This is a genomic window from Novosphingobium rhizovicinum (assembly GCF_040813635.1).
Taxonomy (GTDB): domain Bacteria; phylum Pseudomonadota; class Alphaproteobacteria; order Sphingomonadales; family Sphingomonadaceae; genus Novosphingobium; species Novosphingobium rhizovicinum.
On sequence record NZ_JBFNXR010000047.1, the window covers coordinates 1 to 57,146 of the forward strand.

The 57,146-nt window shown below is 63.4% G+C and carries 50 protein-coding genes and 1 tRNA gene (1 of these 51 running past the window's edge); 38 read left to right on the plus strand and 13 right to left on the minus strand.

The window, feature by feature from the left end; genetic code table 11:
- The first annotated feature begins 65 nt into the window (after positions 1-65).
- The 6 genes from ABUH87_RS11505 (at position 66) to ABUH87_RS11530 (ending at position 10,812) form a co-directional block, all read left to right on the plus strand.
- Positions 66-823, plus strand: a protein-coding gene (locus tag ABUH87_RS11505) for an IS5 family transposase (protein ID WP_367767727.1) whose coding sequence is annotated in 2 segments (ribosomal slippage) — positions 66-399 and positions 399-823 — 759 coding nt in all. Because the reading frame shifts where the segments join, the coding sequence is not laid out codon by codon here.
- A 1,111-nt stretch (positions 824-1,934) separates the two neighbouring features.
- Positions 1,935-3,401, plus strand: coding sequence for a UbiA family prenyltransferase (locus ABUH87_RS11510; RefSeq protein ID WP_367773700.1), 1,467 nt, complete (start codon positions 1,935-1,937; stop codon positions 3,399-3,401).
- Positions 3,398-3,841, plus strand: a complete 444-nt coding sequence (locus ABUH87_RS11515) for a GtrA family protein (protein ID WP_367773703.1) — start codon at positions 3,398-3,400, stop codon at positions 3,839-3,841. Before ABUH87_RS11510 ends, ABUH87_RS11515 begins: the two co-directional genes overlap by 4 nt.
- On the plus strand, positions 3,838-5,166 hold the full coding sequence (locus ABUH87_RS11520; protein WP_367773707.1) for an FAD-binding oxidoreductase: 1,329 nt from the start codon (positions 3,838-3,840) through the stop codon (positions 5,164-5,166). The genes ABUH87_RS11515 and ABUH87_RS11520 overlap by 4 nt, the downstream gene beginning before the upstream one ends.
- The gene (locus ABUH87_RS11525) at positions 5,163-5,903 is read left to right on the plus strand and encodes an SDR family oxidoreductase (RefSeq protein ID WP_367773709.1); all 741 of its coding nucleotides are present in this window, start codon (positions 5,163-5,165) and stop codon (positions 5,901-5,903) included. Before ABUH87_RS11520 ends, ABUH87_RS11525 begins: the two co-directional genes overlap by 4 nt.
- Positions 5,904-6,069: 166 nt before the next feature.
- A complete protein-coding gene (locus tag ABUH87_RS11530) occupies positions 6,070-10,812 on the plus strand; it encodes an NAD-glutamate dehydrogenase (RefSeq protein ID WP_367773712.1) in 4,743 nt (1,580 codons plus the stop codon).
- Between the two features lie 39 nt (positions 10,813-10,851).
- On the opposite strand, the gene ABUH87_RS11535 is transcribed toward ABUH87_RS11530, so the two are convergent.
- A complete protein-coding gene (locus ABUH87_RS11535) occupies positions 10,852-11,313 on the minus strand; it encodes an Lrp/AsnC family transcriptional regulator (protein ID WP_367773714.1) in 462 nt (153 codons plus the stop codon).
- Positions 11,314-11,419: 106 nt separating this feature from the next.
- On the opposite strand from ABUH87_RS11535, the gene phhA reads away from it, so the two are divergent.
- The 9 genes from phhA to ABUH87_RS11580 all read left to right on the plus strand — a co-directional run bounded on the left by phhA (position 11,420) and on the right by ABUH87_RS11580 (position 19,706).
- Entirely contained in the window at positions 11,420-12,286 is an 867-nt protein-coding gene (phhA, locus tag ABUH87_RS11540; protein WP_367773717.1) for a phenylalanine 4-monooxygenase, read from the plus strand.
- Complete coding sequence (hppD, locus tag ABUH87_RS11545) at positions 12,283-13,383, plus strand: 4-hydroxyphenylpyruvate dioxygenase (RefSeq protein WP_367773720.1); 1,101 nt, start codon at positions 12,283-12,285, stop codon at positions 13,381-13,383. Before phhA ends, hppD begins: the two co-directional genes overlap by 4 nt.
- Before the next feature lie 22 nt (positions 13,384-13,405).
- The gene (locus ABUH87_RS11550; protein WP_367773722.1) at positions 13,406-13,972 is read left to right on the plus strand and encodes a VOC family protein; all 567 of its coding nucleotides are present in this window, start codon (positions 13,406-13,408) and stop codon (positions 13,970-13,972) included.
- Positions 13,972-14,619: a maleylacetoacetate isomerase gene (gene maiA, locus ABUH87_RS11555; RefSeq protein WP_367773848.1), complete on the plus strand. Its 648-nt coding sequence runs from the start codon at positions 13,972-13,974 to the stop codon at positions 14,617-14,619. Before ABUH87_RS11550 ends, maiA begins: the two co-directional genes overlap by 1 nt.
- Positions 14,616-15,623 carry a fumarylacetoacetate hydrolase family protein gene (locus ABUH87_RS11560; RefSeq protein ID WP_367773726.1) on the plus strand — a complete coding sequence of 336 codons (1,008 nt, stop codon included), beginning with the start codon at positions 14,616-14,618 and terminating at the stop codon, positions 15,621-15,623. Before maiA ends, ABUH87_RS11560 begins: the two co-directional genes overlap by 4 nt.
- 45 nt (positions 15,624-15,668) lie before the next feature.
- Entirely contained in the window at positions 15,669-17,210 is a 1,542-nt protein-coding gene (locus ABUH87_RS11565) for a GNAT family N-acetyltransferase (RefSeq protein ID WP_367773728.1), read from the plus strand.
- Between the two features lie 131 nt (positions 17,211-17,341).
- Entirely contained in the window at positions 17,342-18,043 is a 702-nt protein-coding gene (locus ABUH87_RS11570) for a GntR family transcriptional regulator (RefSeq protein WP_367773730.1), read from the plus strand.
- On the plus strand, positions 18,043-19,200 hold the full coding sequence (locus ABUH87_RS11575; RefSeq protein ID WP_367773733.1) for an acyl-CoA dehydrogenase family protein: 1,158 nt from the start codon (positions 18,043-18,045) through the stop codon (positions 19,198-19,200). The genes ABUH87_RS11570 and ABUH87_RS11575 overlap by 1 nt, the downstream gene beginning before the upstream one ends.
- An 86-nt stretch (positions 19,201-19,286) precedes the next feature.
- Positions 19,287-19,706: a GlcG/HbpS family heme-binding protein gene (locus ABUH87_RS11580; RefSeq protein WP_367773735.1), complete on the plus strand. Its 420-nt coding sequence runs from the start codon at positions 19,287-19,289 to the stop codon at positions 19,704-19,706.
- Between the two features lie 28 nt (positions 19,707-19,734).
- Here the strand turns inward: ABUH87_RS11580 and ABUH87_RS11585 are convergent, their stop codons facing one another.
- Positions 19,735-20,655 (minus strand): SMP-30/gluconolactonase/LRE family protein, encoded by a 921-nt coding sequence (locus ABUH87_RS11585; protein WP_367773737.1) that lies wholly within the window; start codon positions 20,653-20,655, stop codon positions 19,735-19,737.
- Between the two features lie 119 nt (positions 20,656-20,774).
- Here ABUH87_RS11585 and ABUH87_RS11590 point away from each other — a divergent pair, with 119 nt between their 5' ends.
- The 10 genes from ABUH87_RS11590 to ABUH87_RS11635 all read left to right on the plus strand — a co-directional run bounded on the left by ABUH87_RS11590 (position 20,775) and on the right by ABUH87_RS11635 (position 34,765).
- The gene (locus ABUH87_RS11590) at positions 20,775-21,734 is read left to right on the plus strand and encodes a hydroxyacid dehydrogenase (protein ID WP_367773739.1); all 960 of its coding nucleotides are present in this window, start codon (positions 20,775-20,777) and stop codon (positions 21,732-21,734) included.
- 198 nt (positions 21,735-21,932) lie between these two features.
- The gene (locus ABUH87_RS11595) at positions 21,933-22,592 is read left to right on the plus strand and encodes a TetR/AcrR family transcriptional regulator (protein WP_367773741.1); all 660 of its coding nucleotides are present in this window, start codon (positions 21,933-21,935) and stop codon (positions 22,590-22,592) included.
- 190 nt (positions 22,593-22,782) lie between these two features.
- Positions 22,783-25,185 carry a glycogen/starch/alpha-glucan phosphorylase gene (locus ABUH87_RS11600; RefSeq protein ID WP_367773851.1) on the plus strand — a complete coding sequence of 801 codons (2,403 nt, stop codon included), beginning with the start codon at positions 22,783-22,785 and terminating at the stop codon, positions 25,183-25,185.
- Positions 25,182-27,371 carry a 1,4-alpha-glucan branching protein GlgB gene (gene glgB / locus ABUH87_RS11605; protein ID WP_367773745.1) on the plus strand — a complete coding sequence of 730 codons (2,190 nt, stop codon included), beginning with the start codon at positions 25,182-25,184 and terminating at the stop codon, positions 27,369-27,371. Before ABUH87_RS11600 ends, glgB begins: the two co-directional genes overlap by 4 nt.
- Entirely contained in the window at positions 27,368-28,630 is a 1,263-nt protein-coding gene (gene glgC, locus ABUH87_RS11610; RefSeq protein WP_367773748.1) for a glucose-1-phosphate adenylyltransferase, read from the plus strand. The genes glgB and glgC overlap by 4 nt, the downstream gene beginning before the upstream one ends.
- Before the next feature lie 2 nt (positions 28,631-28,632).
- Positions 28,633-30,108, plus strand: coding sequence for a glycogen synthase GlgA (gene glgA, locus ABUH87_RS11615; protein ID WP_367773756.1), 1,476 nt, complete (start codon positions 28,633-28,635; stop codon positions 30,106-30,108).
- Entirely contained in the window at positions 30,105-31,925 is a 1,821-nt protein-coding gene (glgX, locus tag ABUH87_RS11620) for a glycogen debranching protein GlgX (protein WP_367773758.1), read from the plus strand. The genes glgA and glgX overlap by 4 nt, the downstream gene beginning before the upstream one ends.
- Positions 31,926-31,958: 33 nt before the next feature.
- Positions 31,959-32,366, plus strand: coding sequence for a DUF2946 family protein (locus ABUH87_RS11625; RefSeq protein WP_367773760.1), 408 nt, complete (start codon positions 31,959-31,961; stop codon positions 32,364-32,366).
- 75 nt (positions 32,367-32,441) lie between these two features.
- On the plus strand, positions 32,442-34,430 hold the full coding sequence (locus ABUH87_RS11630) for a TonB-dependent receptor family protein (protein WP_367773763.1): 1,989 nt from the start codon (positions 32,442-32,444) through the stop codon (positions 34,428-34,430).
- Between the two features lie 107 nt (positions 34,431-34,537).
- Positions 34,538-34,765 carry a DUF3072 domain-containing protein gene (locus ABUH87_RS11635; RefSeq protein WP_367773765.1) on the plus strand — a complete coding sequence of 76 codons (228 nt, stop codon included), beginning with the start codon at positions 34,538-34,540 and terminating at the stop codon, positions 34,763-34,765.
- An 8-nt stretch (positions 34,766-34,773) separates the two neighbouring features.
- Here the strand turns inward: ABUH87_RS11635 and ABUH87_RS11640 are convergent, their stop codons facing one another.
- Entirely contained in the window at positions 34,774-36,840 is a 2,067-nt protein-coding gene (locus ABUH87_RS11640) for a protein-disulfide reductase DsbD family protein (RefSeq protein WP_419956693.1), read from the minus strand.
- A 107-nt stretch (positions 36,841-36,947) separates the two neighbouring features.
- Here ABUH87_RS11640 and ABUH87_RS11645 point away from each other — a divergent pair, with 107 nt between their 5' ends.
- The gene (locus tag ABUH87_RS11645; protein ID WP_367773771.1) at positions 36,948-38,642 is read left to right on the plus strand and encodes an alkaline phosphatase family protein; all 1,695 of its coding nucleotides are present in this window, start codon (positions 36,948-36,950) and stop codon (positions 38,640-38,642) included.
- Positions 38,639-39,886 carry a UbiH/UbiF/VisC/COQ6 family ubiquinone biosynthesis hydroxylase gene (locus tag ABUH87_RS11650; RefSeq protein WP_367773774.1) on the plus strand — a complete coding sequence of 416 codons (1,248 nt, stop codon included), beginning with the start codon at positions 38,639-38,641 and terminating at the stop codon, positions 39,884-39,886. The genes ABUH87_RS11645 and ABUH87_RS11650 overlap by 4 nt, the downstream gene beginning before the upstream one ends.
- Before the next feature lie 3 nt (positions 39,887-39,889).
- Here ABUH87_RS11650 and ABUH87_RS11655 read toward each other — a convergent pair whose 3' ends face one another.
- The 3 genes from ABUH87_RS11655 to hemC are packed head-to-tail and all read right to left on the minus strand — an operon-like array spanning position 39,890 to position 42,512.
- Positions 39,890-40,852, minus strand: a complete 963-nt coding sequence (locus ABUH87_RS11655) for a hypothetical protein (protein ID WP_367773777.1) — start codon at positions 40,850-40,852, stop codon at positions 39,890-39,892.
- A 19-nt stretch (positions 40,853-40,871) separates the two neighbouring features.
- Complete coding sequence (locus ABUH87_RS11660) at positions 40,872-41,567, minus strand: uroporphyrinogen-III synthase (protein WP_367773780.1); 696 nt, start codon at positions 41,565-41,567, stop codon at positions 40,872-40,874.
- A 12-nt stretch (positions 41,568-41,579) separates the two neighbouring features.
- Positions 41,580-42,512: a hydroxymethylbilane synthase gene (gene hemC, locus ABUH87_RS11665; protein ID WP_367773782.1), complete on the minus strand. Its 933-nt coding sequence runs from the start codon at positions 42,510-42,512 to the stop codon at positions 41,580-41,582.
- Between the two features lie 66 nt (positions 42,513-42,578).
- Here hemC and tsaD point away from each other — a divergent pair, with 66 nt between their 5' ends.
- The 4 genes from tsaD (at position 42,579) to ABUH87_RS11685 (ending at position 47,027) form a co-directional block, all read left to right on the plus strand.
- Positions 42,579-43,628, plus strand: coding sequence for a tRNA (adenosine(37)-N6)-threonylcarbamoyltransferase complex transferase subunit TsaD (gene tsaD, locus ABUH87_RS11670; protein ID WP_367773784.1), 1,050 nt, complete (start codon positions 42,579-42,581; stop codon positions 43,626-43,628).
- On the plus strand, positions 43,625-44,647 hold the full coding sequence (locus ABUH87_RS11675) for an NAD(P)H-dependent glycerol-3-phosphate dehydrogenase (RefSeq protein ID WP_367773786.1): 1,023 nt from the start codon (positions 43,625-43,627) through the stop codon (positions 44,645-44,647). Before tsaD ends, ABUH87_RS11675 begins: the two co-directional genes overlap by 4 nt.
- Complete coding sequence (locus ABUH87_RS11680; RefSeq protein ID WP_419956694.1) at positions 44,644-46,167, plus strand: lipopolysaccharide biosynthesis protein; 1,524 nt, start codon at positions 44,644-44,646, stop codon at positions 46,165-46,167. Before ABUH87_RS11675 ends, ABUH87_RS11680 begins: the two co-directional genes overlap by 4 nt.
- Before the next feature lie 161 nt (positions 46,168-46,328).
- On the plus strand, positions 46,329-47,027 hold the full coding sequence (locus ABUH87_RS11685) for a hypothetical protein (protein ID WP_367773860.1): 699 nt from the start codon (positions 46,329-46,331) through the stop codon (positions 47,025-47,027).
- Between the two features lie 10 nt (positions 47,028-47,037).
- Here the strand turns inward: ABUH87_RS11685 and ABUH87_RS11690 are convergent.
- A tRNA-Ser gene (locus tag ABUH87_RS11690) sits at positions 47,038-47,129 on the minus strand.
- A gap of 240 nt (positions 47,130-47,369) precedes the next feature.
- Between ABUH87_RS11690 and ABUH87_RS11695 the strand changes: the two genes are divergently transcribed.
- The 3 genes from ABUH87_RS11695 to ABUH87_RS11705 all read left to right on the plus strand — a co-directional run bounded on the left by ABUH87_RS11695 (position 47,370) and on the right by ABUH87_RS11705 (position 50,006).
- Positions 47,370-48,188, plus strand: coding sequence for a DUF1134 domain-containing protein (locus tag ABUH87_RS11695; RefSeq protein WP_367773788.1), 819 nt, complete (start codon positions 47,370-47,372; stop codon positions 48,186-48,188).
- A 63-nt stretch (positions 48,189-48,251) separates the two neighbouring features.
- Positions 48,252-49,430, plus strand: coding sequence for an amino acid aminotransferase (locus tag ABUH87_RS11700; protein WP_367773790.1), 1,179 nt, complete (start codon positions 48,252-48,254; stop codon positions 49,428-49,430).
- A 12-nt stretch (positions 49,431-49,442) separates the two neighbouring features.
- Positions 49,443-50,006 (plus strand): GNAT family N-acetyltransferase, encoded by a 564-nt coding sequence (locus ABUH87_RS11705; protein WP_367773795.1) that lies wholly within the window; start codon positions 49,443-49,445, stop codon positions 50,004-50,006.
- Here the strand turns inward: ABUH87_RS11705 and ABUH87_RS11710 are convergent.
- The 6 genes from ABUH87_RS11710 to ABUH87_RS11735 form a co-directional block, all read right to left on the minus strand.
- On the minus strand, positions 49,978-50,595 hold the full coding sequence (locus ABUH87_RS11710; protein WP_367773799.1) for a riboflavin synthase: 618 nt from the start codon (positions 50,593-50,595) through the stop codon (positions 49,978-49,980). The two genes, ABUH87_RS11705 and ABUH87_RS11710, sit on opposite strands and share 29 nt — an antisense overlap.
- Before the next feature lie 9 nt (positions 50,596-50,604).
- Positions 50,605-51,570 carry a bifunctional diaminohydroxyphosphoribosylaminopyrimidine deaminase/5-amino-6-(5-phosphoribosylamino)uracil reductase RibD gene (gene ribD, locus ABUH87_RS11715; protein ID WP_367773802.1) on the minus strand — a complete coding sequence of 322 codons (966 nt, stop codon included), beginning with the start codon at positions 51,568-51,570 and terminating at the stop codon, positions 50,605-50,607.
- Complete coding sequence (locus tag ABUH87_RS11720; protein WP_367773805.1) at positions 51,563-52,051, minus strand: hypothetical protein; 489 nt, start codon at positions 52,049-52,051, stop codon at positions 51,563-51,565. The genes ribD and ABUH87_RS11720 overlap by 8 nt, the downstream gene beginning before the upstream one ends.
- Before the next feature lie 74 nt (positions 52,052-52,125).
- On the minus strand, positions 52,126-52,749 hold the full coding sequence (locus tag ABUH87_RS11725; RefSeq protein ID WP_367773807.1) for a M48 family metallopeptidase: 624 nt from the start codon (positions 52,747-52,749) through the stop codon (positions 52,126-52,128).
- 102 nt (positions 52,750-52,851) lie between these two features.
- Positions 52,852-53,346, minus strand: coding sequence for a YcgN family cysteine cluster protein (locus ABUH87_RS11730; protein ID WP_367773810.1), 495 nt, complete (start codon positions 53,344-53,346; stop codon positions 52,852-52,854).
- Entirely contained in the window at positions 53,334-53,951 is a 618-nt protein-coding gene (locus ABUH87_RS11735; protein WP_367773812.1) for an SCO family protein, read from the minus strand. The genes ABUH87_RS11730 and ABUH87_RS11735 overlap by 13 nt, the downstream gene beginning before the upstream one ends.
- An 82-nt stretch (positions 53,952-54,033) precedes the next feature.
- On the opposite strand from ABUH87_RS11735, the gene ABUH87_RS11740 reads away from it, so the two are divergent.
- The 4 genes from ABUH87_RS11740 to feoB all read left to right on the plus strand — a co-directional run.
- Positions 54,034-54,675 (plus strand): ankyrin repeat domain-containing protein, encoded by a 642-nt coding sequence (locus ABUH87_RS11740; protein WP_367773814.1) that lies wholly within the window; start codon positions 54,034-54,036, stop codon positions 54,673-54,675.
- Positions 54,676-54,694: 19 nt separating this feature from the next.
- Complete coding sequence (locus ABUH87_RS11745; protein WP_367773816.1) at positions 54,695-55,336, plus strand: COQ9 family protein; 642 nt, start codon at positions 54,695-54,697, stop codon at positions 55,334-55,336.
- Positions 55,337-55,424: 88 nt separating this feature from the next.
- Positions 55,425-55,664, plus strand: a complete 240-nt coding sequence (locus ABUH87_RS11750) for a FeoA family protein (RefSeq protein ID WP_367773818.1) — start codon at positions 55,425-55,427, stop codon at positions 55,662-55,664.
- A 10-nt stretch (positions 55,665-55,674) separates the two neighbouring features.
- Positions 55,675-57,146, plus strand: partial view of a ferrous iron transporter B gene (gene feoB / locus ABUH87_RS11755; protein ID WP_367773820.1) — the 5' portion only. It continues 376 nt past the right edge of the window; only the first 1,472 of its 1,848 coding nucleotides appear in the window; it begins with the start codon at positions 55,675-55,677; its stop codon lies off the right edge, out of view.

A 57,146-nucleotide genomic window follows, 5' to 3' on the forward strand; every position in this document is an offset into this window, starting at 1 on the left:
CCTAGGCTCAGGACCCATTGATTGGTTGAGGGCAATGTGATTCAGGCTCCGCGAGGAGACTGATCATGAGCGACCTGTACTGGCTGACGGACGAGCAGATGGCGCGGCTTTCGCCATATTTCCCGAAGAGTCACGGCAAGCCGCGGGTGGATGATCGACGGGTTCTGAGCGGGATCATCTTCGTCAATAGCAACGGCTTGCGGTGGCGTGATGCGCCCAGGGAATACGGCCCGCACAAGACGCTCTACAACCGCTGGAAACGTTGGGGCGAGATGGGCGTGTTTGGCCGGATGATGGAAGGCCTTGCCGCCGAAAGAGCGGAGCCCAAGACCGTCATGATCGACGCGACCTATTTGAAAGCGCACCGCACGGCCTCGAGCCTGCGGGTAAAAAAGGGGACCTTGGGCGGCTGATCGGGCGCACCAAGGGCGGCATGAACACCAAGTTGCACGCAATCACCGACGCCAACGGTCGCCCCTTGAGCTTCTTCATCACCGCCGGCCAGATCAGCGATTATACCGGTGCGGCAGCTTTGCTGGACGACCTGCCCAAGGCACAGTGGATGCTGGCAGACCGGGGCTATGACGCCGAGTGGTTCAGGGATGCCCTCGGGCAGAAAGGTATCAAACCTTGCATTCCAGGCCGGAAATCCCGTTCTCTTCCCGTCCAATACGACAAGCGCCGATACAAGCGCCGCAACCGCATCGAGATCATGTTCGGCCGCCTCAAGGACTGGCGCCGCGTGGCAACCCGCTACGACCGATGCCCGACCGTCTTCTTCTCTGCCCTCGCTCTCGCGGCAACCGTCCTCTTCTGGCTCTGATCAACGAGTCCTGAGCCTAGCTTATGAAAGCAAGGATCGTCAGCCAAAAGAGTGCGGAGATGCATGCTGCGTCAAGCAGCGCAGCGGGAACGCTGAGTTTGCTCGACGAAAGCTCCGAATGGCTGTTCCGGGCGACAAGCCAACGGGCAGGAGCAGAGGCAAGGGGCATGTGTGGCATCCTCGATTTTTTCTTTGGTAACCGATTAACGAAAAGCTGCATTCTTCGGCGCCCCATCTGGCAGACCTTTCGATCCGAATTGGCTCGAGGAGAGTTTCAGTCTGTTTTCCTGGCCAGTGCCGATGGGCCAGAACATGCCGATTTGATCTGTCCGATACGGGTGCGAAACCCGCCGGGACATGACTGCAACAGCGCCGAACTCGCGCCGGCTCGCTTTGTACTCTCAATGTACTCTCAATCAGGGGGGCGCACGGCTTCCGCCGATTCCACTTTGGTGTACATCCTGACTTGTCTTGTTGCGGGATGATGGTCGTCGCCGGATCAGGGTGTTGGCTCACCAGATTTTTCGCACAGACAGTTTGCCACGGGTTCTGGTCTGCGGCGGTTGTCGTGAGCGTCAGCTTGCGCCTAGAGCATTTTTAAGCTGGCCGTTTGCGGTCAGCGGCTCGGAAAAGTGCAGCGACGGAAATCTGGAGCGTCTCCGTCCGATGGGAGGAATCTAGAGCGCCACGAATAGCCGCTGGGACGCGACTGCCAGGGCGCTTTCGCTCGCCAACACACTTAGGCTTGATGACGGAGCAGTTCTCCGTGCGGTGCTGCGCACCGGGCGACTTCTGGCATGCTGCTCACGCTCAAGAGGTGCTGCAGGGTTAACGATCTTTTGAGCATGATCACCGATAAGCTCACCCGAATATTGCTTTCCTGAGAGATGGCGACAGCATGGAATTGCCTGCGTGAGCCTTGGCTTCTTTCTTCGATCCTATCTTAACCACGCTTTGAGCTTGGGCTTCTTGCGTTTGCAGGACAGCGCCACCGGTGGGCGACCGTGAGTTTCGGCAGGTTTGCGCCGTGGGGAGCAAGGCGTAGTCCAGGCAATGCATATGTGCTGCCCGGCGGCGGCAGACTTCTCCGCGTTGCGAGGAGCGGCGCTTGATGTTGCTACAGGCCATTGCACCGGTTCCAGAGGACGGTACGTCGCGATCGCTACCCCAGATCCTGGCAGTTGATCTGGATGGCACATTGCTACGCTCGAACATGCTGCACGAGACGTTCTGGTCTGCATGGGGTGCAGACTGGCGCGTGCCCTTCCTGGCCGCCGCGCGGCTAAGGCACGGCAAGGCTCAGTTGAAGGCTCTGCTGACCGAGCGTGCATCTGTTGATTTCAGTGTGCTGCCCTACGATGCCGAGGTTCTGGCGTATATTCGCAGGTGGCGCGAAGACGGTGGTCGGGTGGCCCTCGTTACCGCGTCCGACCAACGCCTTGCCGATGGCGTTGCCCGACACCTTGGTCTGTTCGATGACGTGTTCGGCTCTGACGGCACCCGAAACCTGAAGGGGCGAGCGAAGGCTGAGTTTCTTGTCGATCGCTATGGAGCCGGCAGCTATGCTTACGTCGGCGATACTCATGCTGACGATGAAGTCTGGCGCCATTCCGGTCATGCTGTTGTAAAGAGTCGCTCTCGCCGGGTTCATGCGAAAGCCCGGGTGCATCGCAGTTTCGAAGTAATCCAGCCGCCGGTGAGTAGCGCTGCCGGCCTAGTGCGGGCCCTGCGCCCCCACCAGTGGCTCAAGAACCTGCTTGTTTTCCTGGCCATGCTGGGTGCCCATCAGTTCGACGGCGAGACCCTTCTGCGCGCGGTCGGTGCCTTTCTGGCATTCAGTCTTGTCGCGTCCAGCGTCTACTTGGTGAACGATCTGCTCGATCTGTCTGCGGATCGAGCCCACGTCCGCAAGTGCAAGCGGCCTTTCGCCTCGGGAGCGGCTGCCATTGAGTGGGGTTTGCCGCTCACCGTTCTGCTATTGGTCAGCGGCGCTGCCATCGCTGCGCTGCTTGGGCCGATGTTCATGCTGGTGCTTGCGATCTACTACATCACCACCACCGCGTATTCGCTTTCGTTGAAGCGGCACACGATTATCGATATTTGCGTGTTGGCTGGTCTCTACACGATCCGCGTCCTTGCGGGCGGTGTGGCGACTGGCATTCCGGTGTCCGTCTGGCTCCTGGCATTCTCTTTGTTCATCTTCTTCTCACTGGCTGCGGTGAAGCGTCAGGCGGAACTCGTCGACGCAGTGAAGGCGGGTAAATTGAAGATCCATGGTCGCGGCTATCATCCTGACGACCTGGCACTCGTCTCGCAGATGGCCGTCGGATCGGGCTTTGTATCGGTTCTGGTGGTAACCCTTTATCTGAGTGCCGACACCGTATTGCAGATATACCCGCGGGCTGAGCTGCTTTGGGGAGTGACACCGGTTCTGCTTTTCTGGATCAGCAGGGTGATCTTCAAGGCGCATCGTGGCGAGATGCACGACGATCCGATCGTTTTCGCGGCGAGGGATCGCGTGAGCATCGTTTGTGGAGCATTGATCCTGGCGTTCGCGGTGGGAGCGTCGCTGCCATGACACTTGCGGTGCTTGTTGCGCGGTATGCTCTCTTCGCCGTGATTGCGACCGTGGCGAACCTGGGTATCCAGCGTCTGGTGCTCCGCGCAGGGGAGGGGATGTCGTTTTACATCGCGGCCGTGTTTGCAGGCACCCTCGCGGGGTTGGTGATCAAGTATGCGCTGGACAAGCGGTGGATCTTTTTCGATCCGGGCACCGGGTTGCGAAACCACAGCCAGAAATTCACGCTCTACACCGCCATGGGAGTCGTCACGACGGCTGTTTTCTGGGCGACAGAGAGCCTCTTCTGGTTCGTCTGGCAAACGCAGTTCATGCGGGAGTTCGGTGCCGTCCTGGGGTTGGCGCTCGGATATCTGATCAAGTACCGGCTCGATCGGCGCTTTGTGTTCACTGATGCAGCCTTGCAGCAGGGATCGTCTGGCAAGGCGGTCACGCAGTGATCCTCTCCGGCTGGGGGCGCTATCCTCGCGCAGATTGCATGGTCCATCGCCCTCGAGACACTCATGATCTGAGTGCTTCTCTCGCAAGGGCCGAGGGCAGCGTCATCGCGCGCGGGAATGGGCGTGCCTACGGCGATAGTGCGCTCAATCGCGCTTGCACGATCGATATGCGGGGTTTCGACCGCATCCTGGCGTTCGATCCGCGAGCGGGACAGGTCGTGGCTGAGGCCGGCGTTCTGCTGGCGGACATCATACGCGTGTTCCTGCCGCGCGGCTGGTTTCCTGCCGTAACACCCGGAACCAAGTTCGTGACCGTAGGTGGAGCGATCGCGTCCGACGTGCATGGCAAGAACCATCATAAGGAAGGTTCATTCGGCGCCTTCCTTGATTGGCTCGACGTCCTCTGCCCCGATGGTGTGGTGCGCCGGGCCAGCGCGCGGCAAGAGAGCGAACTGTTCGCATGGACGGTGGGGGGCATGGGGCTCACCGGCGTCATCGTGCGGGCCGCCTTCCGGCTACGTCCGGTGGAGAGCGGCTGGATGCGGCAACTGACGCTCCCTGCCCCAAGCCTCTCCAAGGCCATGGAGCTTTTCGAGCAAGCTGGGGACGCCACCTATTCAGTGGCCTGGATCGACTGCCTTGCGAGTGGAAGTGCGGAAGGCCGTTCGCTCGTGATGTTGGGCGAGCATGCCGAACTGGATAACCTGCGGGGAAAGGAGCGGCAGGACCGCTGGGCCGAACGGTCGCGGCGGGAGCGATCTGTTCCCATCGACTTTCCGGCGCTCCTGCTGAATCGCTGGTCGGTGAGCGCCTTCAACCGGCTTTACTACGCGAATGGCCGTCGCAGGGCGGGCGAAACGCTCGTCGACTATGACAGCTACTTCTACCCGCTCGACGCGGTGCTCGAATGGAACCGTATCTATGGGCGCAAAGGATTTGCCCAATTCCAGTGCGTGCTTCCGCTGGAAGCTTCCGAGAAAGGCCTGGGCGCGCTGCTGACCGAAATCAGGCGCTCCGGGCAGGGGTCGTTCCTCGCTGTGTTGAAGCGCATGGGGGCGCAGCAGAGCCGCTTCTCGTTTCCTATGGAGGGCTACACGCTGGCTCTGGATTTCCCCTTTCGATCGTCGACTCCGAAGCTGTTCGCAGAGCTTGAGCGGATTGCCGTCGATCATGGCGGTCGTTTCTATCTGGCCAAGGACAGTCAGCTCACGCCTGAGTTGCTTCGCCAGTCCGATCCGCGGACGCAGCCCTTCACGGCTATGCGCGAGGCAGGCGGCGCTGCGGCCCGGTTCCAATCTCTACAGTCCGAAAGGCTGGCCCTATGAGCAAGTCCGTTCTCGTGATCGGCGCCCGTTCCGATATCGGCAGGGCAACGGCCCACGCCTTTGCCTCGCAAGGGTACATGGTCCAGCTTGCAGCCCGGAAGGCGGAAACCCTCGCCGACGATGCCAGGGATCTGGAAATCCGGCACCGTGTCGATGTGACGCTACACGAGCTCGATGCACTTGATCTCTCCAGCCATGAGGCATTCGTCGAAGGTTTGCCGGTGCTGCCGGACGTGGCCATCTGTGCGGTGGGGGCGATGGGCGATCAAAAACTCAGCGAGACTTCATGGCAAGACATGGCATCTGTGCTCCGAAGCAACTTCGAGGGGCCTGCAAGCCTGTTTGCAGTGCTGGCAAATCGCATGGTCGCACGTGGTTCCGGCACTCTCATAGGCATCAGTTCGGTTGCCGGTGTGCGCGGGCGAGCTACCAACTACGTCTATGGTTCTGCCAAGGCGGGTTTCAGTGCGTATCTTTCGGGCCTGCGCAATCGTCTCGCCCGTGATAAAACTGGCGTACATGTCGTGACCGTGTTGCCTGGCTTCGTCGACACTCAGATGACCCGAGGCATGGACCTTCCTGCAAGACTGACTGCGCAGCCTGTTGAAGTCGGAAAAGCCATCGTCGAGGCAGTCCGCAAGGGGCGCAACGTCGTATATGTACGGCCGATCTGGCAAGGGATCATGCTGGTGATCCGGCACATTCCGGAGTTCCTCTTCAAGAAGCTGAGCCTCTGACAATCGTCAGGGCGCCCGCTCCCCGTGTCTGAGGCCCGCCTCGGCCCGCATGCGCGGCGTGCCCCAAGCACGTGGCTGTGCGTTCGGCACTGAGCGCCTATATCGGTGTTTCGATCAAGCCGGGAAGCGGCGGGCGTGACATGTCGCGGACCTTGTGGAGAGATTGATGACCGCAGAAACCAAGGCCAAACCCCATAATGACAGTTCGGGCCTGCCGGGAGGGTTGGAAGCCGAGATTGCTGCGCGAATAACAGAGTCACGGCTCCCGGGCGAAGGCGATCTCGACGCCCAATGGACGCACGATGCTGCGGCCTTCGTACTCTCCGCAGCGCGACAACGGCAGCCAGGTGAGCCGGTGATAGAGATCGCCTCTGCCAGTGAGGGTCGTCGTTTTCTTCGGATCGCCTTGATCAACGACGATATGCCATTTCTGGTGGACTCCATCGCAGCAGCTATCACTGCGATGGATGTCGCGATCGACCAACTCGTGCATCCGGTTATCGCGGTTCGAAGGAACGAGACCGGTGAACTGGTAGACTTGCCTGCGCGAAATAGTGCGGATGCCAAGCCGGAGTCCATGATCTACATCGAGACGGTGCGGGTCGATGCTCGACAGCGGCGGGCACTGGCGCAGTCGCTTGGCGCGACCCTTGCGGACGTGCGTGCTGCCGTGTCGGATTGGCCACGCATGGTTTCGCTTTTGCAAGAAGATGCGGACCGGATCGATGATGAGGAGAGCGCAGAACTGCTGCGCTGGTTCGCGGCTGGCAGCCTCACCCAACTCGGCCACGTCACACGCAAGCGCGATGGTAGTCACTCACAACTGCTCGGTATCTGCAGGAGGGGGGCGAAGGCCATCCTCGCAGACCAAAGCTACGAACGCGCCTTCGCTGCATTCGATGATGATCTCGCCAACGGAAGAGGGCGCAAGCCGATCATCATCAAAGCCAATCGGATCGCAACCGTTCACCGGCGCGTCCCGCTAGACCTGTTCCTGGTGCCGGTGGTGCAGGGAAATGCGGTCACGGCGGTTTCGGTCCATGTAGGGCTTTGGACAAGCGCCGCGCTGAACGCCGCACCGGATCGGGTTCCCCGGCTGCGTCAGCAATTGCAGGCTTTGAGCGAGCGGTTCGGAGTTGACCCGAACGGGCACACGGGCAAGGCGCTGCGCCACGCGTTGACGGCTCTGCCGCACGATTTGCTCGTCAGCTTCAGCGATGTCGATGTCGAGCGGGTCGCAACTACGATGACGAGCCTGGTGGACCGGCCCCGCCCTCGGCTGCTGCTGGTCGAGGCGCCATTGGCCCGCCACGTGCTCGCTTTCGTGTGGCTGCCGCGCGACCAGCTGTCCACACAGATGCGGGGGCGGATACAAGCCCTGATAGAGCGTACGGCAGGCGTGGAAGTTCTCGACTGGAGCATGCAGGTCGAGGCAGGCACGCTGACGATGCTTCGCTACGTTCTCGACACGCGCGAGGCCGAGACCCTTCCCGACGAAGGAGAACTGGACCAGCAGCTGCGCATCTTGTTGCGCGGCTGGGGTGAGGCAGTGGAGGCCGCGATTGTCGCGCATGGAGAGGGTACGCGCGCGCCAGCCATTGCGGCGCGCTATGCCGACGCGTTCCCGATGTCTTATCGCAGCGACTATGGCGCGGTGGAAGCTGCCATCGACATTCGCCACCTGCGCCGTCTGGCAGGGAGCGAGGCGGAGGTCCAATCCGGGCCGCACCGCTGGCGAGACGTGCGGCTCTATCGCATGTCCAACGATGCGCCCGAGCGGCTGCGTCTGAAAATCTACCAGAACGAGGGCGCACTGCCCCTGTCGGACGCGGTTCCCGCGCTGGAGAACTTCGGCTTCCGGGTTCTGGAGGAGATACCCACTCCGCTGAATCAGGGGCGGATGGGCACGATCCATGACTTCCTTCTCGAAATGCCGACCGGGGAAGCAGCAGAGCCATTGCTGGAGCGTGCCGATGGTATCGAGGCGGCCTTCGCAGCGGTCCTGAATGGCGCCGCAGAGAATGACACCTTCAACCGCCTGGTGATCAGTGCGGGACTTTGCGCGGGGGAGGTGGAATGGCTGCGGGCGTTCTACCGGTATTTGCGCCAGGCGGGGGTCAGCTACACGATCTACACTGTCGTTGACGCCTTGGGCCGCGCGCCTGCGATCACTTATGGTCTGGTTACGCTGTTCCGGGCTCGTCACGATCCCGATTTCTCGAGAGACCGGGATATCGCAGAGCAGGAGGCCTCAGATTCTATCAGGACCGGGCTTGCTGGTGTTGCGGCGATCAACGACGATCGTGTGCTGCGCCTGTATCGCAGCCTGATCGATGCGATCTTGCGCACCAATGCCTTTGCACCGGCGGCGGACGAGGCTTTGGCCTTCAAGATTGATTCTGCCCTGGTTCCGGGCCTGCCGAAGCCCGTGCCGTGGCGGGAGATCTTCGTCTACTCGCGTCGCGTAGAGGGCATTCACTTGCGAGCCGGGCCCGTGGCTCGCGGCGGTCTGCGCTGGTCCGACCGGCGCGATGACTTCCGCACCGAAATCCTCGGGCTGATGAAGGCGCAGCGGGTCAAGAACGCAGTCATCGTTCCGACTGGTGCGAAGGGCGGCTTCTACCCCAAGCTGCTTCCCGATCCGCAAAAGGATCGCGCCGCTTGGGCTGCCGAAGGGCAGGCCTCTTACGAGATCTTCATCCGTACACTTCTCTCGGTGACCGACAACATCGTGGATGGGGCGGTCGTTCATCCCGAAGGCGTCGTCATTCGCGATGGCGAGGACCCCTACTTCGTCGTGGCCGCCGACAAGGGAACGGCCCGCTTCTCCGATGTTGCCAACGCGATCGCCGAGAAGCGCGACTTCTGGCTCGACGACGCGTTCGCCAGCGGCGGGTCCAAGGGATACGATCACAAGGCGATGGGAATTACCGCCAGGGGGGCATGGATTTCGGTCCAACGGCACTTCCTGGAACTGGGCGTCGATGTTCAGACCGAGACGGTGCGCGTTGCGGGTTGCGGTGACATGTCGGGCGACGTGTTCGGCAATGGCATGCTGCTCTCGCAAGCGATCCAGCTTGTCGCCGCGTTCGATCACCGGCACATCTTCATCGACCCCGCTCCCGATCCGGCGAAAAGCTGGGCCGAACGCAAGCGGCTCTTTGAAGCGCCGGTCTCCAGCTGGGAGGATTACGACAAGTCTCTGATCTCCAAAGGCGGCGGTGTCTTTTCGCGCAGCATGAAGCGCATCCCGCTTACGGACGAGATGCGCAAGGTGCTCGGCGTCGATGCGAAAGAACTGGAGCCAGAGGCGCTGATTGCTGCGATACTTCGAGCGCCTGTGGACCTGCTGTGGTTCGGTGGCATCGGCACGTACCTAAAGTCCTCGGCGGAAAACAACGCTGCGGTGGGAGATCCGACCAACGATCCGCTTCGCGTCGACGGGGCTGCGGTTCGGGCCCGTGTCATCGGTGAGGGCGCGAACCTGGGCGTGACACAGGCAGGCCGCATCGAGTTCGCGCAGCGCGGCGGGCGGATCAACACCGACTTCATCGACAACTCCGCTGGCGTTGATTGCTCCGACAACGAGGTCAACATCAAGATCGCGCTCGCCGCAGCAAAGCGGGCGGGCAAATTGACCGAGCCCAAGCGGGTGGCGCTGTTGCGCGACATGACGGAAGAGGTCGCGGCGATCGTTCTGGAGGATAATCGCCTCCAGGCCCTCGCCCTTTCGATAGCCGAACGGGGTGGCAGCGCTGCCATTCCTTCGTACATCCGCGTGATTGAGGCGCTGGAGGAGGCAGGCAGCCTGGACCGCCGGACGGAGGGCCTTGCCGATTCAGAAACCCTGACGCGGCGGACCATGGATGGGCAGGGGCTGACTCGACCGGAACTCGCGGTTCTGCTCTCGAGCGCCAAGCTCATGCTCCAGGACGCGATCGAGAACAGCCCGCTTGCGTCCGATCCCAGCATGGAAGGCGTGCTGCTTAATGCATTCCCGCAGCCCATGCAGGCCAAGTTTGCGCAGTTCATCAAGGGGCACCGGCTCGCACCGCAGATCATCGCAACCAAGCTGGCGAACCAGATCGTCAATCGCCTCGGGGTGATCCATCCGTTCGAGCTTGCCGAAGAGGAAGGGGCGACTCTCGGGCAAGTTGCGTCTGCTTTCGCGTTGGCCGATCGCCTGTTCGGTCTCGACGCCCTCTGGGAGCGGATCGAGCGAACCGAGATGTCCGAAACCGCTCGCCTGGCGCTGTTCGACAAGATCGCTCATTCCGTCCGTGGGCATATGGCCGATCTGGTGCGCGTGGGTGCCGGCAACCTGACACCGGACGCGCTTGCCGAACACCTGAGCGAGAATGTCGCCGCGCTTGCGAAGGACACGCGTGAATTGTTGGGCGAAAGTGCGTGCGAACACTCCCGTCGGATCAGCGCGGCGCTGATGGACGAGGGCGTTCCCGAAGCGGAAGCCTCTGCCGTCACGCACCTTTACGAGCTCGACGGCGTGGTCGGTCTGGCCGCTTTGGCCAAGGTCACGCGCATCTCGCCGAGGCAGCTCGTCGCGGCGTTCACGCGCCTGGGGTCGGCGCTTGGGCTCGATTGGGCGCAGACCAGCGCTGCCGTCATGAGCCCCTCCGATCCTTGGGAGCGGTTGCTGGTCGCTGGCGTCGCGCGTGACTTCCAGCAGATGCGCCTGGAGTTTCTGGCAGAGCTGGCGAAGAGCGCACCGGATCGGAACGACCCTGTCGCTGCGGTAGAAGGCTGGATCGCCGGGCATGAGACTGCGATCCGCACCTTCCGCGCTATGGTCGAACGCGCAGAGAGATCCGTTCCACCCGCTCCGGCCATGCTGGCCCAGATCGCCAGTCAGGCGCGCAACTTGTTGTCGCGCAAGGGCGACGAAGCCTGAAGTTCACGAGCCGCTGCCAGCCAAACAGACTGGCAGCGATTACTCCAGCGGCAGCGCGCGTGTTTTCTTGATGGTGTCCAGCACGATGACGGACTGCACATCGCGCACTCCGGGCGTGCGCACGATCGACTTGAGAGTGATCTGCCCCAGATGCTCCACATCCCGCGCGATCACGTGGAGCAGATAGTCACGGTCCCCTGTGACCGCATGACAAGCGATCACGTAAGGATTGTCAGCGATGGCCTGCTCGAACCCGGCGATGTTCTCATCGCTATGCGCGTCCAGGTTCACGAGCACGTAAGCGTCTAGCGCGAAGCCCAGCTTGCGTTCGTCCAGAAGAGGATCGTAGCCGCGGATCAGCCCCTCATCCTCCAGCCGCTTGAGCCTGCGACTCACGGGCGTGGCCGACAAAGCAACGCGTTCTGCTATGGTCGCCACGGGCATGCGGGCATCCTCCTGAAGGGCAGCGATGATCCTGCGATCAAACTCATCCAGATGCATCAATCACCTACGTAGCCGCGAAACCCGAGGATAATCCACTACTCTGGCCGGTTTGGAACGCCAAGTCCGCACGGAACTGAACGCGGAGATCTGGCATTATCCTCTCATGAAGACCCCCGTGACCTCGACAAGCACGAGCGGGCTTCGGGGAGAGTACGACGGCGCGGCGGAGGACTTCACTGTTCCTCAGGATTGGCAACGCTATCCCCCCGAAGCACACGAGCGCTGGCGCCGCCTTTACACGGCGCAGAGCGGTCTTGCGCGCCGCTACGCTGCGTCGCAGTTTGTCGAGGGCTTGGAGCGGCTCGATTGTGCCGCGGGCATCCCGCGCTTCGCCGATGCCAATGAGGTGCTTCGCGCCGCAACTGGATGGGAACTGGTAGCGGTTCCCGGCTACATCCCGGACGCCATTTTCTTCCAGCACCTTGCGCATCGCCGCTTCCCGGTGACCCGCTGGCTGCGAGAGGAGCATGAGCTTGATTATCTGGTGGAGCCGGATGTCTTTCACGACTTCTTTGGCCATGTGCCGATGCTGCTCGACCCGCGTGTTGCCGACTTCCTTGAGCTTTACGGCAAAGCGGGCGAGCGGGCGATGGAGATGGGCGCGCTCGATATGCTGGCGCGCATCTACTGGTACACGGTTGAATTCGGGCTGGTAAGGCAGGGCGACGCTCTTAAAGTCTTTGGCGCCGGCATCGTCTCTTCCGCGGGAGAGACGGTCTATGCCATCGAGGACCGGGAGGTTCTGCGGCTTCCGTTCGATCCGGTCCGCATCATGCGAACCGCCTACTCCATCGACAGCTTCCAACAAAACTACTTCGTTCTGGAGAGCCTCGATCAGCTGATCGACGGGCTCGTTCAGCTCGATTTCGGCCCCATTTACGAGCGCTGGCGCGGAGAGACGCCGCTGCCCGCCGGACAGGCGTTGCCCGGCGAACGGACGCTCGATGCCTTCGGAGAACCCCTGACATGAGCGATCTTTTCGAGAACCCCATCGGCCTCGACGGCTTTGAATTCGTTGAATTCTCCGCGCCTGAGAAGGGCATGCTGGAGCCGGTCTTTACCGCCATGGGGTTCACCCGCATCGCCCGTCACCGCAGCAAGGACGTAGAGCTGTGGCGGCAAGGCGACATCAACTTCATCACCAACTACGAACCACACTCTCCTGCCTGGTTCTTCAGCCGTGAGCATGGCCCCAGCGCCTGTGGAATGGGCTTTCGCGTGCGAGATGCCCACAAGGCCTACGCCGAATTGCTGGCGCGCTCGGCCGAGCCGGTGCAGGTGGAGACCGGGCCGATGGAGCTTCGCCTGCCTGGCATCCGCGGCATCGGCAACTCGATCATCTACCTGATCGACCGGTATGAGCGGAACGGCGACGGTGCCCTGTCGATCTACGACATCGATTTCGAATATCTGCCTGGCGTCGATCGGCACCCCAAGGGCGCCGGCCTCAAGCTGATCGATCACTTGACGCACAACGTCTATGGCGGCCGCATGGCTTATTGGGCGGACTATTACGAGAAGCTCTTCAACTTCCGAGAGATCCGCTACTTCGACATCAAGGGTGAGTACACCGGACTCACCTCAAAAGCGCTGACGGCGCCGGACGGCAAGATCCGCATCCCGCTGAATGAAGAGTCCGATGGCGGCAAAGGTCAGATCGAGGAGTTCCTTCGCCAGTTTAACGGAGAGGGCATCCAGCACATCGCACTGATCTCGGACGATCTCGTTGCGACGTGGGATCACCTCAAGCGACTGGGCGTCCCCTTCATGACCGCGCCGCCGCAGACTTACTATGAGATGCTGGACGAGCGCCTGCCTGGACACGGCCAGCCCGTGAGCGAGCTGCAGGCCCGCGGTATCCTTCTCGACGGTTCGACCGAGGGCGGACAAAAGCGGCTTCTGCTCCAGATTTTCGCCGAAGCGAACGTCGGGCCTGTGTTCTTTGAGTTCATTGAGCGGCAGGGCGACGAAGGTTTTGGCGAAGGCAACTTCAAGGCCCTGTTCGAGAGCATGGAGCGCGACCAAGTGCGCCGCGGTGTGTTGAAGGTGGATGAGCCGGTCGCTTGACCGTGCGGGAAGGGAGCAAGCTATGAGCCTCGCTGACGGACCTCCGGTGCTTTCCGGCATCCACCACGTCGCCTATCGCTGCAGGGACGCGAAGGAGACAGTGGAGTTCTATCGCGACGTGCTCGGCATGGACTTCACACTGGCGATTGCCGAGGACAAGGTGCCCTCCACGGGCGCACCGGACCCCTACATGCACGTTTTCCTCGATGCAGGCGGCGGCAATGTGCTCGCCTTCTTCGAATTGCCCAATGCGCCGCAGATGGGGCGGGACGCGGCGACGCCCGCATGGGTGCAGCATATCGCTTTCAAGGTAGCCGACTACGATAGTCTGCTCACCGCCAAGGCCCGTGCGGAAGCGCGTGGTCTGGAGGTGGTGGGACCGACGCATCATGGGGTCTTCAAGTCGATCTATTTCTTCGATCCGAACGGGCATCGCCTGGAACTGGCATGGGATTTCGGCACCGAAGAGCAGATGCGGCGTTTGAAGGACGTGGCACAGGATATGCTCGAAGAATGGTCGCGGACCCGCAAGGCGCCCCGCCACGCAGCGTGGCTGCATGAAAAGATCGCTGAGGAGAGCGGCTCTTGATGCGGCTTCATGGCTATTATCGCAGTTCTACGAGCTACCGCGTCCGAATTGCCCTGAACCTTAAAGGGCTTGAGTACGAGACAGTGCCGGTCGACCTGCTCAAGGCTGAGCAGCGCAGCGAGGCGTACCGCGCCCTGAACTGCTTCGCCGGGGTGCCGGCGCTGGAGGTGGACGAAAAGCTGTACGCCCAGTCGCTGGCCATCCTTGAGTGGCTGGATGAGTACCGTCCAGAGCGGCCCCTCCTGCCTTCGGGCATTGAAGACCGCTTCGCAGCGCGCGAGCTTTCCTACGCGATCGCCACCGAGCTGCACGCGCCGCTCAACTCGCCAGTGCTGACCTATCTGGAGCAGGACCTTGGGCTGTCGAAAGACGCCGTGCGCGCGTGGTATCACCACTGGCTGGGCAAGACGCTGTCCGGCGTAGAGCGAAAGCTGGAGATCCGCGGTTCCGGTGATTTCCTGTTTGAGCGGCCGGGCCTGTTCGAAGCCGTTTTGATCCCGCAGATCTACAACGCGCGCCGCTTCGATTTCGATCTGGACGCAATGCCGCGGATCACCCGCATTGAGGCAGCTTGCCTTGCATTGTCTCCTTTCGTTGCCGCGCATCCCGACAACCAGCCTGACGCTCCGCAGAAAGTCTCCGCATGAAACTCGCCTCGCTCAAGCATGGCCGCGATGGCCGTCTCGTCGTTGTCTCTCGTGATATGACCCGTTGTATCGAAGCCGCCGAAGCGGCGCCTACGCTGCAGGCGGCTTTGGACGACTGGAGTACCGCAGAGCCCGCTTTGCGCGGCATCTTCGAGCAGCTCGACAGCGGCGCCTGGCCGGGTGAGCCGTTCGATCCGGCCCAGTGCGCCTCGCCCCTGCCGCGTGCCTATCAGTGGGCCGACGGCAGTGCCTACATCAACCATGTCGAACTCGTGCGCAAAGCGCGTGGAGCGGAGGTGCCGGAGAGCTTCTATACGGACCCTCTGATGTACCAGGGAGGCTCTGACGCGTTCCTTGCTCCGCGAGATCCGATCCCGCTGCGCGACGAGGCATGGGGCTGCGACATGGAAGGGGAGATCGCCGTCGTCACCGATGACGTGCCGATGGGCGTCAGCCCTGCCGACGCAATTGGGCACATCAAGCTCATCATGCTGTGCAACGACGTGTCCCTGCGCAATCTCATTCCTGGCGAGCTGGCCAAGGGATTCGGGTTCTTCCAGTCCAAGCCGCCGTCCGCCTTCTCTCCGGTGGCAGTGACGCCGGAGGAGCTGGGTCGGGCCTGGCGCGACGCGCGGGTGCATCTGCCTCTGCTTATCGACTATAACGGGCAGCCGTTCGGCCGCGCCCAGGCCGGCGAGGACGCGACTTTCAGCCTTGCCGACCTCGTTGCTCACGCGGCCCGAACGCGCGCCCTTTGTGCGGGGACGATCATCGGATCGGGCACCGTGTCGAACAAGGACGAGGATGGCGGCCCGGGCCGTCCCGTGGCGCAAGGCGGGCTGGGTTACTCCTGCATCGCGGAGATCCGCACTATCGAGACGATCCGGGACGGCAAACCGTCGACCGCGTTCATGCGCTGGGGGGACACGGTCGGTATCGATATGAAGGACGCTCAGGGGCGCTCGATCTTTGGTCGCATTGAGCAGGAGGTGGTGCGCGCCTGACAGAGGCATTGGAACTGCCCTGTCGAAGGCGCATATTGGCCCGACATGTCTACATCTAAAGCAAAGCTCATCATTCGTCCGGCTACACTGGCGGACGCTCCGGCCATCACGCGCCTTTCTGCGAAGGTATATGGTGCGGCGGATTCGTTCACACGCGCCGAAGTGCGCGGCCAGATCAACAACTTCCCGGACGGCCAGTTCGTCGCCGAGTACGAAGGCAAGGTCGTCGGTCACTGTGCGACCATGATCGTTCCGGAGGATCTGGCCTTCAAGCCGCATAGCTGGGAGGAGATCAGCGCCGGCGGCTATGGTCGGCCGCCTGCCGCGGACGGCGATGTACTTTACGGTTTCGAGATCTGCGTGGATCCTGAGTTCCGCCGTTTGCGGATTGGGCAGCGGCTTTACCGCAAGCGCCGTGAGCTCTGCCAGGACTTCGAACTGAAGGGCATCGCGTTCGCCGGCCGCATGCCGGGCTATTCGCGGCGGCGGCGGCACTATCCCGACCCTGAGGCATACCTCGAAGCCGTCAAGGCGAAGAAGGTGCGCGATCAGGTTATCGAGTTCCAGATGAGCGAGGGCTACGAACCGCGCGCCATTCTGCCGGATTACTTGCCCAACGATCGTGAGAGCGGCGGCAATGCGGTGCTCATGTACTGGACCAACCCGCTGGCCCCGCAGGACACCGGCAAGCGCGTCCCGGGCCTGAAGGAACGGCTGCCATCGTCGGTTCGCGTCGCAACAGTGCAGTTCATGATGCGCAAGATCGAAAAGATCGATCAGTTCGAGGAGCAGGTCGAGTACTGGATCGATGTCGCGTCCGATTATGAATCCGACTTCGTAGTCTTCCCTGAGCTTTTCACTCTGGAGTTGCTTTCGATCGAGGAAAGCAAGCTTCAGCCCGCCGAAGCTATTGCGAAGATCGCGGAGTACACACCCCGCTTCACCGCTTTCATGGAGCGGATGGCGGTCAGCTACAACATCAACATCATCGGAGGTTCTCACCCGACCCGCGTGGGCAGAGGCGAGATCCGCAACATCAGCTACATTTTCCTGCGCGATGGCTCTACGCACACCCAGGAGAAGCTGCACCCGACGCCCTCGGAGCGGCGCTGGTGGAACATCCGCGGCGGCTATGGGGCGAGCGTCATCCCCACCGACTGCGGGCCAATCGGTGTCATGATCTGCTATGACAGCGAGTTCCCGGAGATGGCGCGCCACCTGGTGAACCAGGGGGCTCTGCTCCTGTTCGTGCCCTTCTGCACGGATGAACGGCGCGGCTATCTGCGGGTGCGCTATTGCAGCCAAGCTCGCGCGGTTGAGAACCAGTGCTACGTCGTGACGTCAGGCGTTGTCGGCAATTTGCCGAACGTCGAGAACATGGACGTTCACTATGCTGAGAGCGCTATCCTTACTCCGTCGGACTTTCCGTTCGCGCGCGACGGCGTGGCTGCCGACACTGCGGCCAATACGGAGACCATCGCCATCGCTGACCTGAGCCTCGACGCGCTGCTGACTGCGCGGCAATCCGGCGCTGTGCAGAACCTGCGTGACCGGCGCTTCGATCTCTATCGGGTCGACTGGAAGTGATCCGCTCGCACGCAATCGCGAGCAGCTCCGACGGGTTGCCTCTCACCGTCGCGGTGACAGGCGAGAGTGGATCGTCTACTCGAGGTGAGGGGGGCTTCGATGGAGGTTCCGGCGAGAGAACAGGAGCCCGGATGAGCAAGGATCAGTCCAATGTCGCCAGCCAGCGCGTCGCGGACCTGCTCGCCGAACGCATTCTCTCCGGTGCTCTGGCTCCCGGCGCCCGGATCAAGCAGGATGAGCTTGCGGATGAGTTGCAGACCAGCCGCATTCCGGTGCGCGACGCATTGCGCATGCTGGAGGCGCGCGGGCTGGTCACTATGCGTGCGAACGCTGGCGCCCGTGTCACCGAACTGACGAACCGGGACCTCGTGATCTCCTATGAGATACGCGAGCGGATAGAGCCGCTGCTGCTTGCCGAGAGTGTTCCCAACCTGACCGAAGGAGACTTCGCCGATCTGCGGGACGTCATCGCGCGGAATGAGAGCTGCACCGATCTGGATGAAGCGATTGCACTGGGTCGCGAATTTCACTGGATCAGCTATCGGCGCCATAACACGCCGTTGCTCGCGCAGATTGTCGAGCGCGTATGGGATACCACCCAAAGCTACCGCCGCGCCTATCTCAAGCTCGTCATGGGCGGCAGCGACCGAACCCACGACGTCGAGCATCGCCTGATGTACGATGCGATGGAGCGCGGAGAGGTGGAGACGGCGCAGGCGGCGCTTGTCCTGCACATTCGCCGGACCCGTATCGGCCTTACGCGATATGCCTATCGCCTGGCCGGAGACGGTGCGGACACTCCCGAGAACAACTTTGCAACGGCGGCCGAGTAATGCGCGCGACACCTGACTTCGATTTCGCCCTGGGCGAAAGTGCGGACATGATCCGCGACACCGTTGCGCGCTTCGCGGAGGGGAGGATTGCCCCCCTCGCTGCAAAGGCCGACGCAGAGGATTGGTTTCCTCGGGAACTCTGGCCGGAGATGGGCGAGCTTGGGCTGCACGGGATCACCGTGGAAGAGGAGTGGGGTGGCATTGGCCTGGGCTACCTCGAGCATGTGATCGCGGTGGAGGAGGTCAGTCGGGCCTCTGCGTCTGTCGGCCTATCCTACGGCGCGCACTCCAACCTGTGTGTAAATCAGATCCGCCGCTGGGGCTCGCCTGAGCAGAAGGCGAAGTACCTGCCGAAACTGATCTCCGGTGAGCATGTGGGCAGTCTTGCCATGTCGGAGGTCGCAGCGGGTTCCGACGTCGTCAGCATGAAGCTGCGGGCCGAAGCGGCGCCGGGTGGGTTCCGGCTTAACGGAACCAAATTCTGGATCACCAACGGCACATGTGCGGACACGCTCGTGGTCTATGCAAAGACCGGGGAAGGTTCGCGCGGAATCACCGCGTTCCTGATCGAGAGCGGGTTCGAAGGGTTCTCCATCGGTCAGAAGATCGACAAGATGGGGATGCGCGGTTCGCCGACCTGCGAACTGGTGTTCGACGATTGCTTCGTCTCAGAAGAACAGGTCATGGGGCCGCTCAATGGCGGTGTTGGCGTGCTGATGAGCGGCCTCGACTATGAGCGCGTCGTGCTCGCCGGGCTGCAGTTGGGCATCATGCAGGCGTGTCTGGACACGGTGATCCCCTATGTCAGAGAGCGTAAGCAGTTCGGAAAGGCGATCGGCGCCTTCCAGCTCATGCAGGCCAAAGTGGCAGACATGTACGTCGCGCTGCAGTCGGCAAGGGCTTACGTCTACGCAGTGGCGCGGGCGTGCGACGCCGGGCAGACCACGCGCTTCGATGCCGCGGGAGCGATCCTCCTTGCCAGCGAAAGCGCGTTTCGCGTGGCGGGAGAGGCGGTTCAGGCGCTGGGCGGCGCAGGCTACACCAAGGACTGGCCGGTGGAGAGATACCTGCGTGATGCCAAGTTGCTGGATATCGGAGCGGGCACGAACGAGATCCGCCGCATGCTCATCGGTCGCGAGCTCATTGGGTCCGGCTGATAGACTGTATACATTGAAGTTGCGTCTCTGGGCCTGTTACCGCTAGGTCCGCACTTCTTCTGTTCGTCTCGAAAGGATCCAAGCCCATGATCAGCCTTGAGCAGGCTCGCACCACCATCGCAGCCACGCGGGCAAAGGGGCGCGAGATGGGCCTTAACCCTCTCACAGTCGTAGTGTTGGATGCCGGGGGGCACCTTGTTGCCATGGAGCGCGAGGATGGGTCCGGGTATGGCCGTCCGGACGTTGCCAGCGGCAAGGCCGCGGGCGCTCTCGCCATGGGCGTATCCAGCCGCAAGCTTGGTGACATGGCTGCTGAGCGGCCGCAGTTCATGGCTGCATTGTCGGTTGCGTGGGCTGGCAAGATCATCCCCGCTGCGGGTGGCGTTCTGATCAAGGATGCACAGGGCGTGCTGCTTGGCGCCATCGGCGTCAGCGGTGATCTGTCGGACAAGGACGAGGAAGCCGCGCTCGCTGGTGTCGCGGCTGCAGGTTTGACCGCCGGCTGACGGCCAAACCCCTGCAGACGCCTGGATCTCAGACGCTTGTCGAATAGATCGTGCGGCCCGCGACCGGCATTGGCGCCATGTAAACGGTGCCGGTGCCGGACTCGGTGAAGTAGAGCGTCTTGTTGTCAGGGCCGCCGTATGCCGCGTTGGTGGTATAGCGGCCCTCTGGCACGTTGATGCGGAGCATCGGTTCGCCGCGGTTGCTGAACAGCCAGACTGCTCCGAAGCCGACGTGGCACACGACCAGGTTGTCTTCCTCGTCAATCGCGAGGCCGTCCGGCCCGTTTCCGCCGGACATCTGGATGAATGTGCCTACCTTGCTGACCACTGCGCCGTCCATAAGGAGGGGCAGGCGCCAAATCGCGTTGGCGCGCGTCACTGCAAGGTAAAGCGCCGTTTCGGCCTTGTTGAGCACCAGGCCATTAGGGCTCGGAATCCCGTCGAGGAGAAGCTCAAGCTTTCCAGTGCCCTTGCGAACCCGGAAAAGCCTTCCGTTCGGATTGTGCCATCCGGACTGCCCCTGGTCCGTGAAGTAAATGTCGCCGTTCTTCGCGATGGTCAGGTCGTTACAGCCCAGGAACGGCTCAAGCAGATAGCGTTCGAACCAGTAGTCCCACTTGCCCGTCTGCGGATCGCAGATGACCATCCCCTTGTGGTGGTCGGCTACGAGAATGCGGCCATCTTCCAGGAACTTCATGCCGTTCGGCTGACCGTCGTATTCGAACCCGACTTCGCACTCGCCATCGGGGCTGATTCTGAACAGTCGACCCCATGGGATATCGGTGACCCACAGGTTGCCTTCCTTGTCGAACACCGGGCCTTCGAGGAACGCAGGAGCTGCGGCCCCATGGAGTTGGACACGCGCCCACTCGCTCGTCTCCTGACGGCGGAACTTGTCGGGAATCCGGCAGAATACTTCGGCTTCAATCGCGGGTGGGGCGGCGAACATCACTCTCTCCTCAACTGCACATTCACGGCCGAGACCTAATCGCAGTTGACCACTGCGCAAAGTGCTTTCAGGAGGATAGCTGCACGGATGGTATACATCCTGCCTTATGGGAGAAGCCAATGACCTCGGGCGAAGTCGTCTGCATCATCGATCCGATCCACCCTGCCGGGGTTGAGGCAATTGCCGCTAGCGGGCACACGATCATCCAGGGTGAGGGCTGGCGAAACGATCCGAGGCTTCCTCAAACGAGCGTGATCGTAATCCGTACGAGCCCACTAGGGCCGGACATCTTCGGTCCGATGGAGAGCTTGAAGGCGATCGTGAAGCACGGTGCCGGTGTAGACAACATCGCGATTCCCGAGGCGTCGGCGCAGGGCGTAATGGTCGCCAACACACCCGGCGGCAACAACTCCACGGCGGTTGCCGAGGGGGCCGTAGCCTTGATGCTGGGGCTTTTGCGGCAAGTGCGAGACATGGACGCGCTCGTGCGTGAGGCGCGCTGGGACGAGCGTTGGGGTATACGCCTTGGCGATCTGACAGGTGCCAAGGTCGGTCTGATTGGCTTTGGCCGCATCGCCCGACATGTGGCGCGGATCTGTGGTGCTGGCTTTGGCGCCGAAGTGGCGGCTTACGATCCGATGCTCGCGGATGAGGATATCCGCGCTGCCGGTGTCGAGCCCATGTCGCTCGACCGCATTCTCACACGCGATGTGATTTCGATCCACACGCCTTTGACCGAGGGCACCCGGAACCTGGTCGGCGCAGCCGAGCTTGCGCAGATGCACAGCAAGGCCATCATCGTAAACTGCTCTCGCGGCGGCATCATCGACGAAACCGCACTCGTCGCGGCTCTCGAGGCCGGCGCGATTGGCGGGGCCGGCATCGACGTGTTCGAAGACGAGCCGCCGGCTGACGACCACCCCTTGTTTCGTCAGCCGAGAGCTCTGCTATCCCCTCACGTGGCGGGCGTTACCGAAGCGGGCATGAAGGACATGGCTCTCCACGTCGCCAGAGTCATCGAAGCTGTGCATCAGGGGGAGAGACCCGTAACTCTGCTCAACGGAGACGCGCTTAGCTGATGGCCGAGCAGGCGCTGACGATGCCTGATGGGCACGCTCAGGTCAGAGAGTGCTCCTAACAAGGCATTGAAGGGGCAGATCGCCCCTTCTCAGCGCCCCGAGTACGGACTTATGAAGATGGTACCGACTTTTTAAGATAAAGCGGTCATAGAGAACCTGACAAGGTCGCAACGGGCTCATGCCCGCAGGGAGAGTGTGATGACAAGGCGCGGCCCAAGTGCGGGCGCTCGTCGACCCTCGCGTGCGCGAGGACGGCCCACTGCGGGCGCTGCGGCTCAGATCGACCGCGACATCCTTGAGGTTGCGCGCGAACTTTTCTTTGTCCACGGTTATGCTCGGACCTCGATGGCGATGATTATCGAGGCAGCGGGCGTTTCGAAAACCACGCTTTATGCGCGGTACGCGACCAAGGCGGAGCTTTTCCGAGCTACCGTCCTGCTCACGATCGAGCGTATCGCGAATGGAACACTCAGCACGGCCGAAAGTCGGACTCAGGACCTTGTGAGGGGCCTTGAGATCTTCGGATGCGACGCCCTCAAGATCAGCCTTTCGCCTCTCTGGTCGAGCTATGAGCGGCTACTGTTTACGGAAGGTCCGGGGTTCCCGGAGCTCGTCGACGCCGTAGCAGAGCGCTCTGACGTGGGCATCCAGACCGTCAGCCGTTTCATCGAGGCGTGCGCAGCCCGTGACGGTATCCCGTGCCGGGATCCAGAGGGCGTGGCGATGGTCTTCATCATGGCGCTGCGTGGCTACTACACCGCAGCCATGTTGCGCGTCAGAATTCCCGATTCCGAAGAATGCAGCGCATTTGTTAGGCGGCTCGTCAAAACATTGGTTGCCGGCCGCTATAATTGGTGAGGGCACGCTTTCGGGCTGTCGCGAATTCATGCTGCAATGCGCAAAGAGGACTTGCTGCTGGCGGGGGCACCGCATAGCCAAGTCACTCGGTCGCGAACCCGATGGACTCGCATGCTTGAAGGTGTCCCCTCGCGGCAGGCTGGCGCTCCAGCCGGCAAGATCAGCAAAGCAGGAGTTCGCCTTGGAAAACATGAATCCGGCCGCTTCGGAAACCGACGCACACATCCTGAACGCGCTACGGCATCGTGTTGGGAAGGATGAGCGCGCGGCCAAGCTCCATGACTGGTACAAGGCCTCTATCTTCGCCTTGCGCGACACGGTGATCGATCGCTGGATCGAGTCCACGCGCCGCACGTATGAGGAGGGCGGCAAGCGGGTCTATTATCTCTCGATGGAGTTCCTGATCGGACGGCTCCTGCGCGATGCCTTGTCCAATCTGGGCGTAACCGACGAGATGGCGGAGGCGCTGGAGTCGCATGGGCTGAGCCTCGCCGACCTGGAGGAACTGGAGCCGGACGCGGCGCTGGGCAATGGCGGTCTGGGACGTCTGGCCGCCTGCTTCATGGAGAGCCTCGCGACGCTCGACATTCCTGCGCACGGTTACGGCATTCGGTACGTCAACGGCATGTTCCGCCAGCGCATCGATGATGGCTGGCAGGTAGAGCTGCCGGAGACCTGGCTTGCGCACGGCAACCCCTGGGAGTTTGAGCGGCTGGAAAGCACATATCGCATTGGCTTCGGCGGGGAGGTCGTGGCCGAGAGCGACAATGTGCTCTGGAAACCATTGGAGGAAGTGGAGGCAACCGCGATCGACACGCCCGTCGTAGGTTGGCGTGGCAAGCGCGTGAATACGCTGCGGCTGTGGACTGCCACTGCTCTCGATCCGCTCAAGCTCGACGCGTTCAACGCGGGCGACCACGCCGGCGCCTTGGCCGATCAGGTGCGCGCAGATGCCCTGGTCCGGGTTCTTTATCCTGCCGACTCCCACCAGGCCGGCCAGGAACTGCGACTGCGGCAGGAGTACTTCTTCTCGGCCGCGTCGATCCAGGACATCGTGCGGCGGCACGTCCGCCACCATGGGGATATCCGTACGCTGGCGGACAAGGCCGCGATCCAGTTGAACGACACGCATCCAGCCGTGGCCGTGGCCGAACTGATGCGGGTGCTGGTCGATATCCACGGCCTGGAGTTCAACGAAGCTTGGGGAATCACCCAGAGCACTGTCTCGTACACGAACCACACGCTGCTGCCCGAGGCCCTGGAATCATGGCCACTGCCGCTGTTCGAGCGATTGCTGCCGCGGCACATGCAGATCATCTACGCGATCAACAGCCGGGTCCTTAGAGAGGCTCGCCGCGCCGGGCTCGATGATGCCGCCATTGCCGCGATCTCGCTCATCGACGAGAATGGCGAGCGCCGGGTGCGGATGGCCAATCTTGCGTTTACAGGCGGGCACTCGGTGAACGGAGTCGCCGCACTCCATACCGAGCTGATGAAAAAGACGGTCTTTGCAGACCTGCACAAGCTCTATCCCCGCCGCATCAACAACAAGACGAACGGAGTGACGCCACGTCGCTGGCTCCAGCAGTGTAATCCGGGGCTGACGACCGTCATCCAGGATGCGATCGGGCCAGCTTTCCTCGATGACGCGGAAAAGCTCTCGGCTTTGAACGCGCTGGCGGACGATCCTGCGCTGGGGGAGCGGGTTGCGCAGGTGAAGCGCGCCAACAAAGTGGCGCTAGCTGACTATATCAAGCAGTCGATGGGCCTGCGGCTTGATCCGGATGCCATGTTCGACGTCCAGATCAAGCGCATTCATGAGTACAAGCGCCAGCTGCTCAACCTGATCGAGACAGTTGCGCTGTACGATCAGATCCGCAGCCATCCCGAGCGCGACTGGGTGCCGCGGGTCAAGATTTTCGCGGGCAAGGCCGCGCCGAGCTATCACAACGCCAAGCTCATCATCAAACTGACCAACGACATCGCCAGAAGGATCAACGCGGACCCCTCGGTCGGCGGGCTGCTGAAGGTCTTGTTCATTCCGAACTACAACGTGAGCATGGCGGAGCGCATCATCCCGGCGGCAGATCTGTCCGAGCAGATTTCCACCGCCGGCATGGAAGCGTCCGGCACCGGCAACATGAAGTTCGCGCTGAACGGTGCGCTGACCATCGGCACGCTCGACGGCGCCAACATCGAGATCAAGGATCGCGTCGGCGACGAGAACATCGTCATCTTCGGCCTTACCGCCGAGGAGGTGGCCGCACGTCGCGCCAATGGCTATCGTCCGCGTGAGCTGATCGAGAACTCGCACGAGCTGAGCCAGGCCGTGTCAGCGATTGCCACGGGCGTATTCTCGCACGATGATCCCAACCGCTATGCTCAACTGATGGCTGGCATCTACGACAGCGACTGGTTCATGGTGGCTGCCGACTTCGAGTCCTATACGCAGGCTCAGCGCGCGGTGGATGCGCGGTGGGAAGATCAGGCGGGCTGGCGCGCAGCAGCACTCAGGAACATTGCTAATGTCGGATGGTTCTCATCCGACCGAACAATCGGTGAATACGCACGAGATATCTGGAAAGTGATGTGAAACCGCCTCAGGGCGCCATCGATGCACTGATCGAGGGGCAGCATGCGGACCCGTTCTCGCTCCTGGGCGTGCACGAGGGGCCCGGCGGGACCATGCTGCGCGCGATCCTTCCGGGTGCGGAGGAGGCAGAGGCTTTTACTCTCGACGGCAGGCCGCTCGGCCCGCTTGGGCTAGTGGACGCGCGCGGGCTTTTTGAGGGCCGGTTTTTCGGTCCCCGGCAGCCGATCCGTTACCGATGTTCGGCCAGCGGGCACGACTGGCTGGTAACGGACCCGTACACCTTTGGCCCGGTGCTTGGCGAACTGGACGATCTGCTGATCGCACAGGGCACACACTACCGGCTGTTCGACAAGCTGGGTGCCCATTTGATCGAGCACGAAGGCGCAGAGGGCGTCCATTTCGCGGTATGGGCACCCAACGCGCAGCTCGTCAGTCTCGTCGGCGACTTCAATGATTGGGACCCAAGCCGCCATCCGATGCGCCACCGCAAGGACATCGGCGTCTGGGAGATCTTCATCCCGGATATCGGCGAGTACCGGGCCTACAAGTATCGGATCGTCGGCGCTGACGGGGCTGTGCAGCCGTTGAAAGCCGATCCCTATGCATTTGCAAGTGAGGTGCGCCCGAACACCGCCTCGGTAACATCGCTGCCGGTGAAAACGGATTGGGGCGATGCCGCTCATCGCAGCCATTGGGCCTCCGTCGACCCCCGGCGTGTCCCGATCTCGATCTATGAAGTTCATGCCGGTTCGTGGCAGCTGGATCGGTGGAATTGGTTCCTCAACTGGGATGACCTGGCCGAGCGTCTGATTCCCTATGTGGTCGACATGGGCTTCACCCATATCGAATTCCTGCCGATCTCCGAGCATCCCTATGATCCTTCGTGGGGCTACCAGACGACGGGGCTCTATGCTCCCTCGGCTAGGTTCGGCGAACCGGCTGGCTTCGCACGGTTTGTGGACGGTGCGCATCGCGCCGGGATCGGCGTGCTGATCGACTGGGTGCCTGCACATTTTCCGAGTGATGAGCATGGCCTGGTCCGGTTCGACGGAACGGCGCTTTATGAGCATGAAGATCCGCGGCTCGGCTTCCACCCTGACTGGAACACTCTGATCTACAACTTCGGGCGCCGCGAGGTGAGCAGCTTCCTGTTAAACAATGCCCTGTTCTGGGCAGAGCGCTACCATGTGGATGGGCTGCGCGTGGATGCGGTCGCCTCGATGCTGTATCGCGATTACTCGCGCCAAGCGGGTGAGTGGATCCCGAATCCAGAAGGAGGGCGGGAGAACTGGGAGGCGGCCGAGTTCCTGCGCGGCGTCAATCGGGCGGTTTACAAGGCGCACCCTGGCTTCATGACGATTGCCGAGGAATCGACGGCTTGGCCGGGAGTGACCGCGCCGGCGCTCGATGAGGGCGCCCGCTCGAATCTGGGCTTCGGCTTCAAGTGGAACATGGGCTTCATGCACGACACGCTGCGCTACATGGCGCGCGACCCGGTGCACCGGCGTTATCACCACGAGGACATCACGTTCGGCCTGGTCTACGCCTTCAGTGAGAACTACGTCCTTGCGCTCAGCCACGACGAAGTGGTCCACGGCAAGGGATCGCTGCTGAACAAGATGGCTGGCGATGAGTGGCAAAAGTTCGCCAACTTGCGCGCCTACTATGCGATGATGTGGGGCTACCCGGGCAAGAAGCTGCTGTTCATGGGACAGGAGTTCGCGCAGCGCCGCGAGTGGAGCGAGGAGCGAGCCCTCGACTGGGAGCTTTGTGAGGCTCTGGGCCACCAAGGCGTGCGTAATCTGGTGCGCGATCTGAACCGTGTCTATCGCGAGAAGATCGCACTCCACGGACGGGACTGCGAGCCGGAGGGCTTCGAGTGGCTCCTGGTGGACGATGCCGAAAACTCGGTATTCGCGTGGCTGCGCAAAGCCCCCGCGGCCCAGCCGATTGCAGTGGTCAGCAACATGACCCCTGCCTTACGCACGAAATACCAGCTGCCCCTGCCGGGCGACGGCTACTGGCGCGAAGTGCTGAACACCGATTCACCCTATTATGGAGGAAGCGGAAGCGGCAATCTGGGGCGGGTCCAGGCAAAAAACGGTGTCGCGGAGGTCACGCTGCCGCCTCTTGCGACTATCATGTTCGAATATGCAGGCGCACCGCAGGAGGGGACTGAAAGATGAGGGCAGCATCAGGACAGCCGCTGGCTCGTGACGCCATGGCCTATGTCCTTGCAGGAGGTCGCGGCAGCCGCCTCAAGGAACTGACGGATAATCGGGCGAAGCCAGCCGTCTATTTCGGAGGCAAGGCACGGATCATCGATTTCGCGCTTTCGAACGCGATCAACTCGGGCATCCGGCGCATCGGAGTGGCAACGCAATACAAGGCGCACTCCCTCATCCGCCACATGCAGAGGGCGTGGAACTTCATGCGGCCGGAGCGGAACGAAAGTTTCGACATTCTGCCCGCCAGTCAGCGCGTTTCGGAGACGCAGTGGTATGAGGGCACGGCCGACGCGGTCTATCAGAACATCGACATCATCGCGGCCCACGCTCCGAAGTACATGGTCATCCTGGCTGGCGACCACATCTACAAGATGGACTACGAGTTGATGCTGCAGCAGCACGTCAACTCGGGCGCGGATGTGACTGTAGGTTGCCTCGTGGTGCCGCGCATGGATGCGACGGGCTTCGGGGTCATGCATGTCGACGAGACCGACCGCATCACCGCCTTCATCGAGAAGCCAGCCGATCCGCCCGGCATTCCCGGTCAGCCACACATGGCGCTCGCCTCTATGGGCATTTACGTGTTCGAGACGAAGTTCCTCTTCGAGCAGCTGCGTCGCGATGCTGCTGATCCGAACTCGCAGCGCGATTTCGGCGGGGATATTATTCCCTATCTGGTCAAGCACGGTAAGGCGCAGGCGCACCGCTTCACCGCCAGCTGCATCCGCGCAGCCGATGAGATCGAGGAATACTGGCGCGACGTCGGCACGATCGACGCATACTTCGATGCCAACCTTGACCTTACCGACACTGTGCCCAAGCTCGATCTCTACGATCGTGACTGGCCGATCTGGTCCGACGCGGTGGTGGCCGCCCCGGCGAAGTTCGTGCACGACGAGGAGGGGCGGCGCGGCAGTGCCATCTGCTCGCTCATTTCCAACGACTGCATCGTGTCCGGGGCGACGGCGCGCCGCTCCCTTTTGATGACCGGCGTGAAGATGGGTAGCTTCTCGAGCTGCAACGAAGCGGTGATCCTGCCACAGTGCAATATCGGGCGCGGGGCGGAATTAAGCCGCGTGATCATAGATGCGGGCGTGCGCATTCCTGAAGGACTCGTCGTGGGGCAAGACCCTGTCGAAGACGCCCTGCGCTTCCACCGAAGCAGCAATGGCGTCTGCCTCATCACCAAGCCTATGATCGATCGGCTGATCAACTGATCATGCCTCTTCGCGTATTGTCGGTTGCGTCGGAGGCGGTGCCGTTCGTCAAGACGGGCGGCCTTGCCGACGTGGTGGGAGCCTTGCCGGGCGCGGTCGCTCCGCATGGCGTCGAGATCACCACCCTCCTGCCCGGTTACCCCTCGGTTCTGGCACGCTTGCCACGGCAGCGCGTGGTTCACGAGTGGGATGACCTACTGGGAGAGCCTGCCCGTCTCCTCGCCGGGATGCTGGGCGATGCGCCTCTGATTGTCCTGGATGCTCCCGGGCTCTTCGACCGGCCCGGCACGCCCTATGCGGACGCTGAGGGACAGGATTGGGGCGACAACTGGCGCCGCTTCGCCGCTCTCTCCCGTGCAGCCGCAGAGGTTGCCTGCGGTGCCATGCTCGTGCGCGGAAAGCCTCGCCGCTTCGATGTCCTGCACTCCCATGACTGGCAGGCAGGTCTTGCACCGGCGTATTTGCGCTGGGCCATGTCGGACAGCGTGCCGCCAATGCCATCGGTGATGACGATCCACAACATGGCATTCCAAGGCTGGTATGGTGGAGACGTCTTCACAAGTCTGGGCCTGCGCGGAGAGGCATGGTCGATCGACGGTGTCGAGTATCATGGCGGCGTGAGCCTGCTGAAGGCAGGGCTTGTAGCGGCGTCCGCGGTTACGACTGTCAGTCCCACTTACGCGCGGGAGATTTGCGCACCGGAGTTCGGAAGGGGACTGGAAGGCGTGGTCGCGGCTCGAGGTGGCGCAGTCACGGGGATCCTGAACGGCATAGACTCAGCCGTTTGGAATCCAGAGACGGACGATGCACTGGCCAGGCAGTTCAATGCGAGAAGCCTGGAGCGCCGCACGGTCAACAAGCGCGCTCTGGAGGCTGAGTTTGGTCTGGATGCCAGCGCCGATGCGCGCGGCGGAGGGCCGCTGTTCATCGTGATCAGTCGTCTCACTTGGCAGAAGGGCATGGACGTCCTGCTGGAGACGCTCGATCATCTTGTCGAGACCGGCGGGCGGCTCGCAGTGCTGGGCTCAGGGGACGCGGGCTTGGAGGCTGGCTTTCAGGCGGCCGCAGCACGCCATCCCGGACGCATAGCGGTCCGGATCGGCTACGATGAGGATTTGTCGCATCGCATGCAGGGCGGTGGCGATGCGATCCTGGTGCCAAGCCGGTTTGAGCCATGCGGCCTGACTCAGCTATATGGCCTCGCCTATGGCTGTGTGCCGGTGGTGGCCCGCACTGGCGGGCTTGCTGACACAGTCATCGACGCGAACCCGGCGGCACTTGCGGCCGGGGTGGCCACCGGAATCCAGCACGGCGCGGTGACACGCGATAACCTCGCTGGCGCGCTGACGACGGCAGCGACGCTCTACCGCCAACCCGAAGAATGGGCCCGCATGCAGAAGAACGGGATGGCGTGTGACTTTTCGTGGCGCGTGAGTGGCAGGGCCTATGCGGAACTCTACCGCTCCTTGATTTCATGAGCAGCCTGCCAGGAGTGAGCGTGCAGGGGGCGAGCACCTGCTTTCGCGTCCGTGCTCCGCACGCAACGCAAGTGTGGCTGTGCCTGTTCGAGGGTCGCGGTGAGACGCGGCACGCGATGCGGCGGGATGAAGACATCTGGACGCTCGATCTGACGGGAGACCTTACAGGCGCGCGCTACGGCTACCGCGCCGCAGGCGACTGGAGGCCGGAGCAAGGGCGATGGTTTGACGAGAGCAAATTGCTCGTCGATCCTTATGCGCAAGAACTGGATAGCCGCTTTGTACAGCATCCTTCGCTCGCTCAGTTCGGAGTAGATACCGGGTCTATTGTGCCCAAGGCGATTGTCCCGGCTCCCTTGGACGCCGTTGGACCAGGCGCTCCATGTTTCGAACGCGGAGGGCTGATCTACGAACTGAACGTCCGTGCCTTCACCATGCTGCACCCCGACGTTCCCGAAGATCAACGCGGCACCGTGGCAGCGCTGGCCCATCCGGCCGTCCTCGCGCACCTGAAGCGATTGCGAGTCAGCGCTGTGGAATTCATGCCGATCGTGGCCTGGATCGACGAGCGGCACTTGCCTCCGCTCGGCCTCACCAATGCCTGGGGCTATAATCCGGTCGCTCTGATGGCGCTGGATCCGGGACTCTGCCCGGGAGGCGTTGCCGAATTGCGCGAGACGGTGGCCGCTCTGCATGGGCAGGGCATCGGCGTGATACTGGATCTCGTGTTCAATCACACGGGTGAAAGCGACGTCCATGGAGGCGTGCTATCGCTGCGCGGGCTGGACAATGCGGCTTACGCGCATGCTCCCGGCGGGGCGCTGATCAACGATACGGGGTGCGGCAACACTTTGGATTTTGCCAATCCGCATGTCCGCAAACTGACGCTGGACGCGCTGCGTCATTTCGTGGGCCAGTGTGGTGTCGACGGCTTTCGCTTCGACCTTGCTCCTGTTCTCGCCAGGGGTCCCGGTTTCGCAGCTGACGCCCCTATGTTTGCCGAGATCGCCTCCGACCCGCTTCTGGCCGACCGCGTGCTTATCGCGGAGCCCTGGGATATTGGTCCGGGTGGTTATCAGCTAGGGCGTTTCCCGCCTCAATGGCTCGAATGGAACGACCGCTTTCGGGATGACCTGCGAAGGTTCTGGCGGGGCGATGGTTCGATCGGCATGCTGGCGACCCGGCTGGCGGGGTCCTCGGACTTGTTCGGGCACGGTCCCTCGCGCTCGGTGAACTTCCTTGCCGCGCATGACGGGTTCACCCTCGCGGATACCGTCGCCTACAACGAACGGCACAACCAGGCGAACGGCGAGCAGAATCGTGACGGCCACGGAGAGAATTTCTCGTGGAACAACGGCGTCGAGGGCCCGAGCCGTGACCCTGAGGTCGAGGCAGCGCGTAAGCTCGATATCCGGGCGATGCTGGGGACGCTCTTCGCGTCTACCGGTGCGATCATGCTCACTGCAGGCGACGAGTTCGGGCGCAGTCAGCAAGGCAACAACAATGCCTATGCGCAGGACAATGCGATTACCTGGGTGGACTGGGAGCATCGTGATCGGGACCTGGAGGCATTCGTGATCGAGCTCTCTGCCTGGCGAGCTGAGAGGGCCGGATGGTTTGCCCAATTTCCTCGGGAAGGCACCTGGCTTGGACCGCGGGGAGCGATCTCGCCGCTTGAATGGGATTCCCCTGGAGCCTCGCAGCTCGGCTTTCAGTCCAGCGACCAGGCTGCTCCCTATCGTTTCTTCGTTGATCGCGCCGCGCGTGCAGTGACATTGGACAGCGCGACTCTTGCGATAAGTTCCAGCGGACAGTGACAGGCCCGTGCTTGCTCCCTAAGGCGTGCGGCCATGAGGGAACTCCGCCGCATCCTGCTGAGCCGCCGCTGGTGTGCTTTGCTGCTGCTGACGGCCGCGCTGGCCGTCAAGGCGCTGGTTCCCGCAGGCTTCATGGTTTCGGCAGAAGCGCAGGTGCTCACCGTCTCGATCTGTGCTGACGCAAGCGGTGCGCATCTCACGCGCGAGATCGTGATCCCTCGGCAGCAGACATCTGAAGACCGAGCTTCGCAACACGCAAAAAGCGTGGTCTGCCCTTATGCCGCGTTGAGCATGGCGGGAACGCCCGGCGCAGATCCGGCGCTGCTCGCCCTCGCACTCGCGTTCATCCTGGCACTCGCTTTCGCTCCTCTTCCTGTCCCGGAGCTTGCAGCGCCCGCTCAACTTCGTCCGCCCTTGCGAGGGCCTCCGATCGCCGCCTGAGCTGCAGCCGTAAGGCTGCGTATCAGCCTTCCAGGCGCGCGGCAGCTTGCGCGCCAGATTCAGGACGACGATCCCATGAGAATAACAGTTTGCTCGCTCGCTTTTGCGGGCCTTCTCGCCACGCCTGCACTCGCAGAGAGTGCCGGTGATCAGACCATCATCGTCACCGGGCGCGCAAGCGTCGAGGCTGCCGAGGACCGGGTTCGCGGCACGCCCGGCGGCGCAGATGTGGTGCGGCACGAGGACTATGCCGATAAGACGGTGGTCTCGTTAAGAGATACGCTCGCCTTCTCGCCGGGTGTCTACTCACAACCCCGCTATGGCCAAGAGGTTCGGATATCCATCCGGGGCTCCGGGCTGTCGCGCGGGTTCCACATGCGCGGACTTACGTTGCTGCAGGATGGTGTTCCGATCAACCTCGCCGACGACAACGGTGACTTTCAGGAACTCGAACCGATCTTCTTCGACCATCTGGAAGTCTACCGCGGAGCCAACGCTCTGCGCTTCGGGTCGGGAACGCTCGGCGGAGCTATCAATGGCGTCACGCCTACGGGCGACAGCTCCCGAGGCATCTACGCGCGGATCGATGCGGGCTCGTTCGATCTCCTCCGAGGCCTGGTTTCGGCGGGTGTAGGAGATGAAAGGGCAAGCGCTTGGGGAGCCGTGAGCGCGGATACCCATGATGGCGATCGCGACCATGCCGGGCGCCGCTCTCTACGGGGTCACCTCAACGTCCGGCTAAAGCTCTCCGACGTGGTGAGCACCCGGTTCTATGGCAGCGCGAACCATATCGTTCAGGAGCTGCCCGGAGCTTTAACCGAGGCGATGGCGCTGGAAAGGCCAAAAACCGGCAACTTCGTTGGCGATCAGCACCGGGACGTCGATTCGCTTCGCCTTCAGAACCGCACGCGAATCGAACTCGGGAACACCACGTTCGAGGCAGGAGCCTTCATCAACGCCAAGGATCTGTTCCACCCCATTTTTCAGGTGATCGACCAGAAATCGGAAGATTACGGTGGCTTCGCGCGGCTTGAGCATCAAACTGGGCCTCTGTCGTTCACATTGGGCGGTGAGATCCGGCGGGGCAGTACGAGAGCTCGCCAGTTCGTCAACGCGAACGGCAAACGGGGCGCGCTCACCTTCGATGCCGATCAGGACGCGCAGACGGCGAATATCTACGGCGAAGTGCGGGTAGCGGCGACCGATCGACTGACACTGATTGCCGGAGCGATCTATGCGGACGGCTTCCGCAAAAGGCGGGTGCAGTTTTCGACCGCACCCACGCAGGATGGGCGCATTCACTTCGACCAGTTGTCGCCCAAGTTCGGTTTACTGTTCGAGCCTGCGCCTGACATTCAGTTCTATGCAAACTATAGCCGCTCTGCCGAATTTCCGGGCTTCGGGGAAGTGTTCCAGACGGTTGGCGGAGTCAGCACTTTTGTCGATGCCATCCGCCCGCTAAGTGCCTGGTCGTCGGAGATCGGCAGCCGTGGCCGAGTGGGCCGGGTCACTTGGGACGTCTCGCTCTATCATGCGCGATTGAACGGCGAACTGCTGCAGTACAATGTGGATGTGAATGCAGGCATCCCGGCTGCGACCTTCAACGCGGATCGCACGCTTCACCAAGGCGTCGAGGCTGAGGTTGCGTTCGAAGCAGCGGACTGGCTGCGGCTGCGTCAGATCTGGCTGTATTCGGATTTCCGCTTTCGCAATGATCGCGTGTTCGGTGACAATCGCTTGCCCGTTGTTTCCCGCAACCTCCTGCGCACCGAAGTGCGGCTAGGTGGCAAAGCCGTGCATGTCGCGCCAAACTTGGAGTGGGTGCCGCAAGGCGCATGGGCTGATTACGCCAACTCACACCGGACCAGTGGCTATGCGCTCTTGGGCGTGACGGCTAGCGCCACGGTGGCAGACGGGTTCGACGTCTTCCTCGACGCCCGCAACCTGACCGCGGAAAAGGCGACCGGCGATATCTCGGCGGTGCTGGTCGCGACGCCCGCTTCGGCGATCTACTATCCGGTGGAACGCCGGGCGATCTATGGCGGCGTGCGCGCACGATTTTGAGTGATCGAGGGGAGGTGGGCGCTGCGTAGCCGTGCCGGCTCCCCTCGGGAACCTTGGCATCGATCCAGACGTTTCATGGGAACATAGAAAGAACATCTGGAGCGATCATGTCGGAGCAGTTGCACAATCCCAAGCTTGAGGAGCATCCCGGCTCCAATGCCGAGAAGGACCCGGACAACTGGGTTACAGGCGATGAACCGATGACAGGCGCACAAGCCTCTTACCTGACGACGTTGTGTGAAGAAGCCAATGTGGAGCTGCCTTCAGACAATCTCACCAAGGCAGAGGCGTCAAAGATGATCGACGACCTGAAGGCCCAGTCAGGCCGCGGGTAGGATGCGATTCAGCGACAGGTCCCATCCGGGCACGCTTTGTCGATCAAAGTGCCCGGTGTCAGTACCTGCGGCAATGTCTCGGGCGCGCCTTGGCGGGGGTACCATACGTATAGCGGAACGCCCGCTGCGCCTTGCGAGGTGAGGTAGCGAGTGATCGCAGGATCCCGGCGCGTCCAGTCGCCACGGAGGACCACCACGCCTGCACCCTCAAAGGCGCGCCTGGTCTCCTCCCGTTCAATCGCGACCTTCTCGTTCACCTTGCAGGTCAGGCACCAGTCGGCGGTGAACCAGGCGAATACGGGGCGCCCCGAGGCTCTTGCCCGCGCTAGGGCGGATTCGCTGAAAGGTTCGGGATCGAGCAGGCTTTCGGCCGCGGCTGCACGGTCGCGCTCTACCTGGGGAAGGACCAGCAGCGCGGCGATGCCGAGCACGACGAGCCCGAAGGCGGTGGGGCGGATTGCAGGCCGGGCTTGCCTTTGGCGGTGACCGGCGAAGGCCAGCAGTGCCACGAGCAGCGCTGCCAGTCCAATCGAGACCAGTGCGAACCACGGCCCGGCAATACGCGTTGCCAGCCACGCGAGCGCCAGCGCCGTCAAGCCCATCGGCAAGGCCATCCAGCGGCGGAATGCCGTCATCCAGGCGCCGGGTTTGGGCATACGTCGGCGAAGAGCCGGAATGAAGGCGATTGCCAGGAATGGCAGCGCGATTCCCAAGCCGAGGGTTGCGAACAGGGCGAGCGCCGGAGCGACGGGGAGCAGCAGCGCCGCGCCCATGGCCGTCGCCATGAAGGGGCCGGTGCAGGGCGTGGCCACGAAAGCGGCAAGCAGTCCGGTGGCAAAGGCGCCCTGGGGAGAACCCTCGCTGGCAAAGCCGGGCACGCCAAACTCGAACAGTCCGAGCAGGTTGGCAGTAATCGCACATGCGAGCAGCAGGAGCAGCGCGACGACGCTCGGCTCCTGAAGCTGGAACGCCCATCCCACCTGCTCTCCCGCAGCGCGGAAGCCCAGCAGCATCGCTCCCAGGCCAAGGCAGGCAAGTACAACACCGGCCGTGTAGGCCAGACCCTCGGCGCGGGCCTGTGCCTGGCTTTCGCCTGCCCGCGCAAGGCTCAGCGCCTTGAGGCTCAGGATCGGAAACACGCAGGGCATGATGTTGAGCAGCAGGCCGCCCACCAGCGCGCCCAACAGCAGCCATGGCAGTGCGGAAGAGGAGGCCGCGATCCCGGTCGTCAGCGGCGTGCCTGAATCGGGCACCGCACCCGGCCGCGCTGTGAAGATGACGCCATTGCCCTCGGCATCCAACCGCAGGACGGCCTTCACCTCTTCAGGCGAAGCCGGTGCGAAACGCGCACGGGGGATGCTGATAATCAGCATGTCGCCCTCGCGTGAGAATACCTGTGGCGCGGCATAGTCGACAAGCTTGTCGTGGGCGACGAACAGATGCGGCTGACCGAGCGAGGCGGTGGCGGGAAGCGGTATGGCGAACCGTACAGCGTCATCGCTCAAGGCGAAGGTTGCCTCTGCTCCCAGCGGCGCGGGGAGGCGTTGCGTCCAATCCTCGAAACGCGCCTTTAGCGGGCCAGCAGCAGTATCGGGTCCGATACGCACAGTCGCTGCAAGCTCGGCGCTTTCGGGGACGCAGATCTCGTCCGTGCAGGCGAGCCACTGTGCCTTCACCGTGACCGGCAGCTGCGCGCCGGGCTTGGCGTTTTCAGGTGCCGTGAAGGGTACCAGAACGGCGTATTCGTCTTCGTAGACGTGATTCATCAGCCCCGAGATCAGGAGCGTGCGGGGTACCGGGTAGTGAGGTTCTCCGACCTTCGCTCCAGATGGCAGAGTCCAGTCCATCTGCATCCCAAGCCCCGCATCTCCGGGGTTCAGCCAGTAGCCGTGCCAGCCGGGCTCCGGCCTCATCACGATGGCTAGCTGCGTCTCTTCGCCGGGAGCGGGAGCTGGACCGGCGACCAGTTCGGCCGCGATGTGATTGGGCGATGCGGCCCATGCGGGCGCCGTCAGCAGCATCAAGCAGGACTGCCATAAGACCGCAACAAGAAGGCAATAGCGGCGCAGGTTCATCGGGTTAGTGTCTGTTCAAGCCTTCGCGGACGGGTCTTGCGCATCGACGGCAATATGGTCATCGACGCCTCTGCGCCTTCTGCAAGGACAATTCAAGGAATCCTCACATGCGTCTCGCGCCCTTCGCCCTTGCCTCGCTTGCGAGCGTCTTTTCGCTGACACTGGCCGTGCCTGCCACAGCCCAGGAGCGGCAGGCCAAGGATTCGCGCTCTGCACAGGTTGCGCCGGTTGCACCGGCAGCAGCGGTGCCGGCGGGCAAGCCGCAGTTGATCCTGGCGATCTCGGTGGATCAGCTGTCCGCGGACCTGTTCGCTCAGTACAGGCAACATTTTACCGGTGGGCTGGCTCGCCTGACCAGCGGCGCCGTATTCCCGCAGGGCTTCCAGTCGCACGCTGCGACGGAAACCTGTCCGGGTCATTCCACTCTGCTGACAGGGGCTCATCCGGCTCGAACCGGGATCATCGCCAACAACTGGTATGACCCAAAGCTGGGGCGGATCGTATACTGCTCCGAGGATGAGCGCGACCCGGCGAGCTCCGCGCGAAAGCCGGTGGTGTCGAGCTGGCATCTCAAGGTGCCTACCTTGGGCGACCTTATGAAGAAGGCGAACCCTGCGGCTCTTAATGTCGCGGTCGCGGGCAAGGACCGTGGCGCGGTGATGATGAGCGGGCATCATGCGGACGCTGCGTATTGGTGGGGCGGCGATGGCTTCGCATCGTACAAGGAGCGCCCGATTTCGCCTGCAGCCCGGGCGCAGAACCAGGCCACGCGCAAGTTGATCGAGGGCGGAGCGCCTGCGCTTTCGGCGCCGCAATGGTGCGAGAGGGTTGCCCGTGCCGTTCCGATCAAGAACTTCACCATAGGCACGGAGCGCTTTGCGCTTCAGCCCGGCGACTTCAAGACGTTTGGCCGTACGCCGCGCGTGGATACGGCCACCGGCGAACTGGCGGTGCGGCTCGTCGACGAGATGAACCTGGGCCGCGATGCGAACACCGATGTCCTGTCCGTCAGCTTTTCGGCCACCGATTATGTCGGCCATGCGTACGGCAACCAGGGCGTGGAGATGTGCATCCAGCTCGCGCAGCTCGACGCGAGCGTCGGCAAGCTGATGGATGCGCTGGATAAACGCGGCATTGATTATGTTGCTGTCCTAAGCGCCGACCACGGCGCCATTGATGCACCGGAACGGCTGCAGCTCCAGGGTTATGAGAATGCGCAGCGGATCGATCCCGCGCTGACGGCAGAAGCCCTTTCGGCTGCCATCTCGCACGATACGGGCATCACGGCTTCGGGCCAGCTGCTTCATGGCGCCGGTTCTTCCGGAGACATCTGGCTCGCGCCCGGGCTGAAGCCCAAGCAACAGAAGACAGTGGTGGAGGCGCTGCTCAAGCGGCTGGCTGCTCACCCGCAGGTCGAAGCCGCGTACAGCGCGGAGATGCTGGCGAAGCTGCCTTTGCCAACGGGCAACCCGCAAGACTGGACGGTCCTGCAGCGGGTTCGCGCTTCGTTCGATCCAGAGCGGTCCGGGCAGGTCCTGATGATGACCCGGCGCGGTGTCGTGCCCGGCGATCCGCAGCCGGGCTATACCGCAACCCATGGCAGCCCCTGGGATTACGACCGGCGCGTGCCGATCCTGTTCTGGCGCAAGGGTGTGGCCGGGTTCGAGCAACCGAACCCCGTGAAGACGGTTGATATCGCGCCCACCCTGGCCGCGCTGATCGGTCTGGAGCAGCCCGAAGGGACATGGGACGGCCAGTGTCTCGACATCGACGGCACTCAGGCCGATACTTGCAGGCGATGAGTACGGAAACGAACACGATTACACCTGCGGCTGAGCGCCGCGACCTAGTCATCCTCGGCGGGGGCCTTGTCGGCATGACACTGGCCTTGGCTGCGGCGCGGCAGGGGATCACCAGCCATGTCGTAGACCGCGCCGATCCTGCCGAATTGACGGCGGAGGGCGCGGACGGACGCGCCTCGGCCGTCTCCACGGCGAGTTGGAACCTGTTCACCAATATCGGACTTGCCGAGCGGCTGGAGCATCTGGGCTGTCCCATCGATTCCATCGCGGTTACCGATGGCATGAAGCCGGGCAGGATCGACTTCCGGCCGGAGCCCGAAGAGGGCTCCCTGGGGCGCATGTTCTCCAACCGTGACTTGCGGCTGGCCTTGTTCGAGGCTGCTCGTGCCGAGCCTGCCATCACCTGGCACACGCGCGCAGAGGTAGTGAGCCGCGAGCGTCACGCGCACGGCGTGTCGGTGGTGCTGGGGGATGGCCGCAAGCTGACGGGCAGCCTGCTTGTCGCGGCGGAGGGGCGCCAGTCGCCAACCCGTGACGAAGCAGGCGTGACCTTCGCGAAGTGGGATTATCGCCACTGCGCCATTGTCACCGGCCTGACGCACGAAAAGCCGCATGGCGGGGTGGCGTGGGAGATTTTCTATCCCGAAGGTCCATTCGCACTGCTCCCGCTGCTCGATACCGCGGATGGCAAGCATCGGTCCGCGCTGGTGTGGACTGTCGGACAGAAAGACGCGCCTGCCATCAGCAAATTGCCCGATGCCATCTTTGTCGATGAGGTGACGAAGCGGATGCACGGTATCTTCGGTGCAATCGAGTTGGCGGCGCCGCGCATGGCCTATCCTCTGCGTTTCCATCATGCTGCCCGCGTGGTGGGGGATCGACTGGCGGTGGTTGGCGATGCAGCGCACGGCATGCACCCGATCGCGGGGCAAGGCCTCAACCTTGGGCTGCGTGATGTCGGCGCGCTGGTAGAGGTTCTGGTCGACGGCATGCGGCTCGGCCTCGAGCCCGGCGATGCGCAGTTGCTTGCCCGCTATGAGAAGTGGCGCAGTTTGGATGCCTTCATGGTCATGTCCGTGACCGACGGGCTGAACCGCCTGTTCGGCATTCCCGGACGCTTGCCATCGGCTGCGCGGCGAATCGGCATGGGCGCGGTGCAGCGCATCCCGGTCCTGAAGCGCTTCTTCATGGACGAGGCGCGGGGTGTATCCGGACGGCTGCCGGAGTTGCTGCAGGAGGCCTGAGCGTCAGTTCGCGGGAGTGGGCGAGGCTTCCGGCGACGAAGCGGACGGCGAAGGCGACGCGCCCGGCGGGGCTGCGCCTTCTGCCTCCGCTGGCGTGGACAATGGGCTCGGCTGATGTACGTCCTGCCCAGTGCCGTCCTTCAGCCGGCGTGGCTCCAGCATTGCCGTCGTTTCGATCAGGTCGAGGGCGCGCTGCACGTTCTGGAAACGGCGCGCGTCTGCGATCCAGTTGTTGGCCAGCTCGGCTCCCGGCAGGCGTTCGACCTCGTCGATGGCGGGGCCCATGCGGCGCGCGGTCAGCATCAGGCGGGCGCGATCGATCCGCGCGGCTGGCGCTACGAGCGTGGGCGAATCGCGCCGCACCACAAACAGACTCGACAGTTCCTGGCGGGCACGCTGCCAAAAGCTGAGTTCCTGTGAATTGTTCGTGAGGTCGGGCGCAAGCGCTTCGAGCCGGGCACTCAGCTGATCGAGCGTCACGGGATGCCGCGCGAACTCGGTGATGGTCTCCACTGCGCGAGGTTGGGCGTCGGCAAAGCGCAGGCGCAGCTGGTCTGCGACGTAGCCCAGAGGTTCGCCCCGCTCGATCATTCGGCGCGCGGCATTGGCGATCAGCAGTCCCTCTGCGCGCGCGGCATTGCCGGATGCGGCATCCGCCTGGAAATCGAGCCGGGAGAAGCGATCTTCCAGCAGGGCGAGGCGGGTTTCCAAGGAGGTCATCGCTGCCAGAGCCGCTGGCGATGCGCTGGCGGCCGAAGGATTCGCGACAGCGGGAGCCGGGGCGGTAACCGCAGCCTCTCCTGCCGGTTCGCGTGCCGACAAGAACCGGTCGAGATCGCCGCGCCAGACGAGTGCGCCGACGCTGGCCATTCCAAGCAGAAAGGCAATCAGCCCCACCAGAAGGTAGCCGCCGCCACTCCTGCGAGCGCGGGGCGCCACGGTCATGGTCGAGATATCGTCCTGCATCGAGCCTTTCGCGGGCAGTTTATGGCACCCGTGCGGCGTCTTGGCACATCTCGCGGGCCAAGGCCAGAAGTGCGGCATCCGTGGGTTCGTCGGCGCTCCTGACCATCGCCCACCCCTGACCCGCGCGCTCAGCCACGCGAGGCCCGATCGCAGCGAGGGCGATGCGGGAGCGGTCGATCGCAGCCTGCGTGCAGATACGCTCGAAGTGAGCGGCCGCTTCCCCCGAATGGAGCAGCACGACAGCCGGGTGTTTCAGTATATCTGTCAGGCCTTCGCACGCCGGCACCGCAGCGCTCTCGTAGACGATCCGGGTGTCCATCGTGGTTCCCGCAGGAGGCGTCAGCGGCACGTGCGAAACGCCTGCCAAGCGAAGAAGACGGCGGTGGCTTCCATCCAGGCTGGAGAGCACCCCCTGAAGCCCGCCAGAGCCGACTGCCACCACGACGAAACCCGCTCGCTCCGCGGCTTGTGCGGTGGTCTGTCCGACACAGTAGGCGGGGAGGCCGTGCAAGGTTTTGAGGCCCGCTCCGCCATGACGGAGCGCGTTCGCGCTGCCCACCAGGACCGCATCCACTGCATCGCGCGGGACAGGAGTCCAGAAGACGGGCCGGACCGTGAAGATCGGATAGGCATGCGCATCGAGCCCCATCCCGAGGGCCGATTGAAGGGTCGACGAGGCGCCCGGCTCGGGGCGAACGATGATGACAGGAAGCACCGCGCCAACCACCTAAGCTGGGGAGAAGTGTACTGCTATGGCAGGCGCGGCGCGGCTCAGCAGGTCTTTTGCCAGCGCCGCAGGGGCCGTCAGGTCTCCCGGCACGAACATGGTCTCGCCCTCTACGCGCTCCGCTCCGTCGGGGCTGAACAGCGCTGCCCGCAGCACGAGCTTGTCCTCGTTCTGGCTTGTCAGCACAGCGATGGGGCTGTGACAATTTCCGCCGAGAGCCGCCAAGAGCGCCCTCTCGGCCATGACGGCACCGTGGGTTGAAGCGTCGTCCACGGCGTTCAGGAATTCGCGCGTGCGCTGGTCGTCGGCCCGGCATTCGATGAGGATGGCGGCCTGGCCAGGGGCGGGAAGCCAGTCACCTGCATCGAGCGGATGACCAGTGCCTGTCTCGCCCAAGCGGTTGAGGCCTGCCAGCGCCAGGAACGTCGCGTCCGCCTCGCCTGCGGCCAGCTTGGCGAGTCGCGTGGCCACGTTGCCGCGGAACGTGATGACCTTGCAGTCAGGCCGTGCGTAAAGCAGCTGGGCGGCACGACGCGGCGCGCTGGTCCCCACGACGGCACCCCTTGGCAGGGCTGCGATACTGGCCGCTCCGATCAACACGTCGCGCACATCCTCGCGCGGCAGGATGGCGCCGATTGCGATCTCGTCGGGCCGGATCGTCTCGACGTCCTTGGCAGAGTGGACGGCGAAGTCGATCTCGCCTGTCAGGAGCCATGCATCCAGCTCCTTTGTCCACAGCGCCTTTCCTCCGATTTCGGCTAGCGCACGGTCCTGAATACGATCGCCGCTGGCGGTGACCGGTACGATCTCTATATGCGCGGCTTCGATGCCGTGCGCTGCGGCAAGGCGTATGCGGGCTTCTTCGGCCTGTGCCATCGCAAGCGGTGAGCGGCGGGTGCCAAGGCGGAACTTTGGAGTGCTGGATAGGCTCATGGGCAAATTGTGCTACCCGGCATTGGCGGTGAGGGAAAGGTGGGCCTGAAAGGAATGTCCAGCGCAATGAGCGGGACGAGGACCGTTCTCGGGATCGAGAGCTCGTGCGACGAGACGGCCGCTGCGCTCGTGACGGACGGGCGCGTGATCCTCGCGCAGCGCATTGCCTCTCAGGACGAGGCGCATCGCCCCTATGGCGGTGTCGTGCCGGAGATCGCGGCGCGCGCGCATGCCGAGCGGCTGACGCCGCTGATCGAGGCGACCCTTGCCGATGCTAGCATGACTCTCGCTGACGTCGATGCCATCGCCGCCACTGCAGGCCCTGGTCTGATCGGCGGCGTGATGGTGGGCCTCGTCACGGCCAAGGCGCTGGCGATGGCGAGTGACAAGCCGCTGATTGCCATCAATCATCTTGAGGGCCACGCGCTCTCGCCTCGTCTGGGCGATGCCTCCCTCGTATTTCCGTACCTGCTGCTGCTGGTGTCGGGTGGGCATTGCCAGTTGTTGCTCGTCGAGGGTGTCGGCTCCTATCGCAGGTTGGCCACGACCATCGATGATGCTTTGGGAGAGGCGTTCGACAAGACCGCGAAACTGCTGGGCCTCGGTTATCCCGGCGGCCCCGCGGTCGAGCGGCTCGCGCGGGAAGGAGATGCCCGCAAGGTTGCGCTGCCGCGCCCGCTGGTCGGCAGCAAGGAACCGCACTTTTCCTTCGCCGGTCTCAAGAGTGCGGTGATGCGCGCCAGGCAGGCCATGACCGCAGGTGGGAGTTATTCGGAGGCCGATATCGCAGCCTCGTTCCAGCAAGCTGCCATCGATTGCCTCGCAGATCGCACGCGGCGGGCATTGAAAACCTCGGGAGCTGTGACGGCTTTGGTCGTGGCTGGAGGAGTCGCAGCCAACGAGGCGATTCGTGCGGCCCTGGAAGACCTGGCAACCGAGCGCGGGCTTCCCTTTGTTGCGCCACCGCTGCGCCTGTGCACAGACAATGCGGCGATGATCGCTTGGGCAGGCGTGGAGCGGCTGGGGCAGTCCGACCCCCTCGACGCGCCGGCGCGGCCTCGCTGGCCGCTCGATCCCGATGCCGAGCCGGTACGTGGGGCAGGAGTGAAAGCGTGAGCGGAACGGGACACAGTGTTGGCGTTGTCGGCGCTGGCGCCTGGGGCACGGCGCTTGCACAGGCGCTGGCCAGCGACGGCAGCCCGGTCCTGCTCTGGGCTCGTGAGACGGAGCTGGTCCGCGAAATCAACGAGGAGCGGCGCAACAGCCTCTATCTGCCGAGCGCGGCTCTGGCCGACACTATCGAGGCGACCTGCGATCTCTCGCGCCTGGCGGACCTGCCCGTGCTGGTCATTGTGGTCCCGGCACAGTTCCTGGCAGGAGTGATCGCGCAACTACCTGCTGGCGAGCGCGATCTCGTGCTATGTGCCAAGGGTATCGAGGCAGGGACCGGGCGGCTCATGGCGCAGGTCGCTGCAGATGCCGATCCGCTGGCCCGATTGGCGGTGCTTTCAGGCCCCACTTTCGCGCATGAGGTGGCGGCGGGCCTTCCGACGGCCGTGACGCTTGCCTGCTCCGGGGGAGCGGATCAGTGGGAGCGCCTCAAGCCGCTGATCGCGCGCCCTGCGCTGCGTCCGTATTATTCCGATGATGTGATCGGGGCCGAGATCGGGGGCGCGGTCAAGAACGTGCTCGCGATCGCATGCGGGGTCGTGGAAGGCATGAACCTGGGCCAGAATGCGCGGGCCGCTGTGATCGCGCGCGGCTATGCGGAAATGCTGCGCTTCGGCTTGGCGCGCGGCGCACGCGCGGAAACCTTGTCGGGGCTGTGTGGGCTGGGTGATCTGGTGCTGACATGCTCTTCCACGTCCAGCCGCAACTTCTCTCTTGGTCTGGCCTTGGGTCAGGGGCTCACCGCAGTGGAGGCGCTGACGGGCAAGAGCAGCGTGGCTGAAGGCGCCGCGACTGCTCCTGTCCTGGCCGAACTCGCTGCCCGTGCAGGCGTCGCCATGCCCATCGTCGAGGGCGTATGCCGGTTGCTATCCGGTGAGAGCCCCGCAAGTGCGGTCGTGTCCGAAATCCTGTCCCGTCCCCTCAAGGCCGAGCTTGAGGGACAGCCCCAGGGGTTTGGCGCTTGAGCGGCATCTCCTCGCAAGAGAGCCCGCAGCCCGGAACGGATGCGCGCGCGGAAGAGGATATCGCCGCCATCGCTCGGGGCGGGCGCACGAACCTGTTCGGCTTTTTCCTGCGCCTGGCCGCGCGGATACCGTTCCTGTTCATCGCAGGGCGTGCTCCCGGCTATGGACCTGCAGCGCTGGGAGTCTTCGCTTCGGCCCTGGTGCTGATCGAGCTGGCGGCGATGGTCTGCACCTTGGGCGAGAAGCGAGGGCTGGCGCAGCGTCTTTCCGAATCGGACGAGCATCCGGCCAATGTCATCGCAGACGGATCGCTGGTGGCGCTTTTGGCCTCCACGTTCATGGCTCTCGTCTTCTGGTTCTTTCCCGCTCCGCTCTTCCCGAGCGGCGAATTCACCCAGATCGACCGGATGATGGTCTTCGCCATCCCGCCGCTTGCCTTGACTGAGATCTGGCTTGCTGCGCTGGCATATCGCTTCGACGTGGGCGCTACGGTCCGGGCGCGTGCCATTGTCGAGCCTTGGACGATCTCCATCGTTGCCGGCGTGATGGCCCTGCTGGCGCCGACAAGCGGCCTGGCCGTCGCGTACCTGGCATCGGTCTACGCAGCGGCTCTGGCGGCCTTCATTCCGTTCCTGCGTGCTTACGGGCTTCCGCGCGGCTGGCGCCCCTCTCTGGGTGGCATGGGCAAGCTGACCTTGCGCAGTCTGCCCATCGCGACCGCTGACGCGATTGAGTGGGGCACGCGCCGGCTGGACATATTCATCCTCGGTCTTTTCGCGCCGCCGGTGGCGGTCGGCGTCTATTACGTCGCGCAGCAGATCGCCAGCCTGCCGCAGAAGCTGAAGACCAGCTTCGAGCCGATCCTGGGGCCGGTCATTACCCGCAATCTGAAGACCCGCGATTACGCGGCGATTGCGCGCCAGGTGCGGCAGGTCGGCTTCTGGATCCTGGCCGCGCAGTTTGGGGTCGCACTGGCGCTTGGGATCCCGGGCGAGGGCGTGATGGGCCTCGTCGGTCCGCAGTTCGTGGGTGGAACGGGAGCGCTTGCCTTCCTGCTGACAGCCGAAGTGGTGGCTGCGACTGCTGTGGTGAGCGAAGCTGCCCTGATTTATGTCGCCCGCGTCAAGAACCTGATGGTGTCCCTCGCTACAGTCGTGCTGCAGGCACTGCTGACCATTGCCGGGATCCTGTTGATGCAGCGGCTTGGCTATGACGAACTGTTTCAGGCGGCCGCGGCAGCAGCGGCGCTGGCGCTCGCCCTGGGCTTCACTTCGCTCGTGAAGGCAAGGATCCTTGCGGGTATACTCGCCGAAGCCACCAACAACTGGCGGTGGGGGTTGGGGCTGGCTGTCGTGCCAGCCGTGATCGTGGGCTGGTTGGCGGTACACCTGCCGGAGTGGGCGGAGCTGGCCCTTGGTATTCCGGCCATCCTCGCCGTGTACTTTGGCGTCTTATGGCGCTGGGCGTTCTCTGCAGAGGATCGTGTGCTTTTCCAGAAAGCGCAGAAATCCGCATCCTGAGCCGGTGAAGCGTGGCTGTTGGGGCCACGGGTGCCTTGACTGGCCGACAGCCCCGGACGAGGGAATGAGCTGTCGCCGAGATGGTCCGGCTGCGCCTATGGCTGGTGCGGACGCCTGCTCGGCAACCATGATCGAAACGGAAGGAAAAGACCTTGGTGCAGATGATCGAGGCCAACTGGCTGATCTTCGCCGCCGTACTGGTGATCGCCTTATTCATCGTCTGGTGGCTGTTTGGACGGGCGTCCAAGCCGACTGTCCGCGAGCGCCGGCCTGATGTTCTGGACGAAGGCGCCACGCCTGCGCAACGCAACCAGGCGCTGATCGATGCTCCCCCCGCTGCGGCAGTCCCGCCGCCAGTGGTCACTCCGCCTGCTGCGGCCGGCACATTCGCCGGCGTTGGCGAGGCTGTCGCACGCGCCGCTCGCGAGGAAGCCGAAGCCGCCGAGGCACATGCACAGCAAGCGGATGAGCCGCTGCCGCCGCCGAGCGACGCAGCCCACGATGCTTCGGCCCCAGCGTCGCCTCCAACCAGCACCCCGGCTCCAGCTCCAGCTCCAGCTCCAGCTGCAGCTCCGGCTCCGGCACCGGCATCTGCCCCAGGTGGGTCGGAATCCGGGAGCGAGGCAGACGATCTGCGGCGAATCAAAGGTATCGGTCCGAAGCTCGCCAACACTTTGCAGGCGCTAGGCATCACCCGCTACGCACAGATCGCCGCGCTCACTGACGCGGACCTCGATCAACTCGACGCCCAACTGGGTGCGTTTGCGGGCCGTCCCCGGCGCGATTCGTGGATCGAGCAAGCGCGCCTGCTCTCCAGCGGAGATACCGTCGCCTACGAGGCGAAGTTCGGGAAACTATAGGGAAACAAGGTGGCGGAGACGCCGGGATTCGAACCCGGGGTGCCCCCTTAAGGGCACGACGGTTTAGCAAACCGCTGGTTTCAGCCACTCACCCACGTCTCCGGATGCGGCCTTGAGGGCGCGGCTATAGCGGCGAGGTGAGGAGGCGGCAAGGGGGAGCAGGCATCCCGTGCAATATTCAGTTGGCCTGTTGCTTCGCCTCGCCTGATCGTAAAAGCGACTCGAGTAGTCGCCCGTTCATTGCCCGATCAGGCAGCGGGGCTTCTTAATGGGTTTCAGGTGCGACCGGGGCTTCCGCTATCCGCGTCGTGGCCCGGGTTCCGCACGGGAGGGGTTGCGTACATGAAGATCTTGAAATTCCGGCCGAGTGTCGCCCGGGCGATGGCGTTCCTTGGCATCATCTCGATGTCGATCGCGAGCCCCGCGATGGCGCAAGTCCGGGCTGTCGACCCCGATGCCGCGATCGATGGCGATCTGTCCGGTCAGGCCGCACCTTCGACGACCTCTTCTGGTGAACTGCCCTCCAGCAGCAGCAGCGGATCTGGCGGCTACTACGGCAATACCGGCGGTTACGGCAGCAACGGAACTCCGGTGGATAGCACCCCAGCCCCTCCTGCATCCTCCGTCGACGACTGGAACCCTCAGTCCATTGCAACTGAGGCGGCGACCCCGCCCTCGCAGACTTATCGCAAGGACGATTTGATCGGTGCAGCCGAAGGCGTGTTCGGCAAGGGTGCGCAAGGGCTCGCTGGCCTGATCGAGGACCTGCTCAGCAAGCAGGGAGAGCCCAACGCCTACATCGTCGGGCGAGAGGGGTCGGGCGCGTTCGTGGTCGGGCTGCGCTACGGCTCCGGCACGCTCCACCACAAGGTCGAGGGAACGCGGCCCGTTTACTGGACCGGCCCTTCGGTGGGCTTCGACGCAGGGCTGAATGCCGCAAATGCCTTCGTGTTGGTGTATAATCTCTACGATACGGAAGAGCTCTACAAGCGCTTCCCGGCGGGCGAAGGGCAGGCCTATTTCGTCGGCGGCTTCCACGTGAGCTACCTGCGTCGTGGCGACGTCGTCCTGATCCCGGTTCGCATGGGCGCTGGCGTTCGTCTGGGCATCAATGCAGGTTACATGAAATTCAGCCACGAACAGAACTGGCTGCCTTTCTAACTGAGGCTATCGGCACACTTCGGGTTGCGGCAGCGGGCGGTGCGAAGTAAGGCCCCGCCCGCCATGCTTATCAATCTTCAACAACAGCCCGCCGATGCGCTTCTGGCGCTCATCAAGCTCCACAACGCGGACCCGCGTGCAGACAAGATCGACCTCGGTGTCGGCGTGTACCGCACCGGAGAGGGCGAGACGCCTGTTTTTGCGGCCATCAAGGGCGCGGAGAAGAAGCTCGTCGAGGAGCAGGACTCGAAAGCCTACCTCGGCCCAGAAGGCGACATGGCATTCGTTGCCGCGCTGATGCCGTACGTTTTCGGCAAGGACAGCCCTGACATGGGCAAGCGGATCGAGGGCATGCAGACGCCGGGCGGAACGGGCTCGCTGCGTCTGGCCCTGGCTCTGGCCAAGCGTTCCGGCATCGACCGGGTCATCGTCGGCGTGCCGAGCTGGCCCAACCACGCACAGATCTGCGCCGATCTTGGCCTGGGAGTGGTTGAGTTCAACCACGCTCGCGCGGACGGCAAGACCGACATGGACGCGCTGCGTGCCGCCCTCGCAGGTGCGGGTGAGAAGGACGCGGTCCTTCTGCACGGCTGCTGTCACAATCCGACGGGCATCGATTATTCCCATGCCGAATGGGACGAAATCGCCGGATTGATTGCCGAGAAGAAGGTGCTGCCGATTCTCGATCTCGCTTACCAAGGGCTGGGCAATGGCATGGAGGAGGACGCCTACGGCGTTCGCCGCGTGCTCGTTGCCGTCCCAGAGGCTCTGGTCTGCTATTCATGCGACAAGAACTTCGGTCTCTATCGCGACCGAGTCGGTGCGCTTTACGTGATGATGCCGAGCGAATCGGACCTGCCGCGTGTCATGTCCAATGCGCATGCGCTGGCGCGGGCCAACTGGTCGCAGCCGCCAGATCATGGTGGTGCGGCAGTTCGGCTTGTACTCGAAGACCCCACGCTCACCGCCCAGTGGCTGGCCGAGCTTGACCAGATGCGTGACCGCATGCGCGAAGTGCGCGCAAAGTTGGCGGCTGCGGGCAAGGTCGGAGCGGTGGATATGACACCGTTTGGCGGCCAGAACGGATTGTTCTCCATCGTGCCGCTCAGCAAGGAGCAGGTGCTGGAGATGCGCGAGAAGCACGGCATCTATATGGCCGGCTCCGGACGGATCAACGTTGCCGGTCTGACGATGGGCAACATCGACAATTTCATCGACGCTGTGGCGCAGGTCACCGCCTGAGGGCTTGGCGGAGTGAATCGGCAGCCGGTCCTTGAGGGGGAGCGGCTGCTCCTCCGCCCGCTCGCTGCTGAAGACTGGGCTGCGCTGTTCAGCGTGGCGTCCGATCGTGAGATCTGGGCTCGTCACCCCTCGCACAATCGCTGGCAGGAACCGGTATTTCGCGCCTTCTTCGACGAAGGGCTTGCAAGCGGCGGCGCACTGGCGATCATTGATAAGGCATCGGGCGCGATTATCGGCTCATCCCGCTTCGGAGAGCCACACGAGACTCTGCCTGGCGCCGTCGAGATCGGGTGGTCGTTTCTCGCGCGGGCCTTCTGGGGGAAGGGGTACAACGCCGAGTTCAAGCGTCTCATGCTGGCGCACGCCCTGGAGCACTACGAACGCGTGGTGTTTCAGGTCGGGGCGGGCAACGTGATCTCGCGCCGGGCCATGGCGAACATCGGCGCTGTCCTGCTTCCCATTACGGGGCCGACTTACGAGCGGTGCGGCGTGATGGTCCCGCACGTCCTCTTCGAAATTAATCGCGAGGGCTTCCGCTCCGGACCGCTCAGCCGCGCAGGCTCTGCATCCGCTTGAGGTAGCGGGCTAGGACGTCGATCTCGAGGTTGACCTTGCTGCCTACGTCAAGTGTTCCCAGCGTGGTGACTTCGGCAGTATGGGGAATGACATTGACGGAAAATTGGCAGGTGCCGTCGGCCTGGTCCGTGACCTCGTTGACCGTCAGCGATACGCCATCGACCGTGATCGACCCTTTCGGTGCCAGATAGGGCGCAAGATCGGCGGAAGCAGCGAAGTCGATGCGCCGCGAATCACCTTCCGGACGCATGCCGGCAACCTCGCCGACACCGTCGACATGGCCCGTCACGATGTGGCCGCCGAGTTCGTCTCCGAGCTTGAGAGCGGGTTCGAGATTGATCCGAGTTCCCGGCTCCCAGCGCCCTGGGACCGTGCGGGCTACCGATTCGGCAGAAATGTCGACTGCGAACCATGCATCGCCGGCGACGCCGCCCTTGTCGACGACTGTCAGGCACACCCCTGAGCACGCGATGGACGCGCCCATGGCGATCGTGGCCGGATCAAAAGGGCAGGCGATGACGGCTCGCAGATCGCCTGTCTTGCGAGCCTCACGAATGGTGCCGATGTCGGTGATGATGCCTGTGAACATGGGATCTCACTAGACCTGCCGGGCGAAGACTTCCAGCGTGTCCCTGCCAAGCTGGCGTCGATCGGTGAGGCGCCATTGCCCATGGGCATCCGCAAGGGCGTTCAAGCCGATGTCGTGGAGCGCCGCGCGCCCGCCCCCAATCAGAATTGGCGCGCGATAGATCAGCAGGCGATCGACAAGGCCAGCCTTCAGAAATGCCGATGCCGCACCGGCTCCGCCTTCCACGAACAGGTATTGCACATGGCTCATCGATTGGACTGCCTCCGGTGAGGGCAGGACGCGCCAACCTTCCGGCGCTTCGCCTCCGGTCAACACCCAGCGTTCGGGACTAAGCGCCGCCATCCCGGGCAGACGTACGTCGAGTCTGGGCGCATCGGCCCGCAAGGTGCCGCCGCCCACCAGAATGGCGTCGGTCTGCGCGCGCATCGCATGCGTGTGCGCGCGTGCGCTGTCGCCGGTGATCCACTGGCTTTCGCCGTTGCTCATCGCGATGCAGCCGTCGAGCGAGACCGCGAGCTTCAGTGTGATCTCAGGTCGGCCGTGGCGAGCGCGAGTGAGATAGCCGGACAGTCCTTGCGCACATTCCGGCGAGTCCAGAAGGTCGCAGGCAATGCCGGCCTGCCTGATGCGCGCGATCCCTGCGCCTGCGGTGCGCGGATCGGGGTCTCCGCAGCCGACCACGACGCGCGCGAGCTTCGACGCGCAGACGAGGTCTGCACAAGCAGGTCCGCGCTCTGAGCGATGCGCGCAGGGTTCAAGCGATACGTAAAGAGTAGCCCCATCAGCGGCTTCGCCCGCCAACGCCAGAGCAACGGCTTCAGCATGAGGGCGACCGCCCGGTTGCGTCCAGCCTCGCGAGATGACCCGGCCGTCACGCACAACGATCGCGCCGACCGCCGGGTTCGGGCGGCTAAGTGGGCGTCCGCGTGCCGCGAGGCTTGCTGCCGCGGCGAGCCAGCGCTGGTCGTTACTCACTCGATGACGAGGAGGGCGCGGCCGCCTCGTTCGTGTTCTGCGCTGCCAGCGCAGCGTTCGCCTCTTCGCGGCGCTGGCGTATTTCCTCGAGCCGCGCTTTCTCCTCGGCTGCGGCTTCCGCGTCAGCTTCGCGGGCGATTTTCTCCACGTCCATGCCGCCCCACCGGCCTAGCATCTTGTAGAGCTCGCGCACCTCCGCATCGCGCCTTGCCCTTTCGAGAGCGAGCGCTTCCTTGCGTTTCTGATTCTCGATGTTGGACGCCATGATCTCGGCGTCGCTGCGGTGCTCCGGGAGCACGGTTATGTAAGTGACCTCGGGGGGCAGGTGAGGCGCGCTCGCCTCCTGTTGAACCATCACGTAGAAGATGCCGAACGTGCAGGCTCCGGCAACTGCGGCAAACCGCCACCGGTTGTGCCCGGCCTGGCGCCAGACTTCGCGAAAGTCCGCGAACATGCCCGTCGGCTTGACGTCACGCCACATGCCGGATCGTTTGAACAGTGCCATGCCCGCAAGATAGGCGATTACGGCGCGCTTCGCCAGAAGGAGCCGCCCGATCAGCCGAACGGTGCGTAAAGGCTGCGCCCCTCCCGCTTGAGCCAGGCGTTGGCAGAGGCCACCTCGCCTTCGAAGAGCTCCGCGAGGCAGGCGTGAAAGGCGGGTGAATGATCGAAGTGCACCAGATGCGCGACTTCGTGGGCCACCACGGAGCGGCGGACGAGGTCGGGTGCCATGACAAGTCGCCAGTTGATCCGAATGCTCCCGTTGGCGGCACAACTGCCCCAGCGTCGGCGCGCGTTGGATAGCGCCAGTTGCACCGCGGGCTGCCCAGCACGGGCGCAATAGTGTGTCAGCTCCTCTGCAATCAGGGCGCGTGCCTCCCTGTGCAGCCATCGTTGAGCACGCGATCCAACGGCTGCTTCCGGCCCGCCGATGCGCAGAATGCCTGCAGACAGCACCGGTTGCCTTGGCCCCGTGCTGTCGTGCTCCAGCAAAAGAGGTTGCCCACGAAACTGGATCGTCGCTCCTGAACAGACTTGCTGAGGCGCGGGGAGTGCCGCCAGCTGGCGCTCCAGCCACGTGCGGCGGGAACGCGCGAAGTCCAGGGCCTCTACGGTGCGGCCCCAGCGGGGAATGGTAATGCGTACTTCGGTTCCATCCGGCGCCAGTCGCATGGTCATGCGGCGCGCGCGCTCATGGCGTCTTATAACGACCGGTAGTTGGCGACTGCCGAGTTCAAGGGATGGGGCAGCATTGGGGTCGCGGCGAAGCCAGTCCAGCACTTAGTCGATGTCCCAGGGATCGCGGTCCGCCTCGATCTCCCAGCCCTCCATGCCTTCGGGCCAGACGATGTGCTGCTCCAGCGGTCCGGCGACCGTCTCGCTGACCACACGACCTACGATAGACACGCCGGCGCGGTGTACCGCTTCGCGATCACCGCAGACAAGATAATGCCACTCCGGCAGCGCTTCCCCTGCGGCTCGCAAGCGATAGGCGCAGGTCTGGGGCAGCCAGTCCAGCGAGCCGGCGTTGCGCATCGTCAGCGAAAGGCAATCCGGTACGGACCTGCGGCGGTCGCGGTAGTCTGAGCAACGCGCTGTTTTCAGGTCCAGCAACTTGCAGGCGACGTTTGTCGAATAGACTTCGCCCGTGTCCGCATCCTCAACCTTGTGCAGGCAGCATTGTCCGCAACCGTCGCACAAGGCCTCCCACTCGCGCTGATCGAGCGAGCCGAGTGGGCGCTCCCAGAAGCGGTCAGCGGGCGTTACTTCACCCATTTCCCGAGTTCCGCGGCGACTGCATCGCCGCCCTTGTCCACCGGCAACATCGCCAGCGGCTCACCTTCCGGTCCCATGAGATAAGCGATGCGACTGTGATCCATCAGGTATCCACCCGAGGTCTCCTCGCCCTTGGCCGAGTAGGCGGCAAAGGCCTTCTCCACGGCGGCGATCTGCTCGGGCGTGCCGGTGAGGCCCACCAGGCGCGGCGAGAACGCTGACGTCCACTGGCCCACCGCCTCAGGCGTATCGCGCTCTGGGTCGATGGTGATGAAAATCGGCTGCACCTTCGCGGCCAGCTGCGGATCCGATTGCTCGAACTGTGCGAAGCCCTTCATCAGAGCCTGCATGTCCATCGGGCAGGCGTCTGGGCAGAAGGTGTAGCCGAAGTAGACGATGCGGTACTTGCCCTTGAAAACGTCCCAGCTCACGGTCTTGCCGTCCTTGTCGACAAGCGAGAAGGGGCCACCGATGGCCGCGCCCTCAAGCGGAGGGCGATCGGCAGCCGGCTGGCCGGCGTCTTGAGATCCACAAGCCGCGAGCGCAAGGGAGGCAAGCAGGACGGGAAGCAGTCTGAAGTGATGGGTCATGGCGCGGCGGTTCATGCTCTGCTAAACGGTCGGGTGCAAGGCGCTGCGGCAACAAGACGCGGGCCACCAAGCAAAAAAGATGCGAAGGAACTGCCAAGTGTCGAAGGGGTTTGGATCACGGATCGGTAAGATCGGACAAGCGGGTCTGATCGCTGCGGCCGCGGTTTCAGTGGCGCTGTCCGCTCCAGCACAGGCGCAGTTCTCCGAAGGCTACAAGTTCCTTGACGCTGTCCGGAAGAAGGAAGGCGACAAGGTGGAGAGCGCATTGTCCAGCGCGGGTGGGTCCACCATTCTCAACACGCGCGATGTGACGTCGGGAGAAACGGCGCTGCACATCGTCACGCAGCGGCGCGATCTCACCTGGCTGCAGTTTCTTGTCGGACGTGGCGCGAACGTGAACGCACGCGACGCGCAAGGGCGCACGCCGCTGCAGCTTGCCACCAATCTGGGCTGGCGCGACGGGGTCGCGGTTCTGCTCGGTGCGAAAGCGAACACCGAGGTGGCGAACGATGCGGGGGAGACGCCGCTGATCTCTGCTGTCCACCGGCGCGATTTGGAGTTGACCAAGCTCTTGCTGCGCGCGGGTGCCGATCCGGACCGTGCCGACAACTCCGGCCGTTCGGCGCGGACTTATGCGGGCATGGAGGGGCAGTCGAGCGCGGTCCTGAATGTCATCAAGGCAGAGGCAAAGGCAGACGCCGGAGAAGCCAACAAGCCAACCTATGGACCGGTACTCTAACGCAATGACGTCTCCTGACATGACTCTCGATGATCTTCGCATGCGCCTGGCTCCGCTGGTGGCCGAGGCTGCCGTATTCGACGGCTGGAGCACGCAGGCGGTGCGGGCTGCGGCCGAGCAAGCTGAAGTCGATGCGGATGTCGCTGCCTATGCTTTCCGCGGCGGCGCGATGGACATGATCACGGCCTGGATCGCCTCGATCGACCGGGCCATGGTTCAGGCGCTCCCGGCTGCTGACCTTGCGAATTATCCCATTCGCGAGCGCATACGCAGGCTCGTGCAGTTCAGGCTTGATGCGCAGGCCGGTCGCGAAGAGGCCCTTTCACGCGCACTGGCCATTTTGGCGATGCCGCAGAATGCCGCGGCGGCGGTGAAGCTGGGCTGGCGGAGTGCCGATGTTATGTGGCGACAGGCCGGTGACCGGGCGACGGACTATAATCACTATACCAAGCGGGCGATCCTCTCGGGCATCTACGCTGCCACCCTCGCAGTTTTCGCTGACGATGATAGCCCGGGAAAGAGTGACACCCGCGCCTTCCTCGATCGTCGAATCGAGGGGATTATCAAGTTCGAGAAGGCGAAGGCGCGTCTTGTGCGGCCAGCCGATGATCGCTTCAGCATGGCGCGGTTTCTGGGACGCTTGCGCTATCCTGCTCGCTAGCAGCCTGCGTGACGAGCAAGCTCGAGCAGGCAAATCTGTTATTGCGAATAAGTTGCGATATGCGCCGTAATCTGGCAGCGGGTTTTGTATGACCCTCGATCTCCTTCCCCCTGGGCAGAGCGCGCGTATCGTTGCAGTCCATTGGGACCGTCTTGTCGATGAAGAGGCGCGGCGTTTGCGCGCGCTGGGGCTGGACGACGGCGCCCGCGTGACTGTCAGCCACCGCGGCGTGTTTGGCACGCGCGATCCTATCGCGCTGGCAGTGGGACGCATGAAAGTCGCAGTGCGGCGCGCCCACGCTGCAGCCATGGAGATCGAGCCGCTGTGAGGATTAGACAGTGAGCCGCCAACGCAAGATCGCGCTCGTCGGTAATCCGAATGCCGGTAAGAGCGCGCTGTTCAACGCGCTGACCGGTGCGCGCCAGAAGATCGCCAATTATCCGGGCGTGACGGTGGAGCGTAAAGCCGGCCGTATGGTCCTTCCCTCGGGAGAGCCGGTCGAGATGACCGACCTGCCGGGGTCGTATTCGCTGGATCCGACAAGTCCTGATGAGGCGGTCACAGCGAAGGTGATACGAGGCGAATTTGCCGGGGAAAGTGCGCCGGACGCGCTGATTGTCGTCCTGGACGCCTCCAACCTTGAGCAGCACCTGGTGTTTGCGCAGGAAGTCATCGCTCTCGGCAAGCCAACCGTCGTTGCGCTCAACATGGTTGACCTTGCGGAGCGGGACGGTCTGGTCCTCGACCCTGCCGCGCTTGAGCAGTCGCTGGGGGTGAAGGTGGTCCCTACCGTGGCCGTCCGCCGCCGCGGGCTCGCTGAACTGACCGAGGCTGTCGCTTCCGCTGAGTTGCGTGAGCCGGTTGGCCGGATCAATGACCTCTCTCTTGTGGAACGGCGCGTCGCTGCGCACGCGATGGCCGATGCGGCGATCATTTCCGAATCGCGGCAGCACAGGCTGCACTCGCAGCTGGACAAGGTTCTGCTGCATCCATGGGCCGGTCCGATCATTCTTTTTGCGCTCTTGTTCGTGGTGTTCCAGGCGGTGTTTGCCTGGGCCACGCCGTTCGTGGATGCGCTCGAAGACGGCGTAGGGCTGCTCTCGCAAGCCGTCGTGGCAGCTCTTCCGGAAGGATTGGGCCGCGATCTGATTACCGAAGGCGTTCTGGCTGGCGTGGGTTCGGTCGTCGTGTTCCTGCCGCAGATCGTCATCCTGTTCTTCTTCATCCTGGCGATGGAGGCATCCGGCTACATGGCTCGCGCCGCGTTCCTGATGGACCGGATGATGGCGGGGGTCGGGCTCTCGGGCCGCAGCTTCATTCCGCTGCTTTCAAGCTTTGCCTGCGCCATTCCGGGCATCATGGCCACGCGCAGCATCACCGACCCTCGCGACCGGCTGACCACGATCCTCATCGCGCCGCTGATGACCTGCTCTGCCCGGCTGCCGGTCTATGCCGTCATCATCGCTGCATTCATTCCGCAGCAGACGGTCGGCTGGGGCGTCGGTCTGCAGGGCCTGGTTCTTTTCGCTCTTTACGTCGCGGGTATTCTGGGCGCGATGATCGTCGCGCTGGTGCTGCGGCGTTCCTTGACCAAGGGGGCGGCCAGCGGGTTCATCATGGAGATGCCCAAGTACCAGTTGCCCAACCTCAAGGACCTGCTGATCGGTCTGTGGCAGCGTGCCTGGGTCTTCCTGCGCCGGGCCGGTACGATCATCTTCATGGTCACTGTCGTGCTGTGGCTCTTGCTGAGTTTTCCACGCGCTGGCGAAGGCGAAAGCCAGGTCGATGTGTCCATTGCCGGGCGTCTGGC

What these genes read in the sequence shown, in the direction of transcription:
- ABUH87_RS11635 (WP_367773765.1), top strand. Translation starts at nt 34,538, where the DNA reads ATGTCGGAGCAGTTGCACAATCCCAAGCTTGAGGAGCATCCCGGCTCC.
- ABUH87_RS11695 (WP_367773788.1), top strand. Translation starts at nt 47,370, where the DNA reads ATGAAGATCTTGAAATTCCGGCCGAGTGTCGCCCGGGCGATGGCGTTC.
- ABUH87_RS11735 (WP_367773812.1), bottom strand. Translation starts at nt 53,951, where the DNA reads ATGAACCGCCGCGCCATGACCCATCACTTCAGACTGCTTCCCGTCCTG.
- ABUH87_RS11720 (WP_367773805.1), bottom strand. Translation starts at nt 52,051, where the DNA reads ATGTGGCGTGACGTCAAGCCGACGGGCATGTTCGCGGACTTTCGCGAA.
- ABUH87_RS11595 (WP_367773741.1), top strand. Translation starts at nt 21,933, where the DNA reads ATGACAAGGCGCGGCCCAAGTGCGGGCGCTCGTCGACCCTCGCGTGCG.
- ABUH87_RS11575 (WP_367773733.1), top strand. Translation starts at nt 18,043, where the DNA reads ATGCGCGCGACACCTGACTTCGATTTCGCCCTGGGCGAAAGTGCGGAC.
- hppD (WP_367773720.1), top strand. Translation starts at nt 12,283, where the DNA reads ATGAGCGATCTTTTCGAGAACCCCATCGGCCTCGACGGCTTTGAATTC.
- ABUH87_RS11530 (WP_367773712.1), top strand. Translation starts at nt 6,070, where the DNA reads ATGACCGCAGAAACCAAGGCCAAACCCCATAATGACAGTTCGGGCCTG.
- ABUH87_RS11625 (WP_367773760.1), top strand. Translation starts at nt 31,959, where the DNA reads ATGAGGGAACTCCGCCGCATCCTGCTGAGCCGCCGCTGGTGTGCTTTG.
- ABUH87_RS11570 (WP_367773730.1), top strand. Translation starts at nt 17,342, where the DNA reads ATGAGCAAGGATCAGTCCAATGTCGCCAGCCAGCGCGTCGCGGACCTG.
- ABUH87_RS11525 (WP_367773709.1), top strand. Translation starts at nt 5,163, where the DNA reads ATGAGCAAGTCCGTTCTCGTGATCGGCGCCCGTTCCGATATCGGCAGG.
- ABUH87_RS11700 (WP_367773790.1), top strand. Translation starts at nt 48,252, where the DNA reads ATGCTTATCAATCTTCAACAACAGCCCGCCGATGCGCTTCTGGCGCTC.
- ABUH87_RS11685 (WP_367773860.1), top strand. Translation starts at nt 46,329, where the DNA reads ATGATCGAGGCCAACTGGCTGATCTTCGCCGCCGTACTGGTGATCGCC.
- tsaD (WP_367773784.1), top strand. Translation starts at nt 42,579, where the DNA reads ATGAGCGGGACGAGGACCGTTCTCGGGATCGAGAGCTCGTGCGACGAG.
- ABUH87_RS11650 (WP_367773774.1), top strand. Translation starts at nt 38,639, where the DNA reads ATGAGTACGGAAACGAACACGATTACACCTGCGGCTGAGCGCCGCGAC.
- ABUH87_RS11580 (WP_367773735.1), top strand. Translation starts at nt 19,287, where the DNA reads ATGATCAGCCTTGAGCAGGCTCGCACCACCATCGCAGCCACGCGGGCA.
- ABUH87_RS11750 (WP_367773818.1), top strand. Translation starts at nt 55,425, where the DNA reads ATGACCCTCGATCTCCTTCCCCCTGGGCAGAGCGCGCGTATCGTTGCA.
- ABUH87_RS11585 (WP_367773737.1), bottom strand. Translation starts at nt 20,655, where the DNA reads ATGTTCGCCGCCCCACCCGCGATTGAAGCCGAAGTATTCTGCCGGATT.
- ABUH87_RS11550 (WP_367773722.1), top strand. Translation starts at nt 13,406, where the DNA reads ATGAGCCTCGCTGACGGACCTCCGGTGCTTTCCGGCATCCACCACGTC.
- glgA (WP_367773756.1), top strand. Translation starts at nt 28,633, where the DNA reads ATGCCTCTTCGCGTATTGTCGGTTGCGTCGGAGGCGGTGCCGTTCGTC.
- ABUH87_RS11730 (WP_367773810.1), bottom strand. Translation starts at nt 53,346, where the DNA reads ATGGGTGAAGTAACGCCCGCTGACCGCTTCTGGGAGCGCCCACTCGGC.
- glgX (WP_367773758.1), top strand. Translation starts at nt 30,105, where the DNA reads ATGAGCAGCCTGCCAGGAGTGAGCGTGCAGGGGGCGAGCACCTGCTTT.
- ABUH87_RS11655 (WP_367773777.1), bottom strand. Translation starts at nt 40,852, where the DNA reads ATGCAGGACGATATCTCGACCATGACCGTGGCGCCCCGCGCTCGCAGG.
- glgC (WP_367773748.1), top strand. Translation starts at nt 27,368, where the DNA reads ATGAGGGCAGCATCAGGACAGCCGCTGGCTCGTGACGCCATGGCCTAT.
- ABUH87_RS11565 (WP_367773728.1), top strand. Translation starts at nt 15,669, where the DNA reads ATGTCTACATCTAAAGCAAAGCTCATCATTCGTCCGGCTACACTGGCG.
- ABUH87_RS11560 (WP_367773726.1), top strand. Translation starts at nt 14,616, where the DNA reads ATGAAACTCGCCTCGCTCAAGCATGGCCGCGATGGCCGTCTCGTCGTT.
- ABUH87_RS11645 (WP_367773771.1), top strand. Translation starts at nt 36,948, where the DNA reads ATGCGTCTCGCGCCCTTCGCCCTTGCCTCGCTTGCGAGCGTCTTTTCG.
- ABUH87_RS11710 (WP_367773799.1), bottom strand. Translation starts at nt 50,595, where the DNA reads ATGTTCACAGGCATCATCACCGACATCGGCACCATTCGTGAGGCTCGC.
- ABUH87_RS11630 (WP_367773763.1), top strand. Translation starts at nt 32,442, where the DNA reads ATGAGAATAACAGTTTGCTCGCTCGCTTTTGCGGGCCTTCTCGCCACG.
- ABUH87_RS11535 (WP_367773714.1), bottom strand. Translation starts at nt 11,313, where the DNA reads ATGCATCTGGATGAGTTTGATCGCAGGATCATCGCTGCCCTTCAGGAG.
- ABUH87_RS11725 (WP_367773807.1), bottom strand. Translation starts at nt 52,749, where the DNA reads ATGACCATGCGACTGGCGCCGGATGGAACCGAAGTACGCATTACCATT.
- ABUH87_RS11590 (WP_367773739.1), top strand. Translation starts at nt 20,775, where the DNA reads ATGACCTCGGGCGAAGTCGTCTGCATCATCGATCCGATCCACCCTGCC.
- maiA (WP_367773848.1), top strand. Translation starts at nt 13,972, where the DNA reads ATGCGGCTTCATGGCTATTATCGCAGTTCTACGAGCTACCGCGTCCGA.
- ABUH87_RS11600 (WP_367773851.1), top strand. Translation starts at nt 22,783, where the DNA reads ATGAATCCGGCCGCTTCGGAAACCGACGCACACATCCTGAACGCGCTA.
- hemC (WP_367773782.1), bottom strand. Translation starts at nt 42,512, where the DNA reads ATGAGCCTATCCAGCACTCCAAAGTTCCGCCTTGGCACCCGCCGCTCA.
- phhA (WP_367773717.1), top strand. Translation starts at nt 11,420, where the DNA reads ATGAAGACCCCCGTGACCTCGACAAGCACGAGCGGGCTTCGGGGAGAG.
- ABUH87_RS11640 (WP_419956693.1), bottom strand. Translation starts at nt 36,840, where the DNA reads ATGAACCTGCGCCGCTATTGCCTTCTTGTTGCGGTCTTATGGCAGTCC.
- ABUH87_RS11745 (WP_367773816.1), top strand. Translation starts at nt 54,695, where the DNA reads ATGACTCTCGATGATCTTCGCATGCGCCTGGCTCCGCTGGTGGCCGAG.
- ABUH87_RS11510 (WP_367773700.1), top strand. Translation starts at nt 1,935, where the DNA reads ATGTTGCTACAGGCCATTGCACCGGTTCCAGAGGACGGTACGTCGCGA.
- ABUH87_RS11515 (WP_367773703.1), top strand. Translation starts at nt 3,398, where the DNA reads ATGACACTTGCGGTGCTTGTTGCGCGGTATGCTCTCTTCGCCGTGATT.